The 41,153-nt window shown below is 54.9% G+C and carries 41 protein-coding genes and 2 pseudogenes; 29 read left to right on the top strand and 14 right to left on the bottom strand.

What is annotated here, in order from left to right:
- Window positions 1-28: 28 nt before the first annotated feature.
- The 13 genes and pseudogenes from AACV31_RS17355 (at window position 29) to AACV31_RS17295 (ending at window position 11,314) form a co-directional block, all read left to right on the top strand.
- Window positions 29-1,129: an AAA family ATPase gene (locus tag AACV31_RS17355; RefSeq protein ID WP_185155287.1), complete on the top strand. Its 1,101-nt coding sequence runs from the start codon at window positions 29-31 to the stop codon at window positions 1,127-1,129.
- Window positions 1,126-1,434 (top strand): DUF7740 domain-containing protein, encoded by a 309-nt coding sequence (locus tag AACV31_RS17350; protein WP_165156684.1) that lies wholly within the window; start codon window positions 1,126-1,128, stop codon window positions 1,432-1,434. The genes AACV31_RS17355 and AACV31_RS17350 overlap by 4 nt, the downstream gene beginning before the upstream one ends.
- A gap of 7 nt (window positions 1,435-1,441) precedes the next feature.
- Window positions 1,442-2,095, top strand: coding sequence for an MT-A70 family methyltransferase (locus AACV31_RS17345; RefSeq protein WP_165156686.1), 654 nt, complete (start codon window positions 1,442-1,444; stop codon window positions 2,093-2,095).
- A 131-nt stretch (window positions 2,096-2,226) separates the two neighbouring features.
- Window positions 2,227-2,436 carry an excisionase gene (locus AACV31_RS17340; RefSeq protein WP_252142323.1) on the top strand — a complete coding sequence of 70 codons (210 nt, stop codon included), beginning with the start codon at window positions 2,227-2,229 and terminating at the stop codon, window positions 2,434-2,436.
- Window positions 2,391-3,569 (top strand): Arm DNA-binding domain-containing protein, encoded by a 1,179-nt coding sequence (locus AACV31_RS17335; RefSeq protein ID WP_165156688.1) that lies wholly within the window; start codon window positions 2,391-2,393, stop codon window positions 3,567-3,569. The genes AACV31_RS17340 and AACV31_RS17335 overlap by 46 nt, the downstream gene beginning before the upstream one ends.
- A gap of 259 nt (window positions 3,570-3,828) precedes the next feature.
- Window positions 3,829-4,077 carry a hypothetical protein gene (locus AACV31_RS17330; RefSeq protein ID WP_014728199.1) on the top strand — a complete coding sequence of 83 codons (249 nt, stop codon included), beginning with the start codon at window positions 3,829-3,831 and terminating at the stop codon, window positions 4,075-4,077.
- A gap of 3 nt (window positions 4,078-4,080) precedes the next feature.
- On the top strand, window positions 4,081-4,899 hold the full coding sequence (locus AACV31_RS17325) for a hypothetical protein (RefSeq protein WP_014728198.1): 819 nt from the start codon (window positions 4,081-4,083) through the stop codon (window positions 4,897-4,899).
- Between the two features lie 586 nt (window positions 4,900-5,485).
- Window positions 5,486-5,761 (top strand): hypothetical protein, encoded by a 276-nt coding sequence (locus AACV31_RS17320; protein ID WP_165156690.1) that lies wholly within the window; start codon window positions 5,486-5,488, stop codon window positions 5,759-5,761.
- Window positions 5,762-5,839: 78 nt separating this feature from the next.
- The gene (locus AACV31_RS17315; protein ID WP_165156692.1) at window positions 5,840-6,079 is read left to right on the top strand and encodes a late histone H1; all 240 of its coding nucleotides are present in this window, start codon (window positions 5,840-5,842) and stop codon (window positions 6,077-6,079) included.
- Window positions 6,080-6,824: 745 nt separating this feature from the next.
- Window positions 6,825-8,475 (top strand): annotated as a pseudogene (gene eptA, locus AACV31_RS17310) (phosphoethanolamine transferase EptA).
- A gap of 387 nt (window positions 8,476-8,862) precedes the next feature.
- Window positions 8,863-9,489, top strand: a complete 627-nt coding sequence (locus tag AACV31_RS17305; protein ID WP_165156694.1) for a TetR/AcrR family transcriptional regulator — start codon at window positions 8,863-8,865, stop codon at window positions 9,487-9,489.
- A gap of 29 nt (window positions 9,490-9,518) precedes the next feature.
- A complete protein-coding gene (locus AACV31_RS17300; protein WP_165156767.1) occupies window positions 9,519-10,217 on the top strand; it encodes a DAPG hydrolase family protein in 699 nt (232 codons plus the stop codon).
- Between the two features lie 674 nt (window positions 10,218-10,891).
- Entirely contained in the window at window positions 10,892-11,314 is a 423-nt protein-coding gene (locus AACV31_RS17295) for a cupin domain-containing protein (RefSeq protein WP_007763522.1), read from the top strand.
- A 121-nt stretch (window positions 11,315-11,435) separates the two neighbouring features.
- On the opposite strand, the gene AACV31_RS17290 is transcribed toward AACV31_RS17295, so the two are convergent.
- The 3 genes from AACV31_RS17290 to AACV31_RS17280 all read right to left on the bottom strand — a co-directional run bounded on the left by AACV31_RS17290 (window position 11,436) and on the right by AACV31_RS17280 (window position 14,115).
- A complete protein-coding gene (locus tag AACV31_RS17290) occupies window positions 11,436-11,825 on the bottom strand; it encodes an acyl-CoA thioesterase (RefSeq protein WP_007763523.1) in 390 nt (129 codons plus the stop codon).
- A gap of 42 nt (window positions 11,826-11,867) precedes the next feature.
- Window positions 11,868-13,052: an L-dopachrome tautomerase-related protein gene (locus tag AACV31_RS17285; RefSeq protein ID WP_165156696.1), complete on the bottom strand. Its 1,185-nt coding sequence runs from the start codon at window positions 13,050-13,052 to the stop codon at window positions 11,868-11,870.
- Window positions 13,053-13,113: 61 nt separating this feature from the next.
- Entirely contained in the window at window positions 13,114-14,115 is a 1,002-nt protein-coding gene (locus AACV31_RS17280; RefSeq protein WP_075197595.1) for a zinc-binding alcohol dehydrogenase family protein, read from the bottom strand.
- 229 nt (window positions 14,116-14,344) lie between these two features.
- Here AACV31_RS17280 and AACV31_RS17275 point away from each other — a divergent pair, with 229 nt between their 5' ends.
- Window positions 14,345-15,304: a LysR family transcriptional regulator gene (locus AACV31_RS17275; protein WP_075197594.1), complete on the top strand. Its 960-nt coding sequence runs from the start codon at window positions 14,345-14,347 to the stop codon at window positions 15,302-15,304.
- Here the strand turns inward: AACV31_RS17275 and AACV31_RS17270 are convergent.
- Window positions 15,266-15,613 carry a DUF1493 family protein gene (locus AACV31_RS17270; RefSeq protein WP_165156698.1) on the bottom strand — a complete coding sequence of 116 codons (348 nt, stop codon included), beginning with the start codon at window positions 15,611-15,613 and terminating at the stop codon, window positions 15,266-15,268. The two genes, AACV31_RS17275 and AACV31_RS17270, sit on opposite strands and share 39 nt — an antisense overlap.
- A 46-nt stretch (window positions 15,614-15,659) precedes the next feature.
- Here AACV31_RS17270 and AACV31_RS17265 point away from each other — a divergent pair.
- Window positions 15,660-16,270: pseudogene (locus AACV31_RS17265) on the top strand (STY0301 family protein).
- A 123-nt stretch (window positions 16,271-16,393) separates the two neighbouring features.
- Here AACV31_RS17265 and AACV31_RS17255 read toward each other — a convergent pair.
- Window positions 16,394-18,271 (bottom strand): methyl-accepting chemotaxis protein, encoded by a 1,878-nt coding sequence (locus AACV31_RS17255; protein ID WP_165156700.1) that lies wholly within the window; start codon window positions 18,269-18,271, stop codon window positions 16,394-16,396.
- 344 nt (window positions 18,272-18,615) lie between these two features.
- On the bottom strand, window positions 18,616-18,774 hold the full coding sequence (locus AACV31_RS17250) for a YqaE/Pmp3 family membrane protein (RefSeq protein WP_007763532.1): 159 nt from the start codon (window positions 18,772-18,774) through the stop codon (window positions 18,616-18,618).
- 228 nt (window positions 18,775-19,002) lie between these two features.
- On the opposite strand from AACV31_RS17250, the gene AACV31_RS17245 reads away from it, so the two are divergent.
- Complete coding sequence (locus tag AACV31_RS17245) at window positions 19,003-19,182, top strand: hypothetical protein (protein WP_007763533.1); 180 nt, start codon at window positions 19,003-19,005, stop codon at window positions 19,180-19,182.
- Between the two features lie 103 nt (window positions 19,183-19,285).
- Here AACV31_RS17245 and AACV31_RS17240 read toward each other — a convergent pair whose 3' ends face one another.
- A complete protein-coding gene (locus AACV31_RS17240; RefSeq protein ID WP_105537570.1) occupies window positions 19,286-19,594 on the bottom strand; it encodes a hypothetical protein in 309 nt (102 codons plus the stop codon).
- A gap of 523 nt (window positions 19,595-20,117) precedes the next feature.
- Between AACV31_RS17240 and AACV31_RS17235 the strand changes: the two genes are divergently transcribed.
- A complete protein-coding gene (locus tag AACV31_RS17235) occupies window positions 20,118-20,573 on the top strand; it encodes an L-alanine exporter AlaE (protein ID WP_161589373.1) in 456 nt (151 codons plus the stop codon).
- 11 nt (window positions 20,574-20,584) lie between these two features.
- Here the strand turns inward: AACV31_RS17235 and AACV31_RS17230 are convergent, their stop codons facing one another.
- Entirely contained in the window at window positions 20,585-20,929 is a 345-nt protein-coding gene (locus tag AACV31_RS17230; RefSeq protein ID WP_007701107.1) for a DUF2002 family protein, read from the bottom strand.
- Between the two features lie 162 nt (window positions 20,930-21,091).
- Between AACV31_RS17230 and AACV31_RS17225 the strand changes: the two genes are divergently transcribed.
- The 12 genes from AACV31_RS17225 (at window position 21,092) to emrB (ending at window position 34,580) form a co-directional block, all read left to right on the top strand.
- Window positions 21,092-21,418 (top strand): DUF883 domain-containing protein, encoded by a 327-nt coding sequence (locus tag AACV31_RS17225; protein WP_007763543.1) that lies wholly within the window; start codon window positions 21,092-21,094, stop codon window positions 21,416-21,418.
- A gap of 275 nt (window positions 21,419-21,693) precedes the next feature.
- Window positions 21,694-21,939 (top strand): glutaredoxin-like protein NrdH, encoded by a 246-nt coding sequence (nrdH, locus tag AACV31_RS17220; RefSeq protein WP_007763545.1) that lies wholly within the window; start codon window positions 21,694-21,696, stop codon window positions 21,937-21,939.
- Window positions 21,936-22,337, top strand: a complete 402-nt coding sequence (gene nrdI / locus AACV31_RS17215) for a class Ib ribonucleoside-diphosphate reductase assembly flavoprotein NrdI (RefSeq protein WP_105537536.1) — start codon at window positions 21,936-21,938, stop codon at window positions 22,335-22,337. Before nrdH ends, nrdI begins: the two co-directional genes overlap by 4 nt.
- A gap of 11 nt (window positions 22,338-22,348) precedes the next feature.
- On the top strand, window positions 22,349-24,469 hold the full coding sequence (gene nrdE, locus AACV31_RS17210) for a class 1b ribonucleoside-diphosphate reductase subunit alpha (protein WP_370458116.1): 2,121 nt from the start codon (window positions 22,349-22,351) through the stop codon (window positions 24,467-24,469).
- A 12-nt stretch (window positions 24,470-24,481) separates the two neighbouring features.
- Window positions 24,482-25,441, top strand: a complete 960-nt coding sequence (gene nrdF / locus AACV31_RS17205) for a class 1b ribonucleoside-diphosphate reductase subunit beta (RefSeq protein ID WP_165156769.1) — start codon at window positions 24,482-24,484, stop codon at window positions 25,439-25,441.
- A gap of 354 nt (window positions 25,442-25,795) precedes the next feature.
- Window positions 25,796-26,998, top strand: a complete 1,203-nt coding sequence (proV, locus tag AACV31_RS17200; protein ID WP_165156704.1) for a glycine betaine/L-proline ABC transporter ATP-binding protein ProV — start codon at window positions 25,796-25,798, stop codon at window positions 26,996-26,998.
- On the top strand, window positions 26,991-28,061 hold the full coding sequence (gene proW, locus AACV31_RS17195) for a glycine betaine/L-proline ABC transporter permease ProW (RefSeq protein ID WP_165156706.1): 1,071 nt from the start codon (window positions 26,991-26,993) through the stop codon (window positions 28,059-28,061). The genes proV and proW overlap by 8 nt, the downstream gene beginning before the upstream one ends.
- A gap of 54 nt (window positions 28,062-28,115) precedes the next feature.
- The gene (gene proX, locus AACV31_RS17190; RefSeq protein WP_165156708.1) at window positions 28,116-29,111 is read left to right on the top strand and encodes a glycine betaine/L-proline ABC transporter substrate-binding protein ProX; all 996 of its coding nucleotides are present in this window, start codon (window positions 28,116-28,118) and stop codon (window positions 29,109-29,111) included.
- Window positions 29,112-29,460: 349 nt separating this feature from the next.
- On the top strand, window positions 29,461-30,645 hold the full coding sequence (locus AACV31_RS17185) for an MFS transporter (RefSeq protein WP_075199473.1): 1,185 nt from the start codon (window positions 29,461-29,463) through the stop codon (window positions 30,643-30,645).
- A gap of 536 nt (window positions 30,646-31,181) precedes the next feature.
- Complete coding sequence (mprA, locus tag AACV31_RS17180; RefSeq protein WP_007763563.1) at window positions 31,182-31,712, top strand: transcriptional repressor MprA; 531 nt, start codon at window positions 31,182-31,184, stop codon at window positions 31,710-31,712.
- Between the two features lie 139 nt (window positions 31,713-31,851).
- Window positions 31,852-33,027: a multidrug efflux MFS transporter periplasmic adaptor subunit EmrA gene (emrA, locus tag AACV31_RS17175; RefSeq protein ID WP_007763564.1), complete on the top strand. Its 1,176-nt coding sequence runs from the start codon at window positions 31,852-31,854 to the stop codon at window positions 33,025-33,027.
- A 14-nt stretch (window positions 33,028-33,041) separates the two neighbouring features.
- Window positions 33,042-34,580 (top strand): multidrug efflux MFS transporter permease subunit EmrB, encoded by a 1,539-nt coding sequence (gene emrB, locus AACV31_RS17170; RefSeq protein WP_105537531.1) that lies wholly within the window; start codon window positions 33,042-33,044, stop codon window positions 34,578-34,580.
- A gap of 50 nt (window positions 34,581-34,630) precedes the next feature.
- Here the strand turns inward: emrB and AACV31_RS17165 are convergent, their stop codons facing one another.
- The 6 genes from AACV31_RS17165 to AACV31_RS17140 form a co-directional block, all read right to left on the bottom strand.
- The gene (locus AACV31_RS17165; RefSeq protein WP_165156710.1) at window positions 34,631-37,150 is read right to left on the bottom strand and encodes a bifunctional diguanylate cyclase/phosphodiesterase; all 2,520 of its coding nucleotides are present in this window, start codon (window positions 37,148-37,150) and stop codon (window positions 34,631-34,633) included.
- Window positions 37,151-37,595: 445 nt separating this feature from the next.
- Window positions 37,596-38,111, bottom strand: coding sequence for an S-ribosylhomocysteine lyase (luxS, locus tag AACV31_RS17160; RefSeq protein WP_007763569.1), 516 nt, complete (start codon window positions 38,109-38,111; stop codon window positions 37,596-37,598).
- A gap of 152 nt (window positions 38,112-38,263) precedes the next feature.
- Window positions 38,264-39,820, bottom strand: a complete 1,557-nt coding sequence (gene gshA / locus AACV31_RS17155; RefSeq protein WP_165156712.1) for a glutamate--cysteine ligase — start codon at window positions 39,818-39,820, stop codon at window positions 38,264-38,266.
- A 92-nt stretch (window positions 39,821-39,912) separates the two neighbouring features.
- Window positions 39,913-40,341 (bottom strand): YqaA family protein, encoded by a 429-nt coding sequence (locus AACV31_RS17150; protein ID WP_007777638.1) that lies wholly within the window; start codon window positions 40,339-40,341, stop codon window positions 39,913-39,915.
- Window positions 40,338-40,904: a fructose-1-phosphate/6-phosphogluconate phosphatase gene (gene yqaB, locus AACV31_RS17145; protein WP_041923861.1), complete on the bottom strand. Its 567-nt coding sequence runs from the start codon at window positions 40,902-40,904 to the stop codon at window positions 40,338-40,340. Before yqaB ends, AACV31_RS17150 begins: the two co-directional genes overlap by 4 nt.
- Window positions 40,905-40,939: 35 nt before the next feature.
- Window positions 40,940-41,153, bottom strand: a 214-nt coding sequence (locus tag AACV31_RS17140) for a hypothetical protein (protein WP_221413627.1), incomplete at its 5' end; no start/stop codon positions are given.

The following is a 41,153-nucleotide window of genomic DNA, read 5'->3' as shown; positions in this document are numbered from 1 at the left end:
AAATAAATATGGAGCTAAGGAGAGAATAATGGCCCTTTTCCAGCGTGCTACAAATACTCAGGCTTTCCTCAAAGCCGGAATCATGGGGTTTGCCGGAGACGGCAAAACCTATACCGCCAGTGAACTGGCGATCGGGCTCGTTCTGCTGATGCGCCAGCGTGGTCTGCCAGCAGGCGATCTCCCTGTGATGTTCCTTGACACTGAAACCGGCTCTGACTGGGTTAAGCCCCGCTTTGATGCTGAAAACATTGAGCTTTACACAGCCAAAACTCGCGCCTTTGTGGATCTCCTGGCTGCTGTCAACGAAGCAGAACAAAGCGGGTCAGCGCTGATAATCGACTCAGTGAGCCATTTCTGGACTGTCCTCTGTGACGAATACGCCACACGCCGCAACCGCAAGCGTGGTCTCGAATTTTCTGACTGGGCGTGGCTGAAACAGGAATGGCGACGCTTCACCGATCGTTTCGTTAACAGCCAGGCACATATCATCATGTGTGGCCGCGCAGGCTATGAATATGATTTTTTCGAGGGCGACGACGGCAAGCGTCAGCTTGCTAAAACAGGCATCAAAATGAAAGCAGAAACCGAGACGGGTTATGAGCCTTCAATCCTGATCCAGATGGAAAAGCAGATGGATCTGGAGTCCGGGCAGGTATGGCGCACCGCGCGCATTCTGAAAGACCGTTCTACTCGTATCGACGGCCAGACGTTCTCAAACCCGACGTTTAAACATTTCCAGCCGCACATTGAATTTCTGAATCTTGGCGGCACGCATTTAGGCGTGGACACCTCCCGCGACAATGGCGAGCTGTTCGCCGACGACGGCCAGCCAACCTGGCAGAAAGAGAAGCGCGCCAAAGAGATCGCCCTCGATGAGATTGTAGAACTGCTGAACAAACACCACGGCGGCACCAGCAACGACGCGAAACGCGCTAAAGCCGACATTCTGGAAGAGGTGTTTTGCTCCCGCTCATGGGAACGCATCAAAGGCATGGACTGGCCGACCATTAAAGCTGGTCGCGATGCCATGTGGTTAAAGCTGGAAAACACGCCGTATCAGTTCCCTGAACCGTCCAGAAAAGCACAGGAAGCAGCAGCCCCGGAATTTGATGAGGATATCCCGCAATGAGCCTTAAACACCGCATCCCGGAAATGATGAAGCGCATCGATCATGATGAGTTTATTCGCGCCACTGATGAATATGCCGATCTGCTTATCACGATGTGTCTCTGTATGCGTATCGCTGGCCCCACGCGGGCCAATGTTAAATCCTGCGCCCTGGCGCTAAAGCAGCGCCTGAAAACGAGCCACAGCCAGCAGAAGCTGGTCGGGATTCTTCGCAGCCCCGATCCGGTAGGCCAGTTTCTCACGCTGCGCCGCGAGGTAAACCGCGAGAACGCAAAAGCGGGCATCCCTGCTGATCAATTCCTGTGAGGTGGCTGTGAAGTATTCGCTTATCTATGCAGATCCCGCGTGGAGCTACGGCAACACAGTAAGCAACGGCGCGGCAGCCGGTCATTACGACACCATGAGCCTGATCGATATGAAACGCCTCCCTGTGTGGGAGCTGGCCGCAGAAAACGCAGTTCTGGCGATGTGGTACACCGGCACTCACAACCGCGAAGCTATGGAGCTTGCCGAAGCCTGGGGTTTTACAGTTCGCACAATGAAGGGCTTCACATGGGTGAAGCTCAACCAACTGGCAGAGCATCATATCAATAAAGCGCTGGAAGCTGGCGAAGTTGAGGATTTTCACGACTTTTTAGACCTGCTTAACGCGCAAACGCGCATGAATGGCGGAAACCATACGCGGGCCAACACCGAGGATCTTCTTATCGCCACCCGCGGCGCCGGGCTCGAACGCAAAGATGCCAGCGTGAAACAGGTCATCTACAGCCAGTTAGGCCGTCACAGCGCGAAACCGTGGGAAGCCCGCCACCGGTTAGAGCGCCTTTATGGTGACGTGCCGCGCATCGAGTTGTTCAGCCGGTCGGCGGCGCCGGGCTGGGATCACTGGGGCAACCAGTGCGAATCCTCCGCCGTTCAGCTTCTGCCAGGCTGCGTCGTTGCGTTTCGCAGGACAAGCGCAGCATAAGGCGATATCTCGACGTGTGCTGCGCAGATAGTATGAAAACCAGGTGAAGGCTTAGGCGTGGAGTTAGCCGCTTCATCTGGACACTTGGAATTATCGATGCCGTGTTTGTAGACCACCAAGAGGAAGTTAGCATGAGTCTTGATTGCGTTCCCCTATCTACCTATTGCAGGGAGGCCGGAGAAACTGTGGATGCCGTTAACAAACGGATACAACGAGGGTTATGGAAGGAAGGAGTACATGTATTAAAAGTCGACGGTGTAAAAGAACGCTGGATTGACTTAGTAGAGGTATCAAAGTGGGCAAGAAAGAACAAGGATCATTATCTCTCCCAAGAGGAGTAACTATTCGCCATCACAAAACAGGCGATACCCTGGTAATCACTTTTACGTATAAAGGGGTTCTGTGCCGCGAGCCCCTTTCCAAAATGGAGGCAAACACGCGGGGTGTTAAGTACGCCGCGCGGCTGCTTGGGGAAATACACAATCAGATCGCTCATGGTACTTTTGAGTATGCGAAATACTTCCCTAATTCCAAAAAGCTGGAGTTATTTGGGGTTACGAAGAAAACAAAAAATATTAAGTCTTACCTGGACGAGTATCTCAAAATCTGCCAGAACCGCAACCTGTCCCCGTCGACTATCAACGGCTATGAAAAGTGCCTGTCGGCGCTGTCAGCTTTGCATAAACTTCACGTGTCGGAACTGACACCTGCGGTTCTTAAAAACTGGATAGCCAGCCGGAAAACAAAACTGAAAACGACCAGGAATAACCTTTCGTTTCTGCGCAGCGCCATCGATGAAGCTGTTACGGATGGCCTGCTGACCATTAACCCGGTAACCCTCGTCAGCGCCAGCCGGTACCACGTGATCGACAGCAAACCGAGCCCCGACGATTACGAGGTTGACCCGTTCACGCCAGCGGAAACCCTCGCAATTTACCAGAGCTGCAGGTACCCGGAATGGGAAAACCTGTTCCGGTTCGCATTCAACACCGGACTACGTAGCTCTGAATTGTGCGCTATACGCTGGAAGGATATCGACTTTATCGGAAACACCGCCCACGTGCAGATGGCCAGCGTCGTAGGGGTACTTAAATGCACTAAAACAAAAGCCGGTACCCGTAAGGTTGAGCTGAACAGTGAGGCGCTGGCAGCCCTGCTGGCGCAGAAACAATACACCTTTATGAAAAGCGAGTTCATATTCAGCGACCCGAAAACGGGAGAGCCTTGGGCGAACGCAGACGCTATCCGAAAAAAAGCATGGGTGCCAACCCTGAAAAAAGCTGGTGTTCGATACCGTAATCCCTACCAGACCCGCCATACATTCGCCACCAAACACATCAGCCAGGGAGTAAACCTTTTCTGGCTTGCAGGTCAGATGGGGCATAAGGGTCCAGAAATGCTGTTCCGCAATTACGGATCATATCTGGCAGTGTACGACGGTCGTACATCGATAAATTCTGCTATATCGTCATGATCAAAATAAATTAGCTTTCATAGCTTCCCGTTAGCCTGATGCCGTGTTTCAGCAGCCCGTCGCACTTTTTGGCTTGCCAAGCCTTGTGGCTCGCATCTATGTTATAAGTGAACTTGACACCAGCCAGGTGGTCAAAGTTGTAGGATTGAACGGGCTACTTTTAACCAATAAGTAGGTTATGCTACAATCCCGCGCCCTTTTCCATATGGGGTTAAAGAATCTCAAACGGAGTATTTGAGGTTAACAAAAGGAGGTCTTTATGTCAGAACTAGTCATGAAGATGTTTGGTTTGAGCGGCTTTGTCAAAGGCGGACAAGCAATGGCAGAGCGTTTGAAAAAATCAGGTGTGAAGAACATCAAAGTCGTTGGTCGTGGTGCTGTAATCGTCGACGGCTCAGCAAATCCTGAAAAAATAAATCGCCTTAGAAAAGCTGCACGTAAGTATATCGAACAGGATGCAGAGGCTGTGGCCGCAGCCAAAGCCAACATAAAGGACAGCGACGATTAACTAATGTTTGCACTACTCATTATACCACTGTTAGTCAGTGGTTCTTTATTAGTAACATCGCCGCACAACATCAAACTCTTCTTCCGCTTACACAGATACGATGGCCAGCTTCTTTACATGAAGGTGGCCACGTACGGTTTCTATGCATGTCTTTCATCCGTCATCGTTGCATACTCTATTAAGTACCTTTTCCCTGACTTAAATTTTGCAACGTGGCTCTCACATCTCATAGATGGAAGTGCTGACCCTAAAGAAAATCGCATAACCTCATGGCTTATTCTGTTATCAGTGACAACTGTGGGACTTGCATGGCTTTGGTTGCAGTACTGCCGGCTTCGTATTTATATTGCCGCCTGGCTAATTACTCCAGAACCGAAAAACGATGAAAACCTCAGTTTCTCTAAGCAAGTCATAAGGCTAAACGAGTTAGGTAAACTTCTCTCTGATGGTTCACTTGGGCAATTATTTTTCGATTCGGCGACTGAAGACAGACCTGTGTTGGTAAGCCTGAAATGTCGAAAGATTTATGTTGGTACCGTCAACATGATAAGCGAACCCAACGAAAAGCAAGGACCAAACCTAGAAATCTCGATTAGCCCCATCATGTCCGGATACAGGGATAAAGATACGCTCAGGGTTCTTTTCTCAAACGACTATAATGACCTTGAAGATGTTGATACCAGTATAATTTTTCCCATCAGCGAAGTATCGCATGCGTCTTGGTTCAATATGGACATACATGAGAAAGTCGATAACAACCGCGAGGTGAAGCCGGTAAGCAACAGGAAGGCAAAGCGTAAATATGGCAGAAACAGAAAATAAAGATCGCGAAAGCGGTCTTTTTTTGCCCGGCAGTGCTGATTAATCACATGATTCCAGTAAAACTCTGGACATTGTCGGGACACTAATACGACCACAATATGCACGCAAAGTGCACCAAAATCATTATGAATTAAATAAAAAACTATTATTCAACCACTTAATCACACCTCAGACATGGGTTCAACTCCCGCCAGCTCCACCAAAATTCTCCATCGGTGATTACCAGAGTCATCCGATGAAGTCCTAAGAGCCCGCATGGCGCAAGCCCTGCGGGCTTTTTTGTGCCCTCAATTTGTCCCGCGAAGTCCGAAGAGAACTAATTAAATCCGCACCTTTTAGGCGTTCTTTCTCTCACAGCACAGAATTTCATCATCCCCTACAGACGTTCAGGAAAAGGCTCTCAAGCGTTCATCCAGCCCTTAATCGTCCTGATGCCCTGACCATTTTACGCTAAGCAATACACATTTCTCAGAAAGCCCCGGGTGGCCGCAGTGCAACGGGTGCTCGCCCGTAGACATAGTGCGCTGCCCACTTTTCACTCCTCAAAATGATTCCCTTTTGCGATTAATACAGGAATGAATCAATCGTGCTGCTGCATCAGCCTCTTAATTTTAACTTAAGCCTGCGGCCAGATAATCACTTCTCCGTTATTTCAGAAATCTACACTGCAATGAAAAAAATAATTATTCCCCTGACTATTATGCTCCTGGCAGCCTGTACATCAAAACCACCGCAACAAATGTCTCCCCGCGAACTGGCGAAATGCGCATGGAAAGGAAATACGGATTGTCAGGCAGAGCTTCAGCATCGACTTCAGGTAAAAAGAGGAACCGTACCCGCCGCGAATACAGCCACCCCGTAATAAGTAAGCATTAAACACTATACAGGAACGAAACATTTCCTACGCGCAAGTAAATAATACCCACGAAAGGAGAGTCGAATGGAAAAATTAACGATAACGCTGGTAGCCTATATGTTACTGGCCCTGGGCCCGGCACATGCAGCGAATGGTCAGGCAATAGCGAAGGCCAAATCAGCGTGCCAGGCAAACCCGACGCAATGTTCTCAGGCAAAAGCCAGTGCCAAAAAAGAAGTGCAGGCCGCTAAAGACGCTTGCGCTAAAAACCCGTCTGCCTGCGATAACGCAAAATCCAAAGCGAAAACTGCAATGCAGAAGTAACGGGTATTTTGCATAACAGAATATCTCTGCCGCATCTTGCAGATTGATGTCTGCCAGTGAGTCAGTTGACGGGCATCGCGATCGCCGAAAATTTTTAGCTATCAAAGTGGATTCCTAAAAATAGTTAAAGAGGGCGAAGGATGCGATAGCGATATTTTTGGTAATGTCAGAAGCAATGACAATACGCTTTCGACGCCGTAAAAATAAGCAGATACCACTGACACACTATGAATAATAACATCATCTACTGTGCAGGATTATCTGAATTCATAATGCCATCACGGGGCAATAACCTTTTATGTCCTTACTGCCTCTTCTTTGTTCAGGAATACAGCGACAACGCGTGGCATGAACCGCCACAATATCTGCTTACAGGCTTATATCTTATGCGTTTTGATAGCGCCCTGCCGTAAATTCAGGGGCCAGGCTTTGAAAGAGTACAGCTAAAACCGACAGTTACGATATATCGTGACACATATCACATTGTTTTTAAAAAGCGACGTTAGAGTCCATTACATTAGATTACTTTAAGTATAGAGAACCTGCATCATTATGAATTCAAGTTAAGCATTGAAAGGTGAATTAATGCATAAAAGGTCAGGCGGTGAATATGTATCCACTATTATCGTAGTCATCATTGTTGCCACTTTCCTTTATACATGGTTTACCACCTGAATAATTTCATAAGCAAATGTTATAGAAATCTTATTACGCTCTCATCCCTGAAAGGTTATGGACTACCTGTATGCCAATTCTGAAAGATAAAAAACCCGTTTTGCACCGCATAACATTTCTAGTAATTTTTTCACTTTATATCTCTGTTTTTCTCAATATCGCGTTCTATAAACAGGCACTGGCACTCATTTCTCTGACGGGTCCGCATGATGTTCTTTTTTTCCTGTCTATGCCCGTGGTAGCGTTCAGCGTTATCAATATTGTTGTGACTATCGCCTCGTTTCTGTGGCTTGATAAAATCACCATCGTACTCTTTGTTATTATTTCCGCCACGGCGCAATACTTTATTCTGCATTATGGTTTTGTGCTTGACCGCTCGATGATCACTAACATCATCGATACCACACCCGCAGAAAGTATGGCATTGTTGACACCTGAAATGGTAATCATGATATTTCTTTCGGGGATTGTCATAGCGGGCATTGCTCTGTGGACAGGCATTAAAAAGAACCTCTCTTTTATAAGAAGCGTAATTTACCGTGGCGCAAGCGTGATTATTTCTTTTATTCTGATCATGCTGGTGGCTATGCTGTTTTACAAAGATTACGCATCGCTCTTTCGTAATAACCGGGAATTAGTAAAAGCGCTGAGTCCGTCTAATTTTATTACCGCCTCACTGTCTTACTATCACCACCGAAAACGCGCTAATCTCCCTCTGGTTAAAATTGGCCAGGACGCTCGCCTGTTACCGGAGCGCGTAAACAGCCCGAAAAAAAAACCTGACAATATTGATTGTGGGCGAAACCTCTCGCGCGGCGAATTTTTCGCTGGGCGGCTATTCACGCCTGACAAATCCCTTACTGGCAGAAGATGACGTTATCTATTTTCCTCACACCAGCTCCTGTGGAACATCCACCGCCGTATCCGTACCCTGCATGTTTTCTGGTATGCCGCGTGAACATTATGACGATGCTCTGGCCAGTCATCAGGAAGGTGTGCTGGATGTCATTCAGCGTGCCGGGGTGAGTGTCTTATGGAATGAAAACGATGCGGGGTGTAAAGGCGTTTGCGATCGGGTTCCACACCAGGACATGACCAGCCTCAAGCTCCCGGGTATGAGCATCAAAGGTGAATGTTATGATGAGGTGCTTTTCCATGGCCTTGAGGCATATATCGATCAATTACAGGGAAATGGCATTATCGTTCTGCATACCATTGGCAGCCACGGCCCTACTTATAATCATCGATACCCACCAGCGTTCCGCAAATTTACGCCAACGTGTGAAACGAATCAGATTCAGGAATGCTCAAAAGAGCAATTAATTAATACCTATGACAATACGATTTTGTATGTTGATTATATCGTGGATAAGGCTATTGAATTATTAAAGTCCCGTCAGGAAAAATTTACGACCAGTCTGATCTATCTGTCTGATCATGGTGAATCACTGGGAGAACAAGGCGCTTATTTGCATGGTCTGCCCTATGCCATTGCGCCTGAAGTGCAAAAACATGTGCCTATGCTAATCTGGCTGTCGCCTGATTATCAACAACGCTACGCTATTGATGCAGGCTGCCTGAAGCAACAGGCAACGACGCGGAAATATTCTCAGGATAATCTGTTTTCCACGCTGCTGGGGATCACCGGGGTCCAGACACAGGTATATACGCCTTCTGAGGATATTCTGGCCGCCTGTAGCACTAAAAAGGGTGATAAGTGAATCAATAAGATTCATTCAACTGGCTGAGTGAGTTCGCGCGGTGCGCGCATTATCAACTATCGATAAACAGTTATCGCAATCTCGTATACGCAGGTCCGCTATATGCGGATCTTGTTTTCCCCAGGGGAAACCCTGGGCACCTTAAGACGCTGACATCGCCAGCCGGGTGCCTGCTGGCGATGCCTGACGTTGCCTGTCTTCTGTACCCTCATTCACAAAAAGGGCATCGTGAGCGTTCACAGGTAAGGCGTTCAGTTCGTAAGTTTATGCTCCCGTGGCTGGCATCCCGCTGATATCTGTTTTATAGTTAAACAATACGGAACGTATCGTTTCCTTTTTCATTCTGTAAAAGCGAACGCTTTGTCAATCCAGTGGAAAGAACTCTTTATGAAAGATGACCTCCAGAAATCCCGCAGCTCAACGGGCGCCGTACGCAGTGAGGCGTCACATCAGGCCATTATTGAGGCCGCCAGAACCTTACTTTCGGAAAAAGGGTACGCCGGTTTTTCCATTGACGGTGTGGCCAGAATGGCTGGCGCAAGTAAGCCAACCATCTACCGGTGGTGGGCCAATAAAGCTCAGCTGATTGCCGAAGTCTATGAGGTAGAAAGCGCCCGTGCGATCCATATTCCGGAGGAAATGGCAGTAAGCCAGCGCTTTTCCCTGCTGCTCACAACCCTGTGGGAGTTATGGAACAACACGCCTTGCGGCGTGGCTTTCCGAAGCTTTATAGCTGAATCCCAAAACAACAAGGAGAACATGGAGTTGCTGCGGGACCAGTTTATGCAACGCCGTTTCGCCCTGCCGCGCGAGATCCTTGAAACGGCCGTCAGACGCAAAGAGCTGCCAGCCGATACCGACATTGAGATGATGCTGGTGATGTCATTTGGCTTCTGTTGGTTTCACCTGCTGACCGACAATCTTGAAAATACGGAGGCCATTGCCCCATTTGTGCAGTACCTGTTTACTGCCGTCCCCCGCAAGCTGCGGGATGGAACGGAAACGGCACCCTGAATGTTATAAAAACCTGTGGAGTAAACGTGATGAACGATACGCATCAGAACTGGGATCTGGCTTCTGTCGATGATTTGCTCAATCCTGCCCCGTTAGCGCTGGAAATGGGTATTACCCGCCTGAATGACGGCCGGCTGGTTGTAGCGGCCCGGACCGATATGGTCGGATGCAGCGGAGCCATGTTTGACTGGTGGTTTAAATTCTTCAGCACCACCGAGCATCTGAAATGGTGGCATCCGAGCGAACACATAGCCCATTACGGCTGGGACAGTCACTGGGAAAAGGGAAAAAACTTTATAGGGGCCACGGTACACGCTGAAGAAGGGCTTGGGAACAAAATAGCCCCGCTGCCAGCCAGGATAAAATTTCACCAACCCGAGGACTTTTTTGATGCCGAACGCCTGTTACAGGCACGTCATCAAGGCTGGTTGTCCACTGCAGTATGTGGCTGCATTGGCTTTGGTCACGACATCGCCCTTGATGAAAAGGGGGACCCGACAGGCGGAAGGATGATCCATGTGGTGCGAGATACGAGCTGGGGATGCGTCCTGCGATCGCGCTTTATTCTTGGAGAAACGGCGGATGTCGAGGCCAGGCCTGTTCCGGATGACGTTGGCCTTGGGCTTATGCAGCACGCCCACTGTGAATTCAGCTCGCTGTCCCGCCTGTTGCCTTCGCTATATTACGGTGAAAATGCTTCAACCGTTGAGCCACCCAACTATTGGTAGGGTTTCAGGCATTATCTGCAAGAGGAGATGATCCGCTCAGATCCCCTTACGCTGGCATGAGCATCTACATGTCTGATGTAGCGGATAATCCTTTCCGCCTTTTTCCGGGGCTGTCAATTAGCGCAACAGGGTAGACGACAGGACAACGCCGGGAAGCGCAGCGGCCAGGAGTATCTCAATGTGAATGCCCCAGGTATCCAGGTGGACGTTAGCAATGTCATCTGTTTGCTGGAGATCACAGATACGCAGAGTTGGTGCTGCCCTGCGCGCGCAATTCCGGCTGCTGGCAACCAGCGGCGAACGGGTCCCACACGTCACTGAAATTTGGTTATCTCGTTGATTTTAGCGCCCGTAATCGGTACTCCCGCGCGAACGTTGATAACCAAAATCAGTTCACGTAAGCGCGCAGCAATTTACTTCATTACGACGTTCCCTCCCCTACTTTCACGCCGCAAGTGAAAGTCCTTCTCTGGCGGCTCACTGTTTCCGCTTCTCTTACGGCACTACTGTACCTCTGAACCCGGCGCGAGCAGGTCAACGCCTGCGCGCTGGCCGTTTCGAGAATGACAGCAGGCGTCGTTTATGCGCCATCGCAATGCCCTCACTGAGCGCAAAGCCAACGTGAAATGATGCGCTCGCGCCAGCCTGATCCCAACCTGTAAGGAGTACCTGCAATGACTGACGTCACTTCACATAAATCGGCGCGCTTCAGACCGGCCGAGATCGCCGCAACGCTTCCCGACTCAGCGCCGACGATGCTGGCTGATATTTATCTGACCGACCGGCCGGATGCCAGCAGCCGCGTTTTTCGCGCTTATACCGGCGTGCCGCCCCACTATCATCGCGAGTGCGATGAATATCTGTATGTCCTTTCAGGGCGAGGCACGTTCTGGATGGAAGATGCCGCGACGGAGGCGGAATTTGGCCCCGGCGATATGCTGTTTTTTGAGCGCGGCGTCGTGCATGCGCTCCCGGTGTTGCTAGAAGAACCGGTGATTTTCCTGACGCTGGATACGCCCCGCCGCTCCCCTGAGGATGTCGTGTTTATCGATCCCAGTGCCGGTAACGCCGGAACGTTTATGAACAGAAATCGCTGAGCGCGAACCGCATCATCGTTTATCGCCCCGCGTATTCAGCGGCGGGGCTTTTAAAGAGTGATCGGCCTGAAACCGGCGCACGCTGTCTTAAAAGCAGCCGCGCCGGTCGGGAAAGGAAAGATCAGAGCTCTTCTAACGCCTTAACCACCGCGTCAGGCATAGAAGGTCTGCCGTTAACCAGACACGTGGCCACGAAGGTCGCTTCCGCATAGGTAGCGCCATTCACGCGGATTTGCTGGGCGAAATTGACCCGGTTGCGTTTGACGTTTTTTTCAAGCTGGCAGGTCACTTCCACGGTGTCGCCTTTCTTCAGGCTCTGGCGAAAACGCAGGGAATACTCCAGCACCATGTACAGGCGTCCCTGTTTAAACTCTTCTTCGATATCAATCCCCAGCGCTTCTTTCATAAACGCATGGCGCGCCCATTCCATGTAAAACGGGTAATAAAGCCCATCCACGACGCCCTGAAAATCGATATGGCCGTCATCAACCTCATAAATTTTACTGAACATCTCTGCTCCTGATTACGGGGCCGCCACTGGCCCCTGCCTGATTTAACGTGTTGGTGCGGGTGACGCGTTGATTTTAACGCGTAACAGCGCGTAAGGCTTCTGGCGCAGATCGTTGCCGCCGTGAAAACCTGGCTGGCGGTTTAGCTGGTTCACGGTGAAGTAGAGATACCCGTTGGGCCCGACGGAGAGCGTATCCGGCCAGAGAATTTCCGGGCCGTGCGCGATGGTCGTCCACTGCCCGCCCGCCGGAAGTTTTCGAATGGCGTTGCGTTCATAGTCGCCCGCATAAACCGCGCCTGTAGCGTCGCTTTCAAGCCCGTCCGATGCGCCCTTCTCACCTAAATCTTTCACGGCGGCAGAGAGCTGCGCTTCGGTAATGGCCGGATCGCGCAGGAGCGCTGTCGAAACGGCATACAGATGGCGGCCAGAGAGCGGGCTGTAATAGAGCGTTTTGCCGTCCGGGGAGATAGCGATGCCATCCGATGCCACGCTGAACGGCGCGGTCGTGCCATCGGCATGGCGCTGCAACAGCGTCTCGCCTTCCACGACCGGCGAGAAGCCCGGTTCAGGGGATGTCGAACGATCGCCCTCCAGACGCCGCAGCGCTTTACCGCTGTCCAGATCGATAACGATAATTGCCCCGGTGCCCGAGAGCGAAGAGTCGGTAACATAGGCCACGCCCGCCTTACCGATGCGAAAATCAAAGCGCATATCGTTAACGTAAGTCGCGGGTTTGATAACCTCCGGCGGGAACACGATCGTCTTTTCAACCTGGTTCGTTTTGAGATTTACCGCCACCAGCTTCGCGCCGCCCGCCACCGGGGTTGAAAACCCTGGCGCGGCGGTGTCGAGGATCCATACGCGGCCCTGACCATCCGCCACGACGCTCTGTACGCTCAGCAGATGAGAGCCTGGCGCGCGGTTGTCCGGCGTGTTGATTGCCGCGTTCGGATAAGGCACCAGCTGGTTATCTTTCACTTCCGCCACCGTAAACGGCACGTCATCTCCCCAGCGCGGGAAGTTGACGAAAATGCGGCCCGTTTCGGTCACGGTAACGCCGGTCGGCATTGCGCCATTAAATGTCGCCACCACTTCCGGCTGACCAATAGCGCGGTCCTGCGCAAGCGCGCTGCGTGTCGGCAGATCGTGCGTTTGCACGGCCATCAGGTGACCGGCCGTCAGAGAAACGGCCAGCGCTAACGCGGTTTTCAACATCGTTGTTTTCATTATTTTCTTTTCCTGAGGCTAACGTAAGGCGGTCGGCCGCCTGGCGCGACCGGCCATGAAATCAGAACCCTTCCAGCACGATTTTTCCGCGCGCGCGGCCGCTTTCAATAAATGCGTGCGCCCGGCGAAGATTCTCTGCGTTGATTTTTCCGTAATGCTCCCCTTTGGTGGTGCGCAGGGTGCCGTCTTCCGTCAGGCGGCGCACGCTTTCCAGAATGTCGTTCTGGCGCTGCATGTCGTCAGTCTCGAACAGTGAACGGGTAAACATCAGCTCCCAGTGCAGAGAGACGGACTTGCGCTTGAGCGGTACGGCATCCAGCGATTGCGGATCGTCAATCACCGCCAGTCGCCCCTGTGGCGCCAGCGCTTCCACAATCTGTTGATAGTGTTTATCGGTATGCGTGAGGCTTGCCACGTAGCGCACGGCAGTCACGCCAATGTCCCGCAGCCCTTCCAGCAACGGGCGTGAGTGATCGATAACGTCATGCGCGCCGAGTTCGCGCACCCACTGCGCCGTCTCAGGGCGGGAGGCGGTGCCAATCACGCGAAGGCCGGTGAGTTTGCTGGCCAGCTGGGTCAGCAACGACCCGACGCCGCCGCCCGCGCCGATAATAAGAATGGCGTCGCCATGTCCTTCTTTTACCTCCAGGCGATCGAACAGCAGTTCCCAGGCCGTGAGTGACGTAAGCGGCAGCGCCGCGGCGTCGGCATCGCTCAGTGAGGCGGGTTTGTGCGCTGCGATACGTTCATCGACCAGACCATATTCGGCATACGCGCCGGGGCGGTTAATGGCGCCGGCGTAATAAACTTCGTCGCCGGGCTTAAACAGCGTCACGTTTTCTCCGATAGCTTCCACCACGCCCACGGCATCCCAGCCGAGAATACGCGGCTGCGTTACCGGTGAGCTGGCGCGCACTTTGGTATCAGCGGGGTTAACGGAGATGGCCCGGATTTTCACCAGCAGATCGCGCTCGCCCGGCTGCGGCTTTGGCACTTCGGTGTCGTACAAGGCCTGAGGATCGGTAATGGGTAAACCGTGCTGGCTATAAACAATCGCTTTCATAATGTCTTCCCGTTGTCGTCTGTGTGAGGGGCTGTGATGTGTTCCCGAAGAATACGTAAGCGGCAGGCGCGGAAAAACGGGGTTTCGGCATCAGGACTTTCACTCAGAAAGTGAAAATAGGCGCGCAGTGAGGTGGAGTAACACACGTGTGGCGTGTTGCTGAGGTATCTGCTAAAAACACAGACCTGTGGCTGGCGGCGGCGCCCCTTTTTTGCACTCTGGAGTCAGCATGATTCGTCTTGAAGATGTTACGTTGTTTGTTCGTTCAGCGGCGCTGGGCAGCTTTTCCAGCGCGGCGCGAGAAGCTGACATTCTTCCGGGTCAGGTCAGCGCCGCCGTTAACCGGCTTGAGCGCGATCTCAATAAGCGCCTGTTCGCACGCTCGACCCGCAGCCTGCGCCTTACCGCCGAAGGCGAAGCCTGGCTGCCGTATGCGCAAGAGATGCTGAATATTTTGCAGGCGGGCGCAGAGCGGTTGCAGGGCGGCGACAATGAGATTCAGGGCGAGCTGAAAATCGCGGTGCCGTCCGATATCGGGCGCAATGTTCTGCTGCCGGTGATCACCGCGTTTTGCGAAAAACACCCGAAAGTGTCGCTGCGTATTTTTATGTCGGACAACGTCAGCGATGTCTTTCGCGATCCGGTCGATGTGGCTATCCGCTACGGCGTTCTGGAGAACAGCAGCTATGTCGCCCTGCCGCTCGCAGAGGACAATCGACGTGTGCTGACCGCATCGCCCGCGTATCTGGAAAAACATGGCAGGCCGCAGACGCTTGACGACTTAGTGCTGCACCACTGCCTGCTTTATACGCTGAACGGCCACGTGTATGACAAATGGTCTTTCCCAGAAAACGGCGTGAAGCGCCAGCTGACGGTAAGCAGCCGGATGCTGTGCGACGACGCGGATTTGGCCCGGCGCTGGGCCGTTGCCGGGATGGGCATTGCGTATAAATCGTGGATAGATGTCAGCGCGGATGTTCTTGCCGGACGTCTTGAAGTGTTACTGCCTGAGCAGCCCGGCGAGGCGGTTCCGCTCAATCTTATTTGCCCGCATCGCAAGCAGTTTTCCCCCGCAATCCGTGAGCTGCACGGCCTTCTGCGGGATCATCTGACCTCGCTTACGGCGCTGATGCGTGCGCATCTTCATGCCTCAGTAAAGCCATCGCCCGGCTTTTGCAGACTCGATTAACATAGATATGGTTAATGGCTCAGGCGCTTTTATTTCCACCCGCAATGCTCGAGGGCGCAAGCAATGAGGCCACATACCTGTTTCAGGGGGCCAGTATCTGAAAAAATCAAAGCCCGTGTCATCGACAGAAAACCGGTCAAAATAGTCCTTCATAATTTCATCTCCCGTCTCTCGCGCCCACGGATAGCGGCCTGTGGTGAGGCTGGTTTCAGGCGTCAGCGGTATTTTCTTGCGCAGTAGCCCAGGGAGATTCCACTTTTCGTCATACCATTCCAGAACGGCTGCTGTGGTTTTTTCGTTCAACTCCATAACCGGTCCTCTTTATTGGCAATAGCGTTGAAATTATCGTCATTTGATGTTTGTAATAATGATCGATTATTTCAATCATCACTCAATAACTGGCCAGAAATCCCGGGCAATATTCCCAATCAATGACTATTGTAAAGGATCACTACGTTTACCTCATCAAACAAAAATATTATCTCCTGAAATCAGATGGAGATTAAAATATGGCTTATATAGCAGTAACACCCCGCTACTCAGCGTACAATTTATTTCCGGCATGCGCCACGCGCGGAAAACAACGGGGATAATTATTATGTCGTGGAATAACACGTTACTGCTGAGCACAGCTGTGCTTATCTTTTCAGGCGCTGCCTGTGCCGGGAAAATAACATGCCCGTACACGTTACAGAATGCCTTAACCACACACCGCTTAAATGACGCCACCCTTTTCCAGGGGCCGCCGGAAAACACGGCGAGCTGATACCTGATAATGACAACCGCATAGTCTGGACGCTGAAAGATTATCAGGCGTACGGAAAGAAAATGGATTTACCGCTCTGGCTGGTGTGCCGTTATGAAAACACAAACAATACCGTTCAATTACACGTGCCGGATAGCGCGAGTCAGTGTAAGGCCGGATTAGGGGAGAATAGCAGCCGGTTTTTCGCGTTTTGTGAATAATTCCTTCCCGACCCGATTGGCGATCAATATTAACCCCCACCAGCGCCCCATAAAAAAAAAGCGAGGGGGTATTACCCCGTCTCGCCTTTCAATAAACCCCGCGTTTTCAGAACAAACGAAAAATTACTTCGCCAGCTCCTGTAACGTGCGCAGCTGAGCGACCGCTTCCTGCATCGCGTCCATCCCTTTGGCGACCACCTTCAGGCGGCCCAGGCTCTGGGCGACGTTTTCGCGCTCTTCGCTGGTCTGCTCGCTCATCGAGGCGATACGGTCCGCGGCTTCGATACTGCGGTCAGCCATGGTCTGGGTCGCGCTGACCGTTTCCGTGGTGACCTGACGAATACGCGCAATCGTCTCGACAGACTCATTGATGCTGTGCGCCGTCGCCTCCGCCTGCTCGCGTGAAAGATGCGCCAGGCGGCGCACTTCGCCCGCAACCACGGCGAAACCGCGTCCGGATTCCCCGGCCCGCGCCGCTTCCACCGCGGCGTTAAGCGCGAGCAGGTTGGTCTGATCGGCGATAGAGCGGATCCCGCTGGTGATTTTGGTGATGCCAGCCGAAATGGTTTCCAGATCGTTCAGCCCCTGCTCCAGCCTGTCCTGCGCTTCACGGGTATCGCGCGCGGCGCTGCTCATGGAGCGGATATTGCCCTGCGCGATATCCAGCGTTTCCGTCTGCTGCGTCGTGGCGTGCTCCAGCAGCGGTAGCGTGGAGAGCAGCGGCGACAGCTCCTGCTGATAGCTGATGACCTGCTCAATCACCTGCGACTGCATGCGGTGCATCGCCTCCCAGCGACGCAGCGTGCGCTGCGCATAGTGGGCCGCGTAGGCCGCGTATTCCACCGGGAACTGACTCATCGCCTGGTTAGGCTTATCGAAGAACACCAGCGCGGAGAGCGTCTGGTTGATAGGCACCCCGAGGATCTCCCCAAAGCTTGAGAAGCCCGCCGCCGGGATCTTGCGGAAGAAATCGGCGCGCGGCAACGTGCCGAGGTTGTTCATACGGCGCAGTACGCAGTCGTTAAGCAACATCCCGGCCGGTTTGCCGTAGCGACGCGTAAAGTCCTGCCAGTCATGGTCAGTGTGCGCGACAAAATCGGTCGCTTTCATCAGGTAGAGCCTGTCGCCAAACTCCAGATCGCAGAAGAAGCGGATCTGTGAGGACTCAATCTGCGCCACGGAGCGAATAAAGAAATCATCGCCCACTTTTACCGCGAAAGTATAACCCTCCAGCGCCTGCCCGAGCTGATCGGGTTTGCAGTTGAGCTGGCTTGCCAGATACGACGTAATGGGTTGCTGTTGATCCTTCGCGTCAAACAGCGACGTGACGGTGCGCGCGACCGGATCGGCCTGCGCCACCAGCCAGCTTTTGTCGGTCGGCTGGAAGTTCTGGCTTTTGAACGGCGCGAAGGATTTGCCTGATGCCATTTCACACAGAATGACAATCGCGCGGCCGTCCATCATGCGTCCATTGACGCTCATCCAGGTGCCGCTGAAATCGAGCTTGCCGCCCGCCGCCCCGCCGACAGCGAGACACGGGAAACGCCCGGATTTATACCAGGCCTGCATCAGGAAACCTTCGGAGGCGGCGAGTCCGTCGCAGTAAATCATCGCAAACGTACGGTCCGCGCTGAGCGGCATCTGCACGTCGAGCGCGCTGAGATCGCGCGAAATCGCCTGCACGCGCTGCGCGGCGCCCGGAATGCGGGTGTGCAGATCGACAGAATGCACTTCGTGGCGACCAATCAGCGCTTTGGGCAGCAGCAACCAACTCCCTTCGTCGCCTTCCAGGTCGCAATAGACCGTTGCTTTATCCTGCTGGCACAGCGTGCCGGTGGAGGAAAGCACAAGAACGGTGCGTTCCGGCGTGGCGAAGCGCTGCCAGACCTGACTGACAGCATGAAAATTCGCATTGGGCGGTACAAATACCATCAAGATGCCCGGCTTATCCGGCACGCCCGCGTCTCGTAACGATGTGGGTAATTTCTGACAGCGATACACACCGCTACGGGGGCTTTGCGCCGAAAATGTCCGTCCTGGACCCGTTATTAATGTTGACAGGATCCCCATGGTGGCCTCTTTTTATCTCTATTTTTCAAATTATTCAGAGAAAAACGCCTCTCTGCCCCTCTGTTATCGGCAAAAGTTTCGATTAAAACAGTTCATTTCCTAAAATATTGTTAAGCGTGAGTAAATCCGCACACTTTGTACGCAATAAAAATGCAACATAACGATTAAAGCGTGAGCAGGTTCGCAATGGCGTAACATGCTGATAAAGCAGGTGAGAAAAGGCAGGATAAATGCATAAAAAAACCCGCCGTAGCGGGTCCGTATAAGTGCGGGGATTAGCTTTTGGTTTGCACCCAGAAGGCGTGGATCAGGCCCGGGAAATAACCGAGCAGCGTCAGAATGATGTTGAGGATAAACGCCCCGCCCAAACCTTTCCCGATCAGTACGCCAAGCGGCGGAAGAAGGATAGTAAAAACGACTCTCCAGAATCCCATAGTTACTCCTGTATTGTTTTTGCAGGTTTTGTAAGTGACTTATTTTTATTAAGTTTAGTCGCTGAACCGCAAAGCGCCACCTTACATACAGGACTTTACCTGGCCTAACGCGGCTATACAGACCGCGATCGATTAACCCTTTTTCGGCAAAGCGCGGGCTGGCGGTTGTCGGTGAGCGCGATGGTGGACTACTGTTACAGAAACCTTATGAATAAACAGGAGGTCATCATGTTTGCAGCAGGCGATATTGTGCAACCGCGTCTGGGCGGCCCGAAGCTTAAAGTGATTGAAGTGCATGGCGATCAGATTGTCGCGGTGCGCCCGGATGACGAACAGGGCGAGAAAGTGACGCTGAAAGCCGCCGATGTGGCGCTGTATCAAGAAGACGGCGATTTCGGGGTGTGTTGATTCGAAAGCCGCGCCCGTGTTGGGTGGCGGTGTTTCATGGTGGGTGCGCTTCGCTTACCCACCCTACGGTTTACCTCTGGCGGATAAGCGAAATGCATCCGCCTTACCTTGTATTAGCCGTACTCTCCCTGAACACCTGCTCGCTGAGCTGGTGATAAAACCCCAGAATTTCTTTAAGTAGTCCCTGAATCTCTTCATCACGCCACGCCGCCAGCGGGCGCGCCTGCGGTGCGCTGAAATGCGCGCGCAATTGATAAAGCGGGCATTGAAGTGCCTCCGGCAGCGCGGCTGGCTGGATGTCGATGAGGTTTTCAAACCAGAAGCGCCGCAGCTTTTTGCGCAGCTCTCCTTCGCGCGCGAGCGCCAGAATGCCCCGCTCAACCTGATATAAAACGTCGCTGATTGCGTCCATGGTAATGGCTGTTCCCGTTAAAAAACCGGCGGGCATTATCCGACAGCGCCTGCGTGAACGGGCTGAATAATGGTTAAAGCCGTTTTACGGCAGGCTAATCATATTCATCACACCGATAATATCGGCGGTGATGTCTGGACAGCGCCCTCAGGCCGCCCTGTAAAAACAGCATAAATAACTGATTTTTAGGTTAATGCGCTATCTGAAACTCCACAGCACGCCATAAAACTGCCCTGCGAAAAATTCTCTGCCGCTTGCGGCTCGACACCATTGCCGCAAAAAAAATAACCTATTGAAATTAAATGTAAAATTCGCAAGCGCCGTTAAAAAATAGCGAAGTGCCGCACGCTTTTGAATTTACAGAGGATTTTATGGACAAAGCGCCGATAAATAAAAATTTATCGCTAATTGAAAGCAATAAGGCAGCCATATACTCTATCATCAACGCAAAATGCCAGGCATATCGCCAGCATGCCCTATACCTTTCCCGTTTTCCCTGTTGATGAGCCAGGAGCTTAATTCGATGTTTTCGCCGCATTCTCGCCTGCGTCACGCCGTAGCGGACACCTTTGCCATGGTAGTGTATTGCTCCGTCGTGGGGATGATGATTGAAATATTCGTCTCAGGAATGAGCTTCGAACAATCGCTCTCGTCACGTCTGGTCGCTATCCCGGTCAATATGGTGATTGCCTGGCCTTACGGGCTCTATCGCGATGCGGTTATGCGCGTTGCCGCGCGCATCGGTAAAGGCCGCCTGGTGAAAAACATCGCAGACGTCATCGCCTATATTACCTTTCAGTCGCCAGTGTACGCCGCCATATTGCTGTTCGTCGGCGCGGATATCCCGCAGATTATCGCCGCGGTGAGCTCCAATATCGTGGTATCGATGATGATGGGGGCGGCCTACGGGTATTTCCTCGATTATTGCCGCCGTCTGTTCCGGGTAAGCGCCGCCGCGCCGGTCAGCGCGCAGGCCTGAGAAGGGACGGTTTACTGCGGTTCGCCAAATAAGCCGTTCAGATAACGCTCCAGCGCCATGCGGGAGCTGAATCCCAGCGGGATGCCGTAATGCTCCTGCGCGTCGCCGCCAAGCCACAGCGGAAACTGCTGGTAGTGATCGCAGGTTTTCATATCTGAAGCCGGGTCCGCCAGCGACTGGCTGCGCTCCCTGAGCGTCGGGTGAATAACCAGCGCCGTGCGCCCCATCCGCGCTTCACGATTCACATAGACATAATTCTCGCCGCGACGATAACCATAAGTTTTTGGCGTCACCACATCCATGGTAAACCCTGCTTTCTCCAGTACGCGCGCCACCTCATCGGGTCGTAAATACATAAATTTTCCTCATCTGCTTCAGCTGCGGGGAAACCTTACATTAGGAGGAATAGCAGGGCTTTCGGAAAAGTCCAGAAAGGGCGTCCAACGGCCCCACGCGCCGAAGCGGCTCACATTTTGTTCTATACTGTGATCAAGTAAACACAAAAAAGGGAGAGCGTTATGTTTAACCGAATGACCCGTAGTGACGTGAACGATGGCGTGGATGACATCAACCAGGACATTAACCGCCTTGCCGATACGCTGGAAGGCGTATTGAAATCCTGGGGCAGCGACGCCAAAGGTGAAGCTGACGTGGCGCGCCGTAAAGCGGAATCCCTGCTGCGTGAAACTCGTGCGCGTATGCACGGCAGAAGCCAGGTCTCGCAGGCGGCCCGCGACGCGGTAAGCTGCGCCAGCACATTCGTGCGTGAACGCCCGCTAAGTAGCCTTGGCATTGGCGCGGCCGTCGGTATCTTCCTCGGCGCGCTGCTCATCACCCGTCGCTAATCTGAAGCACGGTTCAATGCCCTTTCCCCGGCGTGGCCGGGGAACGGCTTCTCTGTCAGTCTCCTTCCTTACCCTTTCTGCTTACAAAAATCTTTTTTAACGCTGCTGCGCGGCCTGCGTGCGTCTGCATGGCGTTGTGGCTCCGCATGCCATAAACCCTATATATTGCGTAGTTGAAAGTTATCATAACTACATCTAGTATCTTTCTTATCAGACCACCCCAATCAACACTGCCTCGCGGTGGTGTTTTTAACTTATTTATGAGAATACGAATCATGCGCATAACCATTTACACAAGAAATGATTGCGTCCAGTGTCACGCCACCAAACGCGCGCTGGAAAGCCGTGGGATCGCGTTTGACACCATCAATCTCGACGAACAGCCGGAAGCCGTCGATTCGCTGCGCGCCCAGGGTTTTCGCCAGTTGCCGGTGGTGATGACCGATGCCCTGAGCTGGAGCGGTTTTCGCCCGGACATGATTAACCGCCTGCGCGCGGACTCGCTTGCGGCGAACGCATGAGCGCCCTGATTTACTTCTCCAGCCGCTCGGAAAATACCCACCGGTTTATCGCGCGGCTGGGGCTTCCGGCGGCGCGTATTCCCCTGGAAGACCGCGAGCGGCTGCGGGCGGACGAGCCTTATATCCTGGTGGTGCCGTCCTACGGCGGCGGCGGAACCGCTGGCGCCGTGCCGCGCCAGGTTATCCGTTTCCTCAACGATGAACATAATCGCGCGCTGCTGCGCGGGGTGATCGCCGCGGGCAACCGCAATTTCGGCGAAGGGTTTTGCCGCGCGGGCGACGTCATCGCCCGCAAATGCCAGGTGCCGTTTCTCTATCGCTTCGAGCTGATGGGCACCGGGCAAGACATCGAAAACGTACGTAAGGGAGTGAGCGAATTTTGGCAACGACAACATTAACCGGCGATGCCGTGCGGCAAACGCCGCCGGACTATCATGCGCTAAACGCGATGCTCAACCTCTACGACGCCGACGGACGCATCCAGTTTGAGAAAGACCGCGAGGCGGTGGAAGCGTTTATGGCCGCCCACGTGCAGCCGCATTCGGTGACCTTCCCCGATACCCACGCGCGTCTCGCGTATCTCGTGAGCGAAGGCTATTACGATGGGAATGTGCTCAAACGCTATGACGCTGACTTTGCCGCCGGGTTGTTTGACGAGGCGCACCGCGACGGCTTTACGTTTAAAACGTTCCTCGGCGCGTGGAAGTTTTACACCAGCTACACGCTGAAAACCTTCGACGGCAAGCGCTATCTGGAGCACTTCCCGGATCGCGCCTGCATGGTGGCGCTGACGCTCGCCTGCGGCGATGAAACGCTGGCGCGCCAGATCCTCAAGGAGATCTTGAGCGGCCGCTTTCAGCCTGCCACGCCTACCTTCCTGAACTGCGGGAAACAGCAGCGCGGCGAGCTGGTCTCCTGCTTCCTGCTGCGCATTGAAGATAATATGGAGTCCATCGGGCGCGCGGTTAACGCCGCGCTCCAGCTCTCCAAACGCGGCGGCGGCGTGGCGTTTTCGCTCTCAAATCTCCGGGAAGCGGGCGCGCCGATTAAGCGCATCGAAAATCAGTCCTCCGGCGTGATCCCGGTAATGAAAATGCTGGAAGACGCTTTTTCTTACGCCAACCAGCTCGGCGCGCGCCAGGGCGCAGGCGCGGTCTATCTGAACGCGCACCACCCCGATATCCTGCGTTTTCTGGATACCAAACGCGAAAACGCCGATGAGAAAATCCGTATCAAAACGCTCTCGCTTGGCGTCGTGATCCCCGATATCACCTTTGAACTGGCGAAAGCCAACGCGCAGATGGCGCTCTTTTCGCCCTACGACGTGGAGCGTATTTACGGCAAGCCGTTCGGCGATATCAGCGTCAGCGAGATGTACACACAGCTGGAGGAAGATGAGCGTATCCGCAAGCGCTACATCAGCGCGCGCGAGCTGTTCCAGCGCCTGGCGGAGATTCAGTTCGAATCCGGCTATCCGTACATCATGTTTGAAGACACGGTGAACCGCGCCAACCCGATTGCCGGGCGCATCAACATGAGCAATCTGTGCTCGGAGATTTTGCAGGTTAACAGCGCTTCCACGTTTGATGAAAACCTCAATTACGCGACCACAGGGCACGATATCTCCTGCAATCTCGGCTCGCTGAATATCGCGCATACCATGGATTCGCCCGATTTTGGCCGGACGGTGGAAACCGCCGTGCGCGCGCTGACGGCGGTCTCCGACATGAGCCATATCCGCAGCGTGCCGTCCATCGAAGCGGGCAACGCCGCCTCGCACGCCATCGGGCTTGGGCAGATGAATCTGCATGGCTATCTGGCCCGCGAAGGCATCGCCTATGGCTCGCCGGAAGGGCTCGATTTCACCAATCTCTATTTTTATACCGTCACCTGGCATGCGCTGAACACCTCCATGATGCTGGCGCGAGAGCGCGGCGAACGTTTCGAAGGCTTTGAGGCCTCCCGCTACGCGAGCGGCGAGTATTTTGACAAATACCTCACGCAGACATGGACGCCCCGCACCGCGCGGGTTGCTGAACTGTTTGCGCGCGCGGGCATTACGCTGCCGACGCCTGAAATGTGGCGTCAGCTTCGCGACGACGTGATGCGCCACGGGCTCTATAACCGCAATCTCCAGGCGGTGCCGCCGACCGGCTCTATCTCGTACATCAACCATGCGACGTCGAGCATTCATCCGATCGTCTCGAAAATCGAAATCCGCAAGGAAGGCAAAATCGGCCGCGTTTATTACCCGGCGCCGTTTATGACCAACGAGAATCTCACACTCTATCAGGATGCCTATGAAATCGGCCCGGAGAAGATCATCGACACCTACGCCGAGGCGACGCGCCATGTGGATCAGGGGCTGTCGCTGACGCTCTTTTTCCCGGATACCGCCACCACGCGCGATATCAACAAAGCGCAGATTTACGCCTGGAAGAAAGGCATCAAGACGCTTTATTACATTCGACTGCGCCAGCTGGCGCTGGAAGGCACCGAAATTGAGGGCTGCGTCTCCTGCGCCCTGTGAGGAAACACCATGATCCGTTTAAGCCGTATTAGCGCCATTAACTGGAATAAGCTTCAGGACGAGAAAGATCTGGAGGTGTGGAACCGGCTCACCAGCAACTTCTGGTTGCCGGAAAAAGTGCCACTCTCGAACGACATTCCGGCCTGGCAGACCTTAACGCCCGGCGAGCAGCAGCTGACTATCCGGGTCTTTACCGGGCTGACGCTGCTCGACACCATTCAGAACGCGGTCGGCGCGCCCGCGCTGATGGCCGACGCGCTGACGCCGCATGAAGAAGCGGTGCTTTCGAACATAAGCTTCATGGAGGCGGTGCATGCGCGCTCGTACAGTTCGATTTTCTCCACGCTCTGCCAGACGCCGGACGTGGACGCCGCTTACGCCTGGAGTGAAGAGAACGCGCCGCTACAACGCAAAGCGCAGATTATTGTTGCGCACTATCGCGATGGCGATCCGCTGAAGAAGAAAATCGCGAGCGTGTTTCTGGAATCCTTCCTGTTCTACTCCGGCTTTTATTTGCCGATGTACTGGTCGAGCCGCGGCAAGCTCACCAATACCGCGGATCTGATTCGTCTCATCATTCGCGACGAGGCGGTGCATGGCTATTACATCGGCTACAAATATCAGCAGGGCCTGGCGCAGGTAGACGACGCGCGGCGCGAATCGCTCAAATCCTTCGCGCTGGATCTCATGATGGAACTCTATGATAACGAACTTGCCTACACCGAGGCGCTGTACCGCGACGTCGGCTGGGTGGACGATGTCAGCGCGTTCCTGTGCTACAACGCCAACAAGGCGCTGATGAATCTCGGTTACGAGGCATTGTTCCCGCCGGAAATGGCGCAGGTGAACCCGTCGATTCTGGCCGCCCTCTCCCCCGGCGCCGATGAAAATCACGACTTTTTCTCCGGCTCCGGTTCGTCATATGTCATGGGCAAAGCGGTGGAAACCGAAGACGCCGACTGGGATTTTTAATGCGCTTGCAGGCGTAAATAATCACAAATAATGCCGCAGAATTATTTGCTGCAAAATTGTAAAATCAGCCTAAATATCTCTGCGGTCTTACCGACTGCTATTTCTATTCTCTTACGGGTGAATCACGCCGATTCCCCCGTCATATCGCCATGCAAAAGTAAAAATATTACCCGCTATTCATTGCCGCTCAGCCCAGTAATAGCGGGAAATAATCGCCATCTGGCGGTGCATTTCGCCCCACAGCGTGGAAATTGAGGGTTGTCTCAGAATCTGAGTATGCTAGGGTATGCCCCGGTAACTATTTCCTGCAGGAATGATCTTAACGGCAAAATATAACAGGACTTACTCTATTGCATGGCAATTAAATTAGAGATTAAAAATCTATACAAAATATTTGGAGAACACCCGCAGCGGGCCTTTAAATATATTGAACAGGGGCTTTCTAAAGCCGAAATACTGGAAAAGACCGGGCTGTCTGTCGGCGTAAAAGACGCCACTCTGGCCATTGAAGAAGGCGAGATATTTGTGATCATGGGATTATCCGGCTCGGGTAAATCCACTATGGTTCGCCTTCTCAATCGCCTGATTGAACCCACCCGCGGCCAGGTGCTGATTGACGGCGAGGATATCGCCAGAATATCTGACGCCGCGCTGCGCGAGGTGCGCAAGAAAAAGATAGCGATGGTATTCCAGTCATTTGCGCTGATGCCGCATATGACAGTATTAAATAATACCGCCTTCGGCATGGAATTAGCTGGCGTGCCGCTAAAAATTCGTCAGGAAAAAGCGCTCGACGCCCTGCGTCAGGTCGGGCTTGAGAATTACGCCCATGCGTATCCCGATGAACTTTCCGGCGGTATGCGTCAGCGCGTCGGGCTTGCGCGCGCCCTGGCGATTAATCCCGATATTCTGTTAATGGATGAAGCCTTCTCGGCGCTCGATCCGTTAATTCGCAGCGAAATGCAGGATGAATTAATTAAGCTTCAGGCGCGCCACCAGCGCACCATCGTGTTTATTTCGCACGATCTGGATGAAGCCATGCGAATTGGCGATCGCATTGCGATTATGCAAAACGGTGAAGTGGTGCAGGTCGGCACGCCGGATGAAATTCTCAATAATCCGGCGAACGATTACGTGCGCACCTTTTTCCGCGGCGTCGATATCAGCCAGGTCTTCAGCGCGAAAGATATCGCGCGCCGCAGCCCCGCTGGCCTGTTGCGTAAAACGCCAGGCTTCGGGCCGCGTTCAGCCATCAAACTGTTGCAGGATGAAGATCGCGAATTTGGTTATGTCGTCGAGCGCGGCAACCGCTTTGTCGGCACCGTCTCGGTGGACTCCCTGAAAGCGGCGCTGGCGGCAGGCCAGGGACTGGACAGCGCGTTGCTGGACACGCCTGCGGCGGTCAGCGCCGACACGTCGTTAAGCGAACTGCTCTCGCCGGTTGGGGTCGCGCCGTGCGCCGTCCCGGTCGTCGGCGACGAGCAGCAGTATGTGGGCGTTATCTCGAAAGGGGTACTGCTGAAAGCCTTAGATCGCGAGGGGGCCACCCATGACTGATCAGACGCAAAATCCGTGGGATACCGGCGCCGCTGACGCCGCCGCGAACAGCGCCAGCAGCGCAGACGCCTGGGGCAGCCCGACGCCTGCGCCAGAGAGCGGTTCAACCGACTGGCTGAACAGCGCGCCTGCGCCCGCGCCCGAACATTTCAACATTCTGGATCCGTTCCATAACACGCTGATCCCGCTCGACCGCTGGGTGACGGAAGGCATCGACTGGGTGGTGACGCACTTCCGCCCGCTGTTCCAGGGCATTCGCGTGCCGGTGGATTACATTCTCAATGCCTTCCAGCAGCTGTTGCTGGGGATGCCTGCGCCGGTGGCGATTCTGCTTTTCGCGCTGATCGCCTGGCAGATTTCCGGCGCGGGGATGGGCGTTGCGACGCTGGTGTCGCTGATCCTCATCGGCGCTATCGGCGCCTGGTCGCAGGCGATGGTGACGCTGGCGCTGGTGCTGACCGCCCTGCTGTTCTGCGTGCTGATAGGCCTGCCGCTTGGCATCTGGCTTGCGAGAAGCCCGCGCGCGGCGAAAATTATTCGCCCGTTACTGGATGCGATGCAGACGACGCCCGCGTTTGTTTATCTGGTGCCGATCGTGATGCTGTTTGGCATCGGCAACGTGCCGGGCGTGGTGGTGACGATTATCTTCGCCCTGCCGCCGGTAGTGCGCCTGACGATCCTCGGGATCAACCAGGTGCCGGAAGATCTCATCGAAGCGGCGCGCTCGTTCGGCTCCAGCCCGCGCCAGATGTTGTTCAAAGTACAGTTACCGCTGGCCATGCCCACCATTATGGCGGGGATTAACCAGACGCTGATGCTGGCCCTCTCCATGGTCGTGATCGCCTCGATGATCGCCGTCGGCGGGCTGGGTCAGATGGTATTGCGCGGTATTGGCCGCCTCGACATGGGGCTTGCCACGGTCGGCGGCGTGGGGATTGTTATCCTCGCCATTATTCTCGACCGCCTGACCCAAGCCGTGGGGCGCGACGCCCGCAGCCGCGGCAACCGTCGCTGGTACGCCAGCGGGCCGCTTGGTCTTATCACCCGCCCATTCATTAAATAAAGCGCTGGCGGCGCAGGCCGCCCGCTTTCCCTCATCTGAATAAAAGGAATAACGATGCGACATTCTGTTCTTTTCGCCACAGCTTTCGCCACACTCGTTACCACCAGCACCTTTGCCGCCGACCTGCCAGGCAAAGGCATTACCGTCCAGCCGGTGCAGAGCACGATCTCCGAAGAGAGTTTTCAGACGTTGTTAGTAAGCCGCGCGCTGGAAAAGCTCGGCTATACCGTGAATAAAACCAGCGAAGTGGATTACAACGTTGGCTACACCTCGATTGCCTCCGGCGACGCCACCTTTACCGCCGTGAACTGGCAGCCGCTGCATGATGATATGTATGCGGCCGCGGGCGGCGACAAGAAGTTTTACCGCGAAGGCACCTATGTGACCGGCGCGGCGCAGGGGTATCTGATTGACCGTAAAACCGCCGAGAAATATCACATTACCAATATCGCCCAACTGAAAGATCCGAAACTCGCGAAGCTGTTCGACAGCAACGGCGACGGCAAAGCGGACATGATGGGCTGTACGCCTGGCTGGGGATGCGAGGCGGTGATTAACCACCAGAACACGGCATACCACCTGCAGGACACCGTGACGGTGAATCACGGTAACTACGCGGCGATGATGGCGGATACCATTGCGCGCTTTAAAGAAGGCAAACCGGTGCTCTATTACACCTGGACGCCGTACTGGGTGAGCGACGTGCTGAAGCCGGGTAAAGATGTGGTGTGGCTGCAGGTGCCGTTCTCGTCCCTGCCGGGCGAGCAGAAGGATATCGATACCAAACTGGCGAACGGCAATAACTTTGGCTTCCCGGTGAATACGATGCACGTTGTGGCGAACAAAGCCTGGGCGGAGAAGAACCCGGCGGCGGCGAAGCTGTTCTCGGTGATGAAATTGCCGATCACCGATATCAACGCCCAGAACGCGATGATGCACAGCGGCAGAGCGAGCGAAGCGGATATCCAGGGCCATGTGGATGGTTGGATCAAAGCCCACCAGCCGCAGTTTGACGGTTGGATAAAAGAAGCGTTGGCCGCGCAGAAATAAGCGCGTTAACGAGACGAGACCAATACCCGCCGCCCGGCGGGTGTTTTTGTTTTAAGGCGTTTTTTGTTTTGAGGCGGTTTTTGTTGTCACGGCGGGTGCGCTTCGCTTACCCGCCCTACATGAAAGAGGAGATTCCATTTGTAAAGCGGGTGCGCTGCGCTTACCCGCTCTGGATTGTGAATGTTATTGGTTCGTAGGGTGGGTAAGCGCAGCGCACCCACCGCCGCTAAAACGCACAATCCGACACGTAACAATTCCTCTACATTCTGGCGCTACGGTGCGGTTCCGTTATCATAATGGCTTTCGGCAAGCGTTTTCCCGCCCCTCTTAATGACATAACAGAACAAATATGACCAAACAGACTCAAGGACTTAGCGCCTCGCTGACGGTACTGATGTCCGTCGCCACGGGCCTTGTGGTAGCCAGCAACTACTATGCCCAGCCGCTGCTCGACACCATCGCCCACGCCTTCGCCATTACCGCCAACCAGGCGGGCTTTATCGTGACCGCCGCCCAGCTCGGCTACGCCTTCGGGCTGCTGTTCCTGGTGCCGCTTGGCGATATGTTTGAACGCCGCAGCATGATTGTGGTGATGACGCTGCTGGCCGCCGCCGGGATGCTTCTCACCGCAAGCAGCCATACGCTGGCGATGATGATTCTGGGCACCGCGCTGACTGGTCTCTTCTCCGTGGTGGCGCAAATCCTGGTGCCGCTCGCCGCCACCCTCGCCGCGCCGGAAAAACGCGGTAAGGTCGTGGGCACCATTATGAGCGGGCTGCTGCTCGGCATTCTGCTGGCGCGGACCGTTTCCGGCGCGCTGGCGAGCCTTGGCGGCTGGCGCACCGTTTACTGGGTCGCGACGGTGCTGATGGTCATTATGGCGCTGGCGCTCTGGCGCGGCCTGCCGACCGTGAAGCAGACCAACACGCTCAACTACCCGCAACTCCTCGGCTCCATCTTCAGCCTGTTTACTCGCGATAAACTGCTGCGTACCCGCGCGCTGCTCGGTTGCCTCACCTTCGCCAACTTCAGCATCCTCTGGACATCGATGGCGTTTTTACTGGCGGGCGCGCCGTTTCATTTTTCAGACGGCGTCATTGGACTGTTTGGCCTTGCGGGTGCGGCAGGCGCGCTCGGCGCGCGTCCGGCGGGCGGGTTCGTCGATAAAGGCAAAGCGCACCTCACCACCACCTGGGGGCTGGTTCTGCTGCTGCTGTCGTGGATTGCCGTGGCGCTCGGCCAGTTCTCGGTTATCGCGCTTATAATCGGCATTCTGGTGCTCGATCTCACGGTACAGGGCGTGCACATCACCAACCAGAGCGTTATCTACCGCATTTACCCTGACGCGCGTAACCGTCTCACGGCGGGTTATATGACCAGCTACTTTATCGGCGGCGCGGCCGGGTCGCTTATCTCCGCGTCGGCCTGGCAACACGCAGGCTGGAACGGCGTCTGCGCGGCAGGGGCCATTATCGCCCTACTAAATCTGGTAGTGTGGTGGCGCGGCTATCACCGCCACAGCGGGACAGAGTGAGGCCTGCGTCGCACCTTTGCCGTCCTGAATGCCCGCGAAGGGTGTTAAGGGCGGTAACACTCTGTTAAGGTTATGCGGAGTTATTTATTCGAGTGATTTTAACTTCGGTAATATATCAAAAACGTATATGGATATACCCACATCTTTACGCCCCTCCCTGCCTTTTGGCGCGTTCTTGCAGGCAGGGCGCATAAGCGACATTTTGCCATCATTTATCAGCGGCTTGTCCGTGGCGCTTATCCCGCGTTTCTGCACTGTACCGCCTGGTTTGACATCATCCGAATCGACTTCTTACATTTCTGTTACTTATATGAACGACCGCCGGCACGCACCGTTTTTCGCCGATACGCATACCGCGCAGGCGTCGTCGCTTTCATATGATGCCCGTCTGGCAAGGCGGCGGGCGCTCCGGGCTATGGAATAGTCCGGAAGCTCATGACGGTAACGTAGCCATTAATGATTCATCTAAATAATAGATTTACATGATTTGTTACCGTCGTTATTATATCGGCTGCAATTAATGAGGTTATACCCAAATGGATAGTTCGTTTACGCCCATTGAACAGATGCTTAAATTTCGCGCCAGTCGCTACGAGGATTTTCCGTACCAGGAAATTCTCCTGACTCGCCTGTGCATGCATATGCAGGGCAAGCTGCTGGAAAACCGCAATAAGATGCTGAAAGCTCAGGGGATTAACGAGACGTTGTTTATGGCGTTGCTGACCCTGGAATCTCAGGAGAATCACAGCATTCAGCCGAGCGAGCTGAGCTGCGCGCTGGGATCGTCGCGCACGAACGCCACCCGCATTGCCGATGAGCTGGAAAAACGCGGCTGGATCGAACGTCGCGAAAGCGATAACGATCGTCGCTGCCTGCATCTTCAGTTGACCGAAAAAGGTCAGGAATTTTTACGTCAGGTGTTGCCGCCGCAGCATCACTGCCTGCACCTGCTCTGGTCTTCTTTAAGCGGACCGGAAAAAGAACAGCTCGAGCAGATTACCCGCAAACTGCTCGACCGCCTCGACCAGATGGAAGAGGACAATACGCTGCTTGAGGCCGTTCGCTAAGGCGCTGATAAGCGCTCGTTTCGCAAACGTGCCGTTGCAAGGAAAACGCTACACTGACAGGCCAGCATCTGAATGCTGGCCTTTTTGACAACAGAGGTCGGCGACCGCCGACAACAACAATAAGAACGTGGAGATAAACATGAGCGCAAATGCGGAGAACACCACCCCGCAGCAACCGGTCAATAATAAGAAGGGCAAACGCAAAGGCGCCCTGCTGTTATTAACCTTGCTCTTTGTTGTTATTGCCGTGGCGTATGGCGTTTACTGGTTTTTAGTGGCGCGTCATTTTCAGGAGACCGATGACGCTTATGTGGCGGGGAATCAGGTACAAATCATGGCGCAGGTCTCCGGCAGCGTGACCAAAGTCTGGGTAGAGAATACCGACTTTGTGAAACAAGGCGACGTGCTGGTGACGCTCGATCCGACCGACGCCCAGCAGGCGTTCGAGAAAGCGAAAACGGAGCTGGCCTCAAGCGTGCGTCAGACCCGCCAGCTGATGATTAACAGCAAGCAGTACGCCGCGAATATCGACGTCCAGAAAACGGCGCTGGCCCAGGCCCAGAGTGATTTGAACCGCCGCGTACCGCTCGGCAGCGCGAATTTGATTGGCCGTGAAGAACTCCAGCACGCCCGCGATGCGGTCGCGAGCGCTCAGGCGCAGCTTGACGTCGCCATTCAGCAATACAACGCCAACCAGGCGATGATCCTCGGCACGAAGCTTGAAGACCAACCTGCGGTGCAACAGGCCGCCACGGAAGTGCGTAACGCCTGGCTTGCGCTGCAGCGTACGAAAATCGTAAGCCCGATGACCGGCTTTGTGTCGCGCCGCTCCGTTCAGGTGGGCGCGCAGATTAGCCCGACGACCCCGCTGATGGCTATTGTACCGTCGAGCGGCTTGTGGGTGGACGCAAACTTTAAAGAAACTCAGCTCGCACATATGCGCATCGGCCAGCCCGCCACCGTCGTGAGCGATATCTACGGCGATGATGTCGAGTACACCGGTAAAGTGGTTGGTCTCGATATGGGCACCGGCAGCGCCTTCTCGTTGCTGCCTGCGCAGAACGCCACGGGCAACTGGATCAAAGTGGTCCAGCGTCTGCCGGTACGTATCGAACTTGACGCGAAACAGCTGGAGCAGCATCCGCTGCGCATCGGCCTTTCCACGCTGGTGAAAGTCGACACCACTAATCGCGACGGCGGCGTCCTCGCAACCCAGACCCGTTCTGAGCCTGCGTACCAAAGCAACGCGCGCGAAATCGGTCTGGAGCCGGTGAACAAGCTGATTAACGATATCGTGCAGGCGAACGCGGGTTAACCGGCGGAGGTTGTATGCAGCAACGTAAACCGCTTGAAGGGGCGCAGCTGGTCATCATGACCATCGCCCTTTCGCTTGCCACCTTCATGCAGGTGCTGGACTCCACCATCGCCAACGTGGCGATCCCGACCATCGCCGGTAACCTGGGCGCCTCGCTAAGTCAGGGCACCTGGGTGATTACCTCATTCGGGGTGGCGAACGCCATCTCGATCCCCCTTACCGGCTGGCTGGCGAAGCGCGTCGGCGAGGTGAAGCTGTTCGTCTGGTCTACGATTGCGTTCGCGATCGCCTCCTGGGCATGCGGCGTCTCCAATAGCCTGAACATGCTGATTTTCTTCCGCGTGATTCAGGGGATTGTGGCCGGGCCGCTGATCCCGCTCTCCCAGAGCCTGCTGCTGAGCAACTATCCGCCCGCCAAACGCTCTGTCGCGCTGGCGTTGTGGTCGATGACGGTGATTGTCGCCCCTATCTGCGGCCCGATCCTCGGCGGCTGGATCAGCGATAACTATCACTGGGGCTGGATCTTCTTTATCAACGTGCCTATCGGCATCGTCGTGGTATTGATGACGCTGCAATCGCTGCGCGGCCGAGAGACCCGCACCGAGCAGCGGCGCATTGACGCCGTGGGGCTCGGGCTGCTGGTCATCGGCATCGGTTGCCTGCAGGTGATGCTCGATCAGGGTAAAGAGCTGGACTGGTTTAACTCGACGGAAATCATCGTGCTGACGGTCGTGGCGGTGGTGGCGCTGAGTTTCCTGATTGTCTGGGAGCTGACCGACGAGCATCCGATTGTCGATCTCGCGCTGTTTAAGTCGCGCAACTTTACCATCGGCTGTCTGAGCATCAGCCTTGCCTATATGCTCTACTTCGGCTCGATTGTGTTGCTGCCGCAGCTGTTGCAGGAGGTCTACGGCTATACCGCGACCTGGGCGGGGCTTGCCTCGGCGCCGGTCGGGATAATCCCGGTCATCCTCTCGCCGATTATCGGGCGCTTCGCGCACCGGCTGGATATGCGCCGCCTGGTGACGTTCAGCTTTATTATGTACGCGGTGTGCTTCTACTGGCGCGCGTATACGTTCGAGCCGGGGATGGATTTCGGGGCGTCGGCGTGGCCGCAGTTTATTCAGGGCTTCGCAGTGGCGTGCTTCTTTATGCCGCTCACCACCATTACCCTCTCCGGCCTGCCGCCGGAGCGGCTGGCGGCGGCATCGAGTCTGTCGAACTTCTTAAGGACGCTCGCGGGCTCCATCGGCACCTCGATAACCACGACGCTGTGGACCAACCGGGAATCGATGCACCACGCGCAGCTGACCGAATCGGTGACGCCGTTTAACCCCAACGCGCAGGAGATGTACAACCAGCTTCAGGGCATGGGAATGACGCAGCAGCAGGCGTCCGGGTATATCGCCCAGCAGATAACCAATCAGGGGCTGATTATCTCCGCCAATGAGATTTTCTGGGCCTCCGCGGGCGTGTTCCTGGTGCTGTTAGGGCTTATCTGGTTCGCCAGGCCGCCTTTCGGGGCGGGTGGTGGTGGCGGTGGCGCTCACTGACGTTACTCACAAAAAGGCCCGCACTGGCGGGCCTTTTTTATTCACGGCATTTATTCCTTCACCGGGGAAACGCCCTGCCCGCGCAGTTGCGCTTTCAGGCGCTCAAGCGGCAGCGGCCGACACATCAGGTAGCCCTGGGTTTCATCGCACTGATACATTTTAAGCTGCGCCAGCTGCTCCTGCGTCTCCACGCCTTCCGCGGTAATGCTCAGGGAAAACGCTTTGCCGAGCCCGATAATGTTCTCCACGATACTGTTGGCGTTATCCGAATGCGGCATACCCGCCACAAAGGATTTATCAAGCTTAATGCCGTCGAACGGGAACGTGCGCAGATAACTTAACGACGAATAGCCGGTGCCGAAATCATCGATAAGCAGCCGCACGCCAAGCGCCTTCAGGCCGTTCATCAGTTCCAGGCTCTGCTCAGGATTCGAGAGCGTGGCGTTTTCGGTAACTTCCAGCTCCAGACGCTCCGGCGCAAGGCCGGTCGCGTTCAGCGCCTCCTGCACCCGCTCCACCAGCCCCGGCGTGCGGAACTCCATCGCCGAAATATTCACGGAAATCGCAAGGCCCGGCATGTCGCGCTGCGCATCGCCGCAGGCGGCGTTCAGCACCCAGTCGCTGATGGCGATAATCAGTCCGGTCTCTTCCGCGAGCGGAATAAACTGATCCGGCATCAGTAACCCAAGCGTCGGATGATGCCAGCGCAGCAGCGCTTCAACCGCCACGATTTTTTCGGCGTTCATGTCGTAGCGCGGCTGATAGACCAGCTGGAACTGTCGATCGCGGATAGCCTCGCGCAGGCTGTTTTCCATTTCACGGCGCTGGACAATCTGTTCCGCCATATGGGCGTCATAAAACACCCAGCCGTTGCGCCCGCTGCTTTTCGCTTTATAGAGCGCGATGTCGGAAAAACGCAGCAGATCGGTCGCGTTCACCGCGTCCTGTGGCGCGAGCGCAATCCCCATGCTGGCGCCGATTAAGACCTCATGATCCTGCACGCTGAACGGACGGTTGATCTCGGCGAGAATACGCTCGCAGAGTTGCTCCAGCGCTTCTTTGCGTTCGATGTCCGGGATAATCAGGATAAATTCGTCGCCGCCCTGGCGCGCCACCAGATCGAAATCGCGCAGGCAGGCGCGCAGACGCGCGGATACCTGATGCAGCAGTTCATCGCCGACGCCGTGGCCGAAGAGATCGTTGACCGGTTTAAATTTATCGAGATCGAGGCTAATCATCGCCAGCGGATGTTCGCGCGTCGGGCGCGACTGGAGTTTGCCTTCCAGGAACTCTTTCATACGTACCCGGTTGGGCAGGCCGGTGAGTTCGTCATGCAGCGAGAGATACTGCACGCGCGCCTGGGCTTCGACTTCAAGCGTGACGTCAGTCGCGGTACCGCGAAAGCTCAGCCCGCCTTCCGTCGTGGCTATGGGCTTCGCCACCAGATTGCAGTAGCGCTGGTGCCCTTGCGCCGACAGATAGCGGCAATGGGTCATGGCGCGGTGCCCGCCGTGCCCTGGCTGGTGGAACCACGCCTCCAGCGTCGCGCTGTCTTCCTGGATAAATTCCGTTACGCGCCGTCCCAGCCAGTCGGCGATACGATAGCCGGTGATGACCGGGAAGCGCTCGGAAAGCCAGGTGAAGCGCAGGTCATCGTCGGTTTCCCAGATCCAGTCGGTGGTGGCCTCTGCGACATCGCGAAAACGCCGTTCGCTGGCCGCCAGCGCCAGCCGGTTCTGCTCCAGCAAAAAGGCGTTTTCATCATTGAGCCGCGCTTTCGTCAGCGCGTTGCGCATAGCGATGCCTGCGACCAGCCCCGTAAAACACATCAGGAAAATCAGCAGCGGCAGAATGACGACGATAAGATCGTGACCGGGATCGTCGCTGCGCCAGACCATCGTCACCTGGCCGTTGCCAAGCGGCAGCCCCATTGTGACCTGACGGTAGTCGGGCGACGCCTCGCCAGGCTTACGCACGTGCAGATCTTCAATACCGTACTCATGCCCCATCTGCGCGAGTTCCGCGCTGGTGAGCACATCGATAAATATCAGCAGCGACGGCGTGCCGGGTTCGGCCTGGACATTTTTGTCGCCGCCGCTGCGTATCCAGGCGGCCCCCACCAGCGCGGGCTGGCCGTGATATTCCATCGGCGTGACGACGCACGCGCCATCGGAGGCATCCAGCGCGGTGCGCAGGCTGCTCATCAAGGGGGCGCCGATCCAGTGTTCTACTTTCTGGTTTCTGAATTTGCCGTTGACGACGCTGTAGCGGGTGATGTTGTTACCATCCGTCACAAAGATGCCGTCATAGCCGAACATGTCATAGAGCGATGAACCCAGATTTCCGCGATCCCACGCCCAGGAAACGTCGAGCGTCTGATGCAGATTCACCCAGGCTTCGCCCCAGTCAGAGTAATCATTAAGCGTGGTTTTTAGCGTATCCTGGCGATTTTGCAGGGCTTTTAAAAACAGATGGCGGCTATGCGCATCGGTGCGTTCGTTAATATCATTTGCGATGTGAAGAATAGAAAGCATCGCTATCAGGAAAAACAACCCTAACAAAGCACCCATAAAAAGTAATGTGCGCCGGATAAAGCGCGTAGTATTTCCCGTCTCGTTAACGGATAAGTCAGAAACGCCGCGTCTGAAAAAACCTGTCATTCCTCGATCCCGATCTGCTATTGCCTTGATAATAATTATGACGCCCGTGAAAAGATCTGCGCGCTGCGGCGGCACAGTGGCGTATTCACGCGGATTGCCGACCAGGCGCGGTACACTGACGATATGCAAAGATCGGACGCGGCCCGCCACGCATCGGTACACTCATTCAGGGTATGCTTCAGGTGTTAATAGTTTAAAACCAATATTTTATTTCGCGGCTATATTTCACAGGCAACAAAAATTTGTTTTAAGTCACCCGGCGCAGGCCAGAGAAGGCGTAAATATAACCGTAGCGGCAATCATATAATAAAAAAGGAGCCATTAAGGCTCCCTTTCTAATATTTATTTTTTATTCCTACAGGTGCAGTTCCTGTAATTTTTCTTTCGGCAGCGCCAGCGCATCGTTGCTGTTAACGCCCACGCCACGCTCGATAATGTGACGCGCGATATCCTGCGCTTCTTCCAGCGAGTGCATTTCGTACGTGCCGCACTGGTAAACGTTCAGCTCCGGGATCTGATTCTGTTCTTTCACTTTCAGCACGTCCTGCATTGCCGCTTTCCAGGCGTCAGCCACGCGCTGCTCGTCAGGCTGGCCGATGAGGCTCATGTAAAAACCGGTGCGGCAGCCCATCGGGGAGATATCGATAATCTCCACGCCGTTGCCGTTCAGATGATCGCGCATAAAACCGGCAAAGAGGTGCTCCAGCGTGTGGATGCCTTTTTCCGGCATCACTTCTTTGTTCGGCGCGCAAAAACGCAGGTCAAACACGGTGATAGTGTCGCCGTGCGGCGTGTTCATGGTCTTCGCCACACGTACCGCAGGCGCTTCCATACGGGTATGGTCGACAGTGAAGCTATCAAGCAATGGCATCTGATCACCTCCGATGAGTGATTTTTTAAAATTAAACTGAACTAATGTTCACGGGCCGGGTCTGAATCTATGAAAGACGCGCATTTGTTATCATCATCACTGAGTTCAGAGATGACAATTTGGCCACAGCGATGTGGCCTTTTTCTTTTGTCTCACGCCTGCTTCGTCAGCCATTCATCAAAAGGCTCGGTATCCGCAGCTTCAATCTCACGCTGACGCGCCAGCGACGCCGCCTGTTCCTGACGGAAATCATCTTCATGCAGCGTCTGTAACGGCTCTTCACGCAGCATGGTGCGATAGTTATCCGCCAGCATCCGTCCGGTTCCGCCAATCCCGTTTTCAATCATCGAGCGCAGAATACGCGCCGAGTAAGTGAGCTCCGGATCGTCAAAGCACGCCACCAGTCGGTCGCAGACCTGCTGGTACTCTTGCCCGCCGTGAATGCCGTCGAGCGTTTGCGCCACGCGACGTAAATCGCGGAACAGATCTTTGCCCACTTTTTCCAGCGGGAACTGCGCCGTTTCGCAGCCGATGCCGAGCGTCAGCCCAGGCTTGCGGCCTTCCAGAATCACACGGTTCCAGTTGGCGCGGGTACACAGCAGCTCATCGCTGCTCATCTCCGGCGCATCTGCCAGCGCGCACCAGACCATAAAGAGATCGAGGAAACGCACCTGATTTTCATCGACGCCAATCGGCGAGAACGGGTTGATATCGAGCGAGCGCACTTCGATGTATTCGATGCCACCGCGCAGCAGCGCGTCGGACGGCGATTCGCCATCGCGCGTGACGCGCTTCGGACGAATTGGCGCATACAGCTCGTTTTCAATCTGCAAAATGTTGGTGTTGATTTGCAGATATTCGCCGTCTTTCTTCAGCCCCAGCTTCGCGTACTCTTCCGACGGGGTTTTGATGGCGCGCTTCAATCCTGCCACATAACTGTGCAGATCGTTAAACGTAATCCCGAGATTGCTTTGCGATTTATTGGTATAGCCCAGATCGCTTAAGCGCAGCGAGGTCGCGTAAGGCAGGTAGTACATACCGCAGTCGGTTTTCTCGAACGGCAGTTTGGTCGGCTTGCCCTGCAGGAAAGAGGAACAAATCGCTGGCGAGGCGCCAAACAGATACGGGATCACCCAGCCAAAACGGTAGTAGTTGCGGATCAGGCGGAAATAGCCTGCTGAAATCGCCTCTTTGCCGCTCTCGGCATCTTCCACCTGACACTTCGCCTGCCAGAACGCCAGCGGCAGCGAGAAGTTGTAATGCACGCCGGAGATGGTCTGCATCAGCGCGCCGTAGCGGTTCTTCAGGCCCGAGCGATAGAGCGTTTTAAAACGGCCGATATTCGAGGTGCCGTATTGCGCAAGCTCGATATCCTGCCCCTCTTTGATATAGCAGGGCATGCTGAGCGGCCACATGCGCTCGTCGCCGAGCGCTCTGGCGGTGTGGCGATGAATATCGCGCATCACTGTCAGCATGTGGTCGATATCGCCATCTACCGGCGTGATAAATTCCAGAAGGGCTTCGGCAAAATCCGTCGTGATCCACTTATGGGTTAACGCGGAGCCCAGGCTTTCCGGATGCCCCGTGGTCGCCAGCTCGCCGTCAGGCGTGACGCGCAGCGTTTCGCGCTCAAGCCCACGGCGAATGCCTTTCAATGCCTCAGGATGCTCGGTTAACCAGGCCAGCGCCTGTGATACGTCCGGGATCAAATTGACCTCCCGCCTGTCGTGTCGAAAATATTTTTATTAAGCATAATTGTAATGGTAAAGGTTGACGATGAAAGGTCGCTCAAACAATCCAATTAGTGCCACCACGTCATACCCTGTAAAGTCGCTGCCGCGATAATGATGTAGCGCAGCGCCTTGCCAAGGCACAGAAAAAAAATCACCGGCCCCCAGGGAAGGCGCAGCCACCCTGCCAGCAGGCATAATAGATCACCGACCAGAGGCAGCCAGCTTAACAGCAGCGCTGGCGCGCCAAATCGTTGCAGCCAGCCCTGCGCGCGCTCCTGCCAGCGCGATGACTCGCGCAGCGGAAACAGCCGCCCAAGAATAACGTTAGTTAACCCCCCAAGGCTATTACCTATTGTTGCGGTTAATACCAAAAGCCAGGGGGCGGTTTTCACGCTTACCAGCAGCGCCACCAGCACCGCTTCGGAACTGCCCGGCAGCAGCGTGGCGCTCAGAAAACTGCTGGTAAAGAGCGAGAGGAGCGACAGCGCGTCGCTCACAGCAAACGCACGTCCACCGCGTCCATTCCCGCCAGACGCGCCGCTTCGAGACCGAAATCCGCGTCTTCAAACACGACGCATTTTTCAGGCGCGACGCCCATGAGCGTTGCGCAGCGCAGAAAAGTATCGGGAGCGGGTTTATGATGTTGTACATGATCGGCGGCAACCACCGCGGTGAAGTAGCGACGCAGGCCAAGATGCGCCAGCAGCGCTTCCGCCATCGCGCTTTCGCTGCCGGTGCCGACGGCCATAGGACGGCGGCCGTGCCACGCTTTGACAACGTCAATGAGCGGCAACGGACGCACCGTATCCAGCAGCATCGCCTGCACCGCTGCGGTTTTTTCACGCGCCAGCGCATGGGGACAGAGATCGGCCTGATTCAGCTCAATGACCGCCTGAGCGATGCGCCAGGTAGGCGAACCGTTCAGCGCGACCATCGCCTGTTCGTCAAACTGCATGCCGTAGCGGCCAAGCACGTCGCGCCAGGCTTTCCGGTGCGTCGGCTCGGTATCGAGGATGGTGCCATCCATGTCAAAAATCAGCCCGTCGTAACGCTCGTACATCATGTCCTCATTACCTGACCGCCAGGAATGTTACTTTAGCTTAAACCGTTAATTTTGTCGCTGTTAAGGCTTACGGGAGGTGCAGATGGCGTCATGAATGAGGCGTATAACAGGGATTTAGGGCGATGTGTAAAGGCGTGGCTTTGCGAAATAGTTTCAATCAGAGGAAAAGAAGATTCAGGAGAGAAGCTGGGGGCATTCGGAAGGATTATTCGGCTTGCCTCACCCTGACGGGCCGCTGCGAGTATG

The sequence above is a fragment of the Cronobacter sp. EKM101R genome (genome assembly GCF_963888145.1).
Lineage (GTDB): Bacteria > Pseudomonadota > Gammaproteobacteria > Enterobacterales > Enterobacteriaceae > Cronobacter > Cronobacter turicensis.
Note: the sequence above shows the minus strand (reverse complement) of the source record. Positions and strands in the feature narration are given on the sequence as shown.

Coding starts and splice junctions, on each gene's coding strand:
- AACV31_RS17300 (WP_165156767.1), top strand. CDS start 9,519: ATGAACGATACGCATCAGAACTGGGATCTGGCTTCTGTCGATGATTTG.
- proX (WP_165156708.1), top strand. CDS start 28,116: ATGCGACATTCTGTTCTTTTCGCCACAGCTTTCGCCACACTCGTTACC.
- AACV31_RS17275 (WP_075197594.1), top strand. CDS start 14,345: ATGATTCGTCTTGAAGATGTTACGTTGTTTGTTCGTTCAGCGGCGCTG.
- mprA (WP_007763563.1), top strand. CDS start 31,182: ATGGATAGTTCGTTTACGCCCATTGAACAGATGCTTAAATTTCGCGCC.
- AACV31_RS17355 (WP_185155287.1), top strand. CDS start 29: ATGGCCCTTTTCCAGCGTGCTACAAATACTCAGGCTTTCCTCAAAGCC.
- AACV31_RS17235 (WP_161589373.1), top strand. CDS start 20,118: ATGTTTTCGCCGCATTCTCGCCTGCGTCACGCCGTAGCGGACACCTTT.
- AACV31_RS17185 (WP_075199473.1), top strand. CDS start 29,461: ATGACCAAACAGACTCAAGGACTTAGCGCCTCGCTGACGGTACTGATG.
- AACV31_RS17340 (WP_252142323.1), top strand. CDS start 2,227: ATGAGTCTTGATTGCGTTCCCCTATCTACCTATTGCAGGGAGGCCGGA.
- AACV31_RS17295 (WP_007763522.1), top strand. CDS start 10,892: ATGACTGACGTCACTTCACATAAATCGGCGCGCTTCAGACCGGCCGAG.
- AACV31_RS17225 (WP_007763543.1), top strand. CDS start 21,092: ATGTTTAACCGAATGACCCGTAGTGACGTGAACGATGGCGTGGATGAC.
- luxS (WP_007763569.1), bottom strand. CDS start 38,111: ATGCCATTGCTTGATAGCTTCACTGTCGACCATACCCGTATGGAAGCG.
- AACV31_RS17350 (WP_165156684.1), top strand. CDS start 1,126: ATGAGCCTTAAACACCGCATCCCGGAAATGATGAAGCGCATCGATCAT.
- AACV31_RS17285 (WP_165156696.1), bottom strand. CDS start 13,052: ATGAAAACAACGATGTTGAAAACCGCGTTAGCGCTGGCCGTTTCTCTG.
- proV (WP_165156704.1), top strand. CDS start 25,796: ATGGCAATTAAATTAGAGATTAAAAATCTATACAAAATATTTGGAGAA.
- AACV31_RS17290 (WP_007763523.1), bottom strand. CDS start 11,825: ATGTTCAGTAAAATTTATGAGGTTGATGACGGCCATATCGATTTTCAG.
- emrA (WP_007763564.1), top strand. CDS start 31,852: ATGAGCGCAAATGCGGAGAACACCACCCCGCAGCAACCGGTCAATAAT.
- AACV31_RS17325 (WP_014728198.1), top strand. CDS start 4,081: ATGTTTGCACTACTCATTATACCACTGTTAGTCAGTGGTTCTTTATTA.
- nrdI (WP_105537536.1), top strand. CDS start 21,936: ATGAGCGCCCTGATTTACTTCTCCAGCCGCTCGGAAAATACCCACCGG.
- AACV31_RS17305 (WP_165156694.1), top strand. CDS start 8,863: ATGAAAGATGACCTCCAGAAATCCCGCAGCTCAACGGGCGCCGTACGC.
- yqaB (WP_041923861.1), bottom strand. CDS start 40,904: ATGTACGAGCGTTACGACGGGCTGATTTTTGACATGGATGGCACCATC.
- nrdH (WP_007763545.1), top strand. CDS start 21,694: ATGCGCATAACCATTTACACAAGAAATGATTGCGTCCAGTGTCACGCC.
- AACV31_RS17330 (WP_014728199.1), top strand. CDS start 3,829: ATGTCAGAACTAGTCATGAAGATGTTTGGTTTGAGCGGCTTTGTCAAA.
- AACV31_RS17245 (WP_007763533.1), top strand. CDS start 19,003: ATGTTTGCAGCAGGCGATATTGTGCAACCGCGTCTGGGCGGCCCGAAG.
- AACV31_RS17240 (WP_105537570.1), bottom strand. CDS start 19,594: ATGGACGCAATCAGCGACGTTTTATATCAGGTTGAGCGGGGCATTCTG.
- proW (WP_165156706.1), top strand. CDS start 26,991: ATGACTGATCAGACGCAAAATCCGTGGGATACCGGCGCCGCTGACGCC.
- AACV31_RS17270 (WP_165156698.1), bottom strand. CDS start 15,613: ATGGAGTTGAACGAAAAAACCACAGCAGCCGTTCTGGAATGGTATGAC.
- AACV31_RS17165 (WP_165156710.1), bottom strand. CDS start 37,150: ATGGGTGCTTTGTTAGGGTTGTTTTTCCTGATAGCGATGCTTTCTATT.
- AACV31_RS17250 (WP_007763532.1), bottom strand. CDS start 18,774: ATGGGATTCTGGAGAGTCGTTTTTACTATCCTTCTTCCGCCGCTTGGC.
- AACV31_RS17315 (WP_165156692.1), top strand. CDS start 5,840: ATGGAAAAATTAACGATAACGCTGGTAGCCTATATGTTACTGGCCCTG.
- AACV31_RS17230 (WP_007701107.1), bottom strand. CDS start 20,929: ATGTATTTACGACCCGATGAGGTGGCGCGCGTACTGGAGAAAGCAGGG.
- AACV31_RS17280 (WP_075197595.1), bottom strand. CDS start 14,115: ATGAAAGCGATTGTTTATAGCCAGCACGGTTTACCCATTACCGATCCT.
- emrB (WP_105537531.1), top strand. CDS start 33,042: ATGCAGCAACGTAAACCGCTTGAAGGGGCGCAGCTGGTCATCATGACC.